Raw genomic sequence first — 57,412 nt, forward strand, 5'->3', positions numbered from 1 at the left:
TGAGCGCATCCGCCAGCGTCTCGGTGTCGAACCCCCCGACCACCGCACCGCGCCGCGGATAGAAATCCGCCAGCCCGCGATTCGTCAGGATACGGATCGCGTCGCGGATCGGTCCGCGGCTGACATTGTAGAACCCGGCCAGATCCGCCTCGACCAGCCGATCACCATTGCGGAATTCACCCGCCATGATCCGACGTGTCAGGTCATCGGAAATCCGCTCCGGCAGGTCGCGATGCCCGCGCCAAGCCAGCGGGTCTCCGCTCGAATCACTCATCGCCGTGCGACGGAAAGACGCTTTGGTTTTCATACTCTTCTCACCCTTCGCTCCTGACGCTACACCTTAACACTATGTAATAAAAGTAAATATTTATAAATTGCAGACAATTGACCATTAACTGATTTTCGTCCTACGCTCCCCCCAAGGTCGGCACACGGAGAGAGGACTGCGTTCCGGCCGTCACGTATCAGGAGGAGAATACGATGTCGCGTATCCGTTTGGGCGCAAGCGCAGTGGCCCTGTCCTGCGTCATACTGGGAGGAGTGTCGGCCCCGGCCCTTGCCGAACAGTCGGGCCGGATCAACGTCGCGCTGGGCGCGGAATCCACCACCATGGATCCGGCCCGATATTCCGCCGGTGTCGATCAGTATTACGTCGGCACCATGTTCGAGATGCTGCTCAAGCCGATGCCCGACGGGACCATCGCGAACTGGCTCGCCGAAAGCTGGTCGATCGACGAGACCAACCCCGACAAGCCGATCATCGACGTGCATATCCGTCCCGGGGTCACGTTCCACAACGGCGATCCCCTGACCGCTGCGGATTTCGAATTCTCCTATCAGCGCCAGTCTGATCCCAATGTGTCGCGCTGGTCGCATTACCAGTCCAATGTCGAACGTTTCGAAATCGTGGACGACCTCCATTTCCGGCTGCATTTCAAACAGCCGGATTCTTCCTATGTCGCAAACTACCTGCAACTCTGGGCAATGCCGAAGGATTATTTCCAAGAGGTGGGCGATGAGGCATTCGGCCGTCACCCGATCGGCACCGGCCCCTGGAAATTCGTCTCGCGCCGGGTGAAAGAGGAACTCCTGCTCGAAGCGCACGACGATTACTGGAACGAGGAGCATCGCCCCGAGGCCAAGGAGCTGCGGATCAGGATCATCCCCGAGGATCTGACCCGCGTCGCCGCGCTCCAGACCGGCGAGGTCGACTGGATCGACGCGGTGCCGCCCGCCATGCTCGAAGACATCAAGTCGCTCGACGGCATCGCCACGGCCACCATGCCCGCGGGCAACCACCTGTTCCTCGACATGGACACCATCCCCGAAGGCCCGCTCCAGAACGTCAAGGTGCGTCAGGCCATCGCGCATGGCGTCGACATGGACGCGATCATCGAGTCGGTCCTGTTCGGCCAGGGGCAGCGATATGCACAGGTGGCCGAGGGCGCAACCGGCTACAACCCCGATCTCGAACCCTATGACTACGACCCCGCCAAGGCGATGCAGCTTCTGGCCGAGGCCGGATACCCGCAGGGTTTCGACATCGATTGCTACAACCTGATCACCCCGCGCGAACCCAATATCAAGGAAATGGGCGAGGCGATGTTCGCCTATCTCGGCACGATCGGCGTGCGCTGCAAGGTGGTCAACATGGAATACGGTGCCTGGATCAACCTCGGCCGCCGCGACGAACAGACCGAACAGCTCAACGGCGGCCTGATCTCGTGGATGTGGGGCCAGGGCGTTCCCGGCGATCCCGCCATCGCCTGGGGTGGCCATCTGCACAGCTATGAACCCGGCAAGGGCTGGGGCAGCTATTCCCATGTCGATGACCCCGAATTCGATCGCATGATCGAGGACGCGGCCAAGATCATGGAGCCCGAGGCCCGCACCGCCGCCCTGCGCGAGATCGGGGCACGCAAGCATGAACTGGTGCTGGGTGGTCTGACCACCTATCAGCCGCTGGTTACCATGGCCTGGAACGATGCCAAGGTCAGTTACACGCCTTGGCCCTATCCCGGCTTCTGGCGCAACTTCCAGGAAATCGGGCTGAAATCGGCCGACTAGGTTTCTCCCCCAACTGCCGCCCGTGCCGCCCATTGGGCAGCGGGCGGCTTTCTTGTCCCAAGACCCAGACACCCATGATCGGGAACCCGCATTCATGACCCAGTTCGTTCTGAGACGAGTCCTGCAAGGGCTGTTCAGCATTCTTGGCGCATCGCTCATCATCTTCGTCATCACCCGCCTCAGCGGTGATCCCGTCGTCCTGATGCTCCCCCCCGAAGCGCCCGAGGCGCTGGTCCAGCAGATGCGCGAAAGGCTTGGCCTGCATCTTCCGGTCTGGCAGCAATATCTCGTTTTCCTCGGCGACGCGCTGACAGGCGATTTCGGCACGTCCTACCGCTGGGACATGCCGGTGCGCGACCTCATCTTCGAACGTCTGCCCGCCACGATCTATCTCGCGTCGGCGGCGCTGGCCTTCTCGCTCGTCCTGTCGATCCCCTTCGGCGTGATCAGCGCCGTGCGCCGCGGCTCGTGGTTCGACCGCTTTGCCAAGACGGTGGCGATGCTCGGCCAGGCGATGCCGAATTTCTGGGTCGGCCTGCTCCTGATCCTGGTCTTCTCCATCCATCTCGAATGGATGCCCGCCTTCGGCGCCGACACGCCCGCGCATGTGATCATGCCCGCCATCGCACTGGGCTGGTATCCGGTCGCCGCGCAGACCCGTATCGTGCGCTCGGCCATGCTCGACGTGCTCGAGAGCGATTACATCCGCATGGGTCGCTCGGTCGGCGTGCCCGAGGGCGTGCTGGTCTGGAAATACGCCTTCCGCAATGCCGCCGTGCCGCTGGTCACGATGATGGGTGTCTATTTCGCCTCGATGCTGGGCGGCGCCTTCGTCGTCGAGGTGGTGTTTGCCTGGCCCGGTCTGGGCCGCACCGTGGTCGAGGCCCTCTTTGCCCGCGATTTCCCTGTGGTGCAGGCCGGGGTGCTCTTTGCCGCCATCATGTTCGTCATCGCCAACCTGCTCGTGGATCTGTCCTACGGGCTGATCGACCCGAGGATTCGCCATGACCGCTGAAACCACAAGACTCCCCGATCACGGCATCGGCGCGCAGCTTCGCAGCCTCTTCGGAGACGGTTTTCCGTGGATATCGGCCGGAATCCTCGTCGGGGTCATTCTGCTGGCCATGGTCGGCCCCATGGTCTCACCCTGGCAGCCGGGCGCGCTCGACCTGCGCTCGGCCTTCCAGCCACCGGTCTGGGCCGGGGGCGCGTGGTCGCACCCGCTCGGCACCGACAATCTCGGTCGCGATATCTTCAGCCGGATCATCGCCGGAACCCGGGTGTCGGTCATCGTCGCCTTCTGGGCGATCCTGCTCTCGGGTGCGATCGGCACCATCATCGGCATGATCGCGGGCTATTTCGGCGGCTGGGCCGACACGATCATCATGCGGCTCGTCGACATGCAGCTTTCGATCCCGCCGCTGGCGCTGGCGCTGATCCTCGCGGCGGTGCTCGACCCCGGGCTTCAGGCGGTGGTGATCGTCATCACCGTCACCTACTGGAGCTGGTATGCGCGCATCGTGCGCGGTGAAGTCCTCTCGCTGCGCGAACGCGAATACGTCGCGCTGGCCCGGATCGCGGGCTGCGGCCCGCTCACCATCTTCGCGCGCCACCTTGCTCCCAATATCGTCAACACGCTGTTGGTTCTGGCCACGCTCCAGGTCGGGCAGGTCATCATCTTCGAGGCCTCGCTCAGCTTCCTCGGCCTCGGCATCCAGAGCCCCGACATCTCCTGGGGTGTCATGCTGGCCGACGCGCGCGGCTACATCACCAACGCCTGGTGGGCGATCACCATGCCGGGCGTGGCGATCATGCTGACCTGTCTCGCGTCGAACCTGTTCGGCGACTGGCTGCGTGACGTGCTCGATCCCAAGAGGAAACAGCTATGACCGAGATGTCCCCCATGGATCACGCCCCCGCAGACCAATCCCGCACCGACCAGCCCCCGGTGCTCGACGTGCGCCACCTCGTCACCGAATTGCGGCTCAGGCGCGGCGCGCTGCGCCCTGTCGACGGGGTGAGTTTCAGGGTCGGGCGCGGCGAAACCCTCGGCATCGTCGGCGAAAGCGGCTCGGGCAAGTCGATGACCTGCCTTTCGCTCCTGCGGCTCCTGCCCCGCCCCGGTGGCCGGATCGCCGCGGGCGAGGTGCTCGTCGCCGGCACCGACCTGACCAAGCTCAGCGAGAAAGAGCTGGCCCGCGACTGGCGCGGGCGGCGCATCTCGATGGTGACACAAGACCCGATGTCCTCGCTCAACCCGGTCTACACCGTTGGCGATCAGGTCGGCGCGCCGCTGCGCTATCACGGTCTTGCCCACAGCCGCGCCGAGGCCCGCGCCCGCGCCGCCGATGCGCTGGGCCGGGTGCGCATCCCCTCGCCCGAGGCCCGGCTCGACGATTTCCCGCACCAGTTCTCGGGCGGGATGCGCCAGCGCGTCGTTTCGGCCATGGCCATCGCCTGTGCGCCCGAAGTGATGATCGCCGACGAACCGACATCGAGCCTCGATGTCACGATCCAAGTCAAGATGATGGACCTCTACAAGCAGATCCAGGAGGAAACCGGCGTCGCCATCGTGCTGATCACCCATGACATGGGTGTCGCCGCCTCGATCTGCGACCGGATCGCGGTGATGTATGCCGGGCGGATCGTCGAACAGGGCCCGGCGCGCGAAATCTTCCGCAACCCGGCGCATCCCTATACCCGCGCCCTGCTCAACGCGATCCCGAAACTGGGCGAAAAGAGCAAGCGGCTCTACGCGCTCGGTGGCCAGCCGCCCTCGCTACTCGACATGCCGGGCGGCTGCCGCTTCGCCCCGCGCTGCACGCTGGCCGATGCGAAATGCCTCGCCGCCTATCCCGGCGACAGCGATCTCGGCTCGGGCCACCGCGCCGCCTGCTGGCGCCTTTCCGAGGAAGGAGCCCCCGATGCTGCTTGAAGCCCGCGACCTCAAGAAACACTACCCCACCCGCAACGGCGTGGTGAAGGCGGTCGATGGCGTCTCCTTCACCCTGGAACCGGGCAAGACATTTGCCCTCGTCGGCGAAAGCGGCTGTGGCAAAAGCACGATGGCCAAACTGATGCTGCTGCTCGAACGGCCTACTTCGGGCGCCGTGGTCTATGACGGGCAAGAGGTGACGGCGATGCGCGGCCGCGCCCTGCGCCGGTTCCGGCGCGACGTGCAGGCGGTGTTTCAAGACCCCTATGCCTCGCTCAACCCGCGGCTCCGCGTCGGCAAGATCATTGCCGAACCGATGATGGCGCAGGGCGATCTCGACCGCGGCGCGATCCGCAAGCGGGTGGCCGAGGCGCTCGACGTCGTCGGCCTGCAACCCGACGCGGCCCGGCTCTACCCGCATGAGTTCTCCGGCGGTCAGCGCCAGCGTATCGCGGTCGCCCGGGCGCTTGCGGTGCGCCCCAAGGTCGTGATCCTCGACGAGCCCACCTCGGCGCTCGATGTCTCGATCCGCGCACAGATCCTCAACCTTCTCTCCGACATCCAGGACGAATACGGCCTCTCCTACCTGATCATCGCCCACGACCTCGCGCTGGTCGAACATTTCAGCGACGTCACCGGCGTCATGTATCTGGGCAACATGGTCGAACAGGGGCCGACCGCGTCGATCTTCGACACCCCGTCGCATCCCTATACCCAGGCGCTGCTCGCCTCGGCGCCGCGCCCTGATCCCGATCACCACCTGCCCACCGATGTCATCATCGGCGAAATCGGATCGGCGCTCGCGGTGCCCTCGGGCTGCCCGTTCCATCCGCGCTGCCCGAAACGCTTTGCCCCCTGCGACAGCGAAAACCCCGAGCGCCGGGCCACCGCGCCCGGCACCTGGGCGCGCTGCCATCTGCTTCATGGCCCGGACACGGCACCCGGCCACCCCGAATTGCACCTCTCCGAAAGGACCAGATCATGACCCAGACCATGGCTTCGACGGCCACCCCTGCCAGCGAAGAAGACTATCTTGCCACCGTGCGCGCCGCACAGGCCGCCAACTGGCCACGCGACATCCCCACCGATCCGGTCTATCCCCATGGCGAGGTCGGCATCACCGATTACCTGCGCAAATGGGCCGAAACCCAGCCCGACAAGGTGTTCTACAATTTCTACGGCGGCACCATCACCTACGGCGAACTCGACCACCTCAGCGACCGCTTCGCCGCGCGTCTGGCCGCCGACGGGGTGGCGCCGGGCGACCGGGTGGCGGTGTTCATGGGCAATTGCCCGCAATTTGCCATCGCCTTCTTCGGCATCCTCAAGGCCGGTGCCGTGCATGTGCCGGTGAACCCGATGTTCCGCGAACATGAACTCGTCTACGAGATGAACGACGCGGGCGCCACGGTCATGGTCGCCGCCGACATGCTGGTGCCGCTGGTCAACTCGGTGCGCGACCGGATCACCCTGAACACCCTCTATGCCACCGGCATGGCCGACTGGGTTCCCGAAACCCCCGCCTTCCACTGCCCGCCCAGCATCGTCTCGGACCCGTCCAAGGCCGAAGGCGCCGAGGATTTCATGGCAGCCATCGAAAGCTGCGACGCGCCGGTGCCGCAGATCCCCACGGATCTCGATGCGGTCGCGGCGCTCAATTATACGGGCGGCACCACCGGCATGCCCAAGGGTTGCGTCCATACCCAGCGCCACATGATCTATACCGCCGCCACCACCTGCGGCATCGGCACACGCACCGGTCCGGGCGACATGTCGGTCTGTTTCCACCCGCTGTTCTGGATCGCGGGCGAGGACATGGGCCTGCTCTTTCCCGCCTTCGCCGGGTCGACCTGCATCCTGATGGGGCGCTGGGATGCGGTCACCTTCATGTCGGCGGTCGACCGGATGAAACCCAACCAGGCCGGGATGCTGGTCGATAACGCGGTCGAGGTGATGAACCACCCCGAGGTGGGCCAATACGACCTGACCTCGCTCGAAAAGACCCGGGTTTCCTCCTTCGTCAAGAAGCTGAACCGCGAGTACCGCGCGCGCTGGAAGGAGTTGACCGGCGCAACCATGGCCGAGGCGGCATGGGGCATGACCGAAACCCACACCTGCGACACCTTCACCACGGGTTACCAGGACGACAACTGGGATCTCGATCAACAGCCCGTTTTCGTCGGCATGGCCTGCCCGGGCACCGATTTCAAGATCTGCGATTTCGAGACCGGCGCGCTCCTGCCGCTGGGCGAAGAGGGCGAAATCTGTGTCCGCTCGCCCTCGCTCCTGACCTCGTACTGGAACAAACCCGAGGCGACGGCGGACTCGATCCGCGGCGGCTGGCTGCATACCGGCGATATCGGCGTGCTCGACGAGATGGGGCTTCTGCACTTCCTCGGGCGCCGCAAGGAGATGCTCAAGGTCAAGGGCATGTCGGTCTTCCCGGCCGAGCTCGAGGCGATGCTGGGCCGCCATCCGGCGATCATCGGCTCGGGCGTCGTCGGGCGACCCGACCCCGACAAGGGCCAGGTGCCCGTCGCCTTCGTCACCCTCGCCCCCGGCGCCGCGACAACCGCCGCCGAGATCGAAGGCTGGTGCGCAAGGGAAATGGCCGTCTACAAATGCCCCGAGGTCCGGATCGTCGCGGAACTGCCGATGACCGCCACGGGGAAGGTGAAAAAGGAAGAACTGGCCCAGTTGCTCTGAAGGCCGATACGCGGGAACCGACATGACAGATGAAGTGAAAAAGATCCTGATCGCGAATCGGGGAGAGATCGCCCTGCGGCTGGCCGGGGCCGTCGCGGAACTGGGAATGGAGGCCGTCGCCGTCTATTCCCAGGACGATGCCGAGGCGCTTCATGTGCGCCGCGCGGGCGACTCCATCGCCCTCGAAGGCAACGGCGCACGCGCCTATCTCGACATTGGCGGCATCATCGACGCCGCCCGCCGGGCCGGGGCCTTCGCCATCCACCCGGGCTATGGTTTCCTCAGTGAAAGCGCCGAATTCGCCCGCGCCGTGGCCGAGGCTGGCCTCGTTTTCATCGGCCCTTCGCCCGAGGCTCTGGACGAGTTGGGCGACAAGACCCGCGCCCGGCGCCTCGCCCGGCGCGTCGGCGCCCCGGTCAATCCCGGCCTCGACAGCGCCAGCGATCTCTCCGGGCTGCGGGCCTTCCTCGAAACGCTCGACGGTGCGCCCATCGTGCTCAAGGCACTGGCCGGGGGCGGCGGGCGCGGCATGCGCATCGTCCGCGACGCCACCCAGCTCGAACAGGCCTTCACCGAGGCCAGCACCGAAGCCGAGGCCGCCTTCGGCAATGCCGCGATCTATGCCGAACGCTTCCTCGAAGAGGCCCGCCATATCGAAGTGCAGGTTCTGGGCGACGGCACCGACGCCGTGCATCTCTGGGACCGCGATTGCACCCTTCAGCGCCGCTATCAGAAACTCGTCGAAATCGCCCCCGCCCCGGCGCTCGATCCTGACCTGCGCCAACGCCTGCTCGACAGCGCCGTGGCCATGGCCCGCGCCGTGGGCTATCGCGGGCTCGGCACCTTTGAATACCTCGTCGCCCGCGACGGCACGCTGGCCTTCATCGAGGCCAACCCAAGGCTTCAGGTCGAACATACCGTCACCGAGGAAATCACCGGCACCGATCTGGTGGTGGCGCAGATCCGCGTCGCGCTCGGCGCAAGCCTTGCCGATCTCGGCCTCACGCAGGACCGCGTGCCCGCCCCGCATGGCCACGCCGTGCAATTGCGCGTGAACATGGAACGGATGACCGCCGATGGCGGCGCTCTACCCATGGGCGGGCGCATCACCGTCTACGAGGCGCCGGGCGGCCCCGGCGTGCGGGTCGATGGCGCGGGATATGCCGGGCTTACCCCCTCACCCGCCTTCGACAGCCTGCTGGCCAAGCTGATCGTGCACAGCCCCGGCACGCTCGACGATGCCATTGCCCGGGCGCGCCGCGCGCTGGGTGGCTTTCGCATCGAAGGGGTGGAAACCAACATCCCCTATCTCATGGCGCTGCTCGACCTGCCCGAACTGGCACACGGCACCGCCCACACGCGCCTGACCGAGGAACGTGCAGCCGCCCTCTTTGACGCCGCCTCCGCCATGCCCGCCCCGGCCACGACAACCCCGCCCTGCACCGCCTCGAACGACCCGCTGGCGGTTCTGGCCTATGGCAAGTCCGGCGCGGCACCCGACAGGCGACCGGCCCCCGAAACCCTCGGCGACGGGGTGGTGACGGCACCGATGCAAGGGACCATCCTGTCGGTCACGTCCGAACCGGGCGCGCCGGTGCCATCCGGCGGCGGGGTGATCGTGATGGAGGCCATGAAGATGCAGCACACCATCCGCACCGAAACCGCCGGCCGACTGCGCGAGGTTTTCGTGTCCCCCGGCGATACCGTCTTTCCCGGCGATGCGCTCTTCGCGCTCGATCACGACGCCGATCTCGAAGGCACGGTGCAGGAAGAAACCCAGATCGACCCCGACCATATCCGCCCCGACCTGGCCGAACTGCTCGACCGCCGCGCCCTCACGCGCGACGAGGCCCGCCCCGAGGCCATCGCCAAGCGCCACGCCAAGGGCAAGCGCAGCGCCCGCGAGAACATCGCCGATCTCTGCGACGACGAGAGCTTTGCCGAATACGGCGATCTGGTGATCGCCGCCCAGCGCTCGCGGCGCGGCCTCGACGACCTGATCCGCAACACCCCCGCCGACGGGCTGATCACCGGCATGGGCCAGGTCAATGCCGACCTCTTCGGCGCGGATCGCTCGCGTTGCGGTATCCTGCATTACGACTACACGGTTCTCGCCGGCACACAGGGCAAGATGAACCACAACAAGACCGACCGCATGCTGCACGTGATCGAGCGCAACCGCACGCCGCTCGTGTTCTTCTGCGAAGGCGGCGGCGGGCGACCCGGCGACGTCGATGTGCAATCCATCTCGGGGCTGCATGTGCTGACCTTCAACATGCATGCCCGGCTCTCGGGGCTGGTGCCGATGGTCGGCATCGGCTCGGGGCGCTGCTTTGCGGGCAATGCCGCGCTGCTGGGCTGTTGCGACGTGGTGATCGCCACCCGCGACGCCACCATCGGCATGGGCGGCCCCGCCATGATCGAAGGCGGCGGGCTGGGCACCTACCGCCCCGAGGAAGTCGGCCCCAGCGATGTGCAATCCGCCAATGGCGTCATCGACATCCTGGTCGAGGACGAGGCCGAAGCCGTCGCCACGGCGCGCAAATACCTCTCCTATTTCCAGGGTCCGGTGCGCGACTGGCAGGCCCCCGATGCACGGCTTTTGCGCCATGTAGTGCCGGAAAACCGGATGGAGGCCTATGACGTCCATGCCGCCATCGACGGCATTGCCGATATCGACTCGGTGCTCGAGCTGCGGGCCGATTTCGCCCCCGGCATGGTCACCGCCCTGATCCGCGTCGCCGGGCGCCCGCTGGGCGTGGTTGCCAACAACCCGCACCACATGGCCGGGGCGATCGACACGCCCGGCGCCGACAAGGCCGCGCGCTTTCTCCAGCTTTGCGATGCCCATGACCTGCCGGTGATGTTCCTCTGTGACACGCCCGGCATGATGGTCGGCCCCGAGATCGAGAAAACCGCGCTGGTCCGCCACTGTTCGCGGCTCTTCGTGATCGGTGCCAATATCGAGGTTCCCACCTTCACTTTCGTCCTGCGCAAGGCCTATGGCCTTGGCGCACAGGCGATGGCCGGCGGTTCATTCCGGGCACCCAATTTCGTGGTCTCATGGCCCACCGGCGAATTTGGCGGCATGGGGCTCGAAGGAGCGGTGAAACTGGGCTACCGCAAGGAGCTTGAGGCGGTCGAAGACCCCAACGAGCGCAAGGAACTCTATGACACGATGGTTGCGCGTATGTATGAGCGCGGCAAGGCGATCAACACCGCCTCGATGTTCGAAATCGATTCCGTGATCGACCCTGCCGAATCCCGTGACTGGATACTGACAGCCCTCGAATCCGCCCCCGTACCGGCCCCCCGGACGGGCAAGAAACGCCCATGGGTCGACACCTGGTAAGCGACCCCGGCCCATCCACCGCCCCCGGCTCACCCTGCTTGCATCGGTTTGCCGCGGGCGGTTTTCGCCGCAACACGCTTCAAACAACCTTCCAGCTGAACGCCGCACCGACGAGAACGAACATGGCGGCAAGCCCGGATACTGCCGTAAAACCCGCCCCCGCATAGACCGGCCCCATGATGATCGGCCCGGCAAAGACCGCCGAATAGGTCACGGCACTGTTCAGGCCCATCACGGCGCCGCGCGCCGCGGCCGCACGCCGGTTCAGCGATACGACCAACGCATTCAGCCCAAGCTGATTGAGAATGCCCCAGATCGCGGCCCCGGCAAAGGCCGCCCGGGGGTCAACCAGGGCAAAGCGCCAGCAGCCATAACTGCCCGCGATGCCGAACAGCACCAGCAGGATATAGCCGCGCGTGATCTTCGGCGCGACAAGCCCAAGCCCGATCCCGGCCAGGCCGAACCCGAGCCCATAGGCCAGCACGAAGAGACCGGTGCCCTGCGCCGAAAGACCGAAGGCATTGCGCATGCCCTCGCCGAAGAAGGCGAAACTGCCGTAGAACGCCGTCATGTAGGCAAACATCACCACAAGCAGCAACGCCACCCCCGGCAATCGCACCGCGCGCCATGGCGGAGTCCGTGTCGTGGTGGTGCCCGGCGTATCGGGCAGCGCCAGGATGAGCCCAAGACTGACCGGCACCGACAGCAAGGCCAACAGCATATATACCGCGCGCCATCCAAGCCATTCGGTCACGACCGCCGCCAGCGGCACGGCCAGCACAAGGGACAAGGCCCAGCCCGTCAGCACGAGGCCAAGACGCGCCGCCTCGCGCCCCTCGGACGCGGTTGACGCCGCCGTTGCGTAGGTGCCGGGCAGAAGGATGCCGACCGCCACCCCCGCAAGCGCCTGCGACAGGCAGAGCCAGAGCCAGCCCTGGCTCAACCCGCTCGACACCTGCGCCAGCGCCAACAGCAGCGCGGCACCCCCCAGCACGCGCCCGGCGGGCAACCGGTCGATCAGTCCGGAAAACGTCAGCGCGGAGACCATCGTCGCCGCCCCGAACGCCGAGATCGCCCAGGCGATCCGGAACGGGTCTGTTGCCAGCCCGTCGGCCACTTCCGACAGGATCGGGCTGAGGACAAAGGCATTCGACCCGACAAGCAGGACCGCAGCAAGCAAAGCAAGAGTTTGAATGTTCCGATTGAGATTCGGCATATGTTCTGTTTCATGATATGACATACGGGTATCTGGCGCATGCCGCCCTCAACACGCAACCGAAATCAAAGGCCATGCAATGAAAACGAAAGCCATTCGGCAAGGCACCCCGCATCCCTCCGGTCTCGACCGGACTGACCGAATCCTGTTAAGGCTGCTGGCCGAACGGGCAGACAGATCCTATGCCGAGCTTTCGGCACTGGTCCATCTGTCGCCTCCGGCCGTGCATGAACGGGTCAAGCGCCTGCGCCGCGACGGCGTCATTCAGGGCACGGTCGCCAGGCTCGATGGCAGGAAGATCGGCTGTCCGCTTCTCGCCTTCATCCACGTCGCGACCGAAGGCTGGGGGATGACGAGACCCGTGCTCGAGTTGAAAGCGCTGGCCGATGTGGAGGAGATCCACACCGTCACCGGTGATACCTGCCTGATCCTCAAGGTCCGCAGCTCCGGCCCTGAAAGCCTGGAGAACCTGCTTTCACGTATTCAGGAGATCAAAGGCGTGCGTTCAACCCAGAGCTATGTCGCGCTCGGCACCTATCTTGAACGCGGCCCGATGCCGGAAGTCCCCGAACGCTTGTCCGACGGCGATGACTGAATGACCGCGCGCGGAACCGCCCTCACTGCGCGTTTCACAAAGACCCGGTTCGCTCTCGATGGAAAAAACATCGTCGAAAAAGGGTGGGAAAAAATGGTGCTGCTGGACAGGATTGAACTGTCGACCTCTCCCTTACCAAGGGAGTGCTCTACCACTGAGCTACAGCAGCGCCTTTTGCGTGGGCGGTGGTTAAACGCAAATCCGCCTGCGCGCAAGGCCATTCTGGACTGTTTTTCGCCCCTCCTTTATGAGGTTCCCATGACAGGCAGAACCACCCCTCCCAAAGGCCCGGCACAGGGCACCCGCAAAGACCGGCTCAAGGTCGCGCTCAAGGCCAACATGGCCCGGCGCAAGGCCCAGGCCCGGGCGCGGGCCGATACGGATAACGGGAAAACGGCGGGCGAAACACAGGCACCAGACAAGAGCGAGGGCAACTGACCCATGGACCAGATCATCGTAACCGGCAACGGCGAACTCAGCGGCGAGATTCCGATCGCCGGGGCCAAGAACGCCTGCCTTGCCCTGATGCCCGCAACGCTTCTGTCCGAGGAACCGCTGACGCTGACCAACGCGCCGCGGCTCTCGGACATCAAGACCATGACCGAGCTTCTGCAAAGCCTCGGCGCCGAAGTCACCTCGCTTCAGGACGGGCAGGTTCTGGCGATGTCCTCGCATGATCTGACCAGCCACGTTGCCGATTACGACATCGTGCGCAAGATGCGTGCCTCGAACCTCGTTCTGGGGCCGATGCTGGCGCGGCTGGGCCACGCGGTCGTGTCGCTGCCCGGCGGCTGCGCCATCGGCGCGCGGCCGATGGACCTGCACATCCACGGGCTCGAGGCGCTTGGCGCCGAGATCGAACTGCGCGACGGCTATCTCCATGCCAAGGCACCGCAGGGGCTCAAGGGGGCCACGGTGGAATTTTCCTTCGCCTCGGTCGGGGCCACCGAAAACGTGCTCATGGCCGCGACGCTGGCCAAGGGAACCACGGTTCTCAAGAACGCCGCCCGCGAGCCGGAAATCGTCGATCTTGCCACCTGCCTGCGCAAGATGGGCGCACGGATCGAGGGCGACGGCACCTCGGAAATCACCATCGAAGGGGTGGACCGGCTCTCGGGTGCGACCCACCCGGTCGTGGCCGACCGGATCGAACTCGGGACCTACATGCTCGCTCCGGCCATCGCCGGGGGCACGGTCGAATGCCTCGGCGGGCGGCTCGACCTTGTCGGCGCCTTCGTCGAGAAACTCGACGCCGCGGGCATTGGCGTCGAGGAAACCGAACGCGGGCTCAAGGTCGCGCGCCGCAATGGCCGCATCCGCGCGGTGGATGTGACCACCGAACCCTTCCCCGGCTTCCCCACCGATCTCCAGGCCCAGATGATGGCGCTCCTGTGCACCGCCGAGGGCACCAGCGTGCTCGAGGAAAAGATCTTTGAAAACCGGTTCATGCACGCCCCCGAACTGGTGCGCATGGGTGCGAAGATCGACGTGCATGGCGGCACCGCCACCGTGACCGGCGTTGACCGGCTCAAGGGCGCGCCGGTCATGGCCACCGACCTGCGTGCCAGCGTCTCGCTCATCCTCGCGGGGCTTGCGGCCGAGGGCGAAACCGTGCTGAGCCGCGTCTATCATCTCGATCGCGGCTATGAACAACTGGTGCGAAAGCTCAAAGGCGTGGGCGCCAGGATCGAAAGGATCAAAGGCCAATGACAGACGCACGCTTCGAAGACGGCCACGAATCCCCGCTCAATCTCGGTGCGCTCGATGCCGAGGATCTCAGGGTCATCTCGGCGCTGGCGCAGGACGCGGTCTTCCCGGCCAGCGAAATGCGCTGGCAGGCGCGACAGCACCGCTTTGCCCTGCTGCTCAACCGGTTCCGCTGGGAAGACGCGGGGCGCGACCGCCACGCGCCGGAACGCGTGCAATCGGTGCTGGCCTTCGACAACGTGTTGCGCGTCGCCAGTCAAGGGCTGGACCGGCGCGACCCCGACACCATCCTCTCGCTGCTTTCGGTCGATTGGGAACCGGGTGCCGACGTGACTGGCACCGTGCTCCTCACGCTTGCGGGCGACGGCGCGATCCGGCTCGAATGCGAGGCGCTCGAAGCGCGGTTGCGCGATGTCACCCGCCCCTACCGCGCACCCTCGAAACGCGCGCCCCAGCATCCCGACGCCTGATCCGCGCCGCCGCACCTTGTCGCATCCTTGCGCGTGCATCGAGGGTGCGCCTGTGAGTATTTTTTCCAAGAAAGAGACCCATGCGGATTGCACCCGCCAAGGCCCGCATACCGGAATGCGGGTTGAGCCTTGACCGGGCGGCGCCTATGACATGGGCGCCAGTCAAGGAGATCTCGCCATGCCCGTCTTTCTCGACGCCACCGCCCCGGATTTCGAAGCCGGTTTCGCCAGGCTGCTATCGGCCAAGCGCGAAGACAGCGCCGATGTCGACGAGATCGTGGCCGGGATCATCGCCGATGTGCGCGCGCGCGGCGATGCCGCGCTGATCGAGTTGACCGCGAAATTCGACCGGCTGGCGCTGACCCCTGAAACGCTGCGCTTTTCCGAGGCCGAGATCGAGACGGAATGCGCCCGCGTGCCCGCGCACGAGGCCGAGGCGCTTGAGCTCGCCGCCGCCCGCATCCGCGCCTATCACGAGAAGCAGATGCCGCAGGACGCGCTCTGGCAGGACGAGACGGGCGCGACGCTGGGCTGGCGCTTCTCGCCGGTTTCGGCGGCCGGGCTCTACGTGCCGGGGGGGCTGGCCTCCTATCCCTCCTCGGTGCTGATGAACGCCATTCCCGCCAAGGTGGCGGGGGTCGAGCGGTTGGCCATCACCTGCCCGACACCCGACGGCGCGGTCAATCCGCTGGTCATCCTCGCCGCGCGGATCGCCGGGGTGAACGAAATCTATCGCCTCGGCGGGGCGCAGGCGATTGCCGCGCTGGCCTATGGCACCGAGACGATTCCGGCGGTCGACAAGATCACCGGCCCGGGCAACGCCTTCGTCGCTGCCGCCAAGCGGCGCGTGTTCGGGCGCGTCGGCATCGACATGATCGCCGGGCCATCCGAGATTCTCGTGATCGCCGACGCTGACAACGATCCCGACTGGATCGCGCTCGACATGCTGAGCCAGGCCGAGCACGATGAAAGCGCCCAGTCGATCCTGATCACCGACAGTCCCGCCATGGCCCGCGCCGTGACGGTGGCGATCGAACGCAACCTCGCCACGCTGGAACGGCGCGACATCGCCGGGGCAAGCTGGCGCGACTATGGCGCGGTGATCACCGTGCCGGACCTCGCCACCGCCGCACAGCTTTCGAACCGCATCGCGCCCGAGCATCTGGAGCTTTGCGTCACCGACCCGACGGCGCTCGCGGAACAGACCATCCATGCCGGGGCGATCTTCCTCGGCGCCTGGACGCCCGAGGCGATCGGCGATTACGTGGGCGGCCCCAACCACGTGCTGCCCACCGCGCGCTCGGCGCGGTTTTCGTCCGGCCTGAACGTGATGGACTTCCTCAAGCGCACCACGCTGGCCCAGATGACGCCCGAGTCCCTGCGTGCCATCGGCCCGGCGGCGGAAACGCTGGCCATCTCGGAAAGCCTCGAAGCGCACGGGCTTTCGGTGCGCGCCCGGCTCAACCACCTCAATGCGCTGTGACCGCCCATGATTGCACAAACCATTGGCACGGCGCGGCAGTCACGGTAATGAGCGCGTGGAGGACCCGCTGAAACCGCCCTGAAAGTGCCGCCCATGTCCCACATCACCCATATCGCGCTCAACGATTCCAACCTTCCCCCGCCCACGCCCGAGATCGAGCAGGAGCGGAAGGTGGCGATGTTCGACCTGCTGGAAGAAAACAGCTTTTCCCTCCCCGCCCGCGACGACCGCATGGCGCCCGACGGCCCCTATCACGTCGATCTCTCGATCCGTGACAAGCGTCTGGTCTTCGACATCGCCACCGAAGGCGGCGAAAAGGCGGCCGAGTTCCACCTCTCGCTGTCGCCCTTCCGGCAGGTGGTCAAGGATTACTGGGCGATCTGCGAAAGCTATTACAACGCGGTCAAGAACATGCCGCCCAGCCAGATCGAGACCATCGACATGGCACGGCGCGGCATCCACAACGAAGGCGCGCGCATCCTTCAGGAACGCCTCGAAGGCAAGGCCGAGATCGACGCCGACACCGCACGCCGCCTCTTCACCCTCGTTTGCGTGCTGCATTTCGGGGGCTGAACAGGTGAGCGTATCCCTGCCCCAGTCGGTGCTCTTCTGCTGCGATCATAACTCCGTGCGCTCGCCCATGGCCGAGGGCATCATGAAACGGATGTATGGCCAGGGCACCTATGTGCAATCGGCGGGCGTCACCAGCGATCTCGAGATCGACGGCTTCGCCATCGCCGTCTGCGCCGAGATCGGCGTCGAACTTGCGCGCCACCGCGCCCGCAGCTTCGACGAGATGGACCGCTTCGGCGACGACCTGTCGAGCTTCGACCTGATCGTCGCGCTTTCCCCGACCAGCCGCGACCGCGCGCTCGACCTCACGCGCTTTTACCATATCGACGTCGAATTCTGGCCGATCACCGATCCGACGGGCATTGACGGCGCGCGCGAAACCCGGCTCGACGCCTATCGCAACACCCGCGATGAAATCATCGCGCGCCTCGCCGACCGCTGGGGCGGCACATTGGAGGAAACATGAGCACAACCGACCTCATCCACCGCTATTTCACCGCCTTCAACGCGGGCGATACCAATGCCATGCTGGCCTGCCTTTCCGATGACGTGGCACATCACGTCAACGAGGGCAAAATTCGCACCGGCAAGGCGAAATTCGCCGATTTCTGCGCCCATATGAGCCACTGCTATCGCGAGGAACTGACCGACATGGTCGTGTTCGAGGCCGAAAGCGGCACTCGCGCGGCGGCGGAATACGTGGTCAATGGCACCTATCTTTCCACCGATGACGGGCTGCCCGAGGCGCGCGGCCAGACCTACCGCCTCCCCGCCGGGTCGTTCTTCGACGTGGAAAACGGGAAAATCACCCGCGTCACGACCTATTACAACCTCGCCGACTGGATGGCACAGGTCTCGGCATGATCGAAACACGCGCCCTGACCGGCGCGGCGCTCGACGCGGCGCTGGGTGACGTGGCCCGCCTGCGGATCACGGTGTTTCGCAACTGGCCCTATCTCTATGACGGCGATGCGGAGTATGAACGCGCCTATCTCGCCGCCTATCGCGACAGCCCCGGCGCGGTGGTGGTCGGCGCGTTCGACGGTGACCGGCTCGTCGGGGCCGCGACCGGCACGCCGATGGCCGACCACGCCGATGATTTCGCCGCCGCCTTCAACGGCACCGGCATCGACCTCGCACCAGTCTTCTACTGCGCCGAATCCGTGCTCCTGCCCGACTATCGCGGGCGCGGCCTCGGCCATGCCTTTTTCGATGCGCGCGAAGATCACGCCCGCAGCCTCGGGTTCACGAAATCGGCCTTCTGCGGCGTCCTGCGCCCGGCGGATCATCCACTGAAACCATCCGATTACGCCCCGCTCGACCCGTTCTGGCGCAAGCGCGGCTATGCCCCGCTGCCCGGCGTGATCGCGCGTTTCCGCTGGAAGGATATCGACCAGCCCGACGAGACCGACCACGACCTGCAATTCTGGATGCGCGATCTGTGACCGACGGCGATCGCATGCCGCTCCGGAACGGATTCAAGCCGACCCGCCCCGGCTCAGGGCCGGGGCGGGTGTTTCCAATCAAACACGACACGGGCTAGGCTCGGCCCATGACCCTGCCCCATCTCGCCCCTGTCGAACTCGATGCGCTCGACATCACGCCCGACGCGGCCTGCGACGCCATTGAAACGGTGATCCGTGCAATCGACGCAGGGCGCGCGACCGCTGCGCCCAAGGCGATGCTCACCCGCCCTGACGGGCGCTACATGATGAGCACCATGGCCGCGCTCGATGCGCCGCCGCTTCTGGTGGTCAAGACCATGCTGCAAAACCCAGGCGGCCCCGCCGCCGGGCATCGCTATATCGACGGGATCGTGACCGTGCTCGACGCCGCCAGCGGCCAGCCTCTGGCCCTGATCGACGGACCATGGCTCACGGCGCATCGCACCGCCGCGCTCTCGGGCGTGGCGGCCCGGCGACTGGCCCCGCCCGACGCGCGCAGCCTCGCGATCCTCGGGGCCGGGGTGCAGGCCGCCAGCCATCTCGCCGCCATGGCGGAGCTCTTCCCGCTCGAAGAGCTCCGCATTGTCGGGCGCAGCCCCGAAAACGCCGAACGCCTCGCCGCAACGGCCCGCGCGCGCGGGCTTTCGGCCAGAGTCTTGCCCGACGCACAGGCCGCCATCACGGACGCCGACATCGTGGTCAGCGCCATGTCGCGCGACACCGCACCAGGCGCACAGATCGACCCGCGCTGGCTCGCCCCGGAAAGCTTTGCCGCCCTGCCGGATCTCGGGCATCACTGGATGCGCGCGCATCTCAAAGCGCTCGCGCCGCTGCTCGTCGATGACATAGCGCAGGAACAGGCCCTCCCCGTAGCCTCCCGCCTCGTCCCCGATCCGGGGCCGACCGGCGATCTCGCCGATCTGGTGCTGGGCCGGATCTCACCGCGACCGGCAGGCCACGCCTCGGGCCTCGTGTTTCGCGGCCATGCCGCCAGCGATCTGGCACTTGCGTGGCTCGTTCTGCAACGTGCCGGTCTCTGTGACTGACCCGAGGGGGTGCGCACAAGGTCCGGCGGAGGTGCCGGGCGCACCGTCGGAATTTGAGTATTTTTGCCAAGAAAGAGACCAAGGCCGCGCACGCCCCGTTAACCGCCGGGCGCAACACTTTCGCTGAATTTCGGCGGTGTACGGATAGCAGCCGGAGCGCAGCCGGATGTCACCCCCCGGTTTTTCGGCCCCGACAGGGCGTTAACCACGCGGGACGACGGGTTCAGGTTTCTTTCACCTGTCGGCGATACGGGCCAGCGCCGTGCGGGCCGCCTGCGACGCGGTGATCTCGCCCCGTGCCACCTCGGTGCCGAGGCGCTCCATCACCGCTTTCGCCGCTCCGGTCTCAAGCTGGCGCAACAGCCCCTGCCGAACCTCTTCACGGAACCAGTAGCGCGCCTGCTCGGCGCGGATGGTATCCAGAAAACCGTTTTCTTTCCGCCACTTGATAAGAAATTGCATCTCGTCCCAGGCTTTTTCGAGCCCCTCCTCCTCAAGCGCCGACACCAGCATCGCCTTGGGGAATCCCTCCGGGTCCTGCGGCCGTTTGCGCAACAGTTTCAGCGCGCCGGAATAGTCCGCACAGGTGCGCGTGGCGGCGGGCTTGAGATCGCCATCGGCCTTGTTGACAAGGATGAGATCGGCCATCTCCATGATCCCGCGCTTCACGCCCTGCAACTCGTCCCCACCCGCCGGAGCCAGCAAAAGTACAAACAAATCAGACATTTCCGCGACAACCGTCTCGGACTGACCGACCCCTACCGTCTCGATCAACACCACGTCGAACCCCGCCGCCTCGCACAGCGCGATCGCCTCGCGCGAGCGTCGCGCGACGCCGCCCAACTGGCTTTGCGCGGGCGAGGGGCGGATAAAGGCACCGGGTTCGCGCGACAGCCGCTCCATCCGCGTCTTGTCGCCCAGGATCGACCCCCCCGAGCGCGCCGACGAAGGATCGACCGCCAACACCGCAACCTTGAGGCCCCGCCCGGTCAGCGAACAGCCAAACGCCTCGATGAAGGTCGATTTCCCGACCCCCGGCGTCCCCGAAAGCCCGATGCGAATCGCCTGTCTTTTCAATCTCTTGAGCGCCTCTAGAAGCTCGATCGCCTGCGCCCGGTGATCCTCGCGCCCGCTCTCGACCAACGTGATCGCCCGGGCCAGCGCCCGTCGGTCTCCGTCTGCGATTCGCGCTGCTGTTGCCTCGGTATCCATTGGCCCGCCTCTTGGAGTGTCGCCCGCCTTGATGCCCAAAGCGCCCGCCCAAGTCCAGAGCCCCATGGACGCCGCCCGGACGCTGCCGCATAAAGCCCCTATGCGATCCGCCCTGCCCATCGACGACACCCTGCCCGCGTTCCTCACTGCCCTGCGCGACCATGGCCGCGCCGTTCTCCAGGCCCCGCCCGGCGCAGGCAAGACGACCCGCGTGCCGCTTGCCCTACGCGAATCGGGGCTGGCCCGTGGTCGCATCCTCATGCTCGAACCCCGCCGCCTCGCCGCCCGCACCGCCGCCGAACGGATGGCCGAAACGCTGGGTGAGACTCCGGGCGAAACCGTGGGATACCGTATCAGGGGCGAGGCAAAGGTCGGAAAACAAACGCAAATCGAGGTGGTGACCGAGGGCATCCTGACCCGCATGATCCAGTCCGGCCCCGAGCTTTCGGGCGTCGGCACGGTGATCTTCGACGAGTTTCACGAGCGTTCCCTCAATGCCGATCTCGGTCTCGCGCTTTGTCTCGAAATCGCCGAGGCCCTGCGCGATGACCTGATGCTCATTGCCATGTCGGCCACGCTCGACGCGGGTCCGGTGGCAGATCTCATGCAGGCTCCGCTCGTCACCTCTGAAGGGCGCATCTTCCCGGTCGAAACCCGCTGGCTCGACGCCCCCCTGCCCAAGGGCAAACGGCTTGAAGAAGCCACCGCCGAGCTCACTCACAAGGCCTTGCGCGAAACCGAAGGCGGCATCCTCGTCTTCCTCCCCGGCGAAGGCGAAATCCGCCGCACCGAGGCGCTGTTGCGGCCAAACCTGCCCCCCGGTTGCACCCTCAGGCCGCTGTTCGGCGCCATGCCTTTCAAGGACCAGCGCGCCGCCATCGAACCGATTGAAAGCGCGCGGAAAATCGTCCTCGCCACCGCGATTGCCGAAACCTCTCTCACGATCGAGGACATCCGCGCGGTGATCGACGCGGGCCGCGCCCGCCGTGCCCGCTTCGATCCGGCCTCGGGCATGTCGCGGCTCGTGACCGAACGGGTCACGAAGGCCGAGGCAGAACAGCGCGCGGGTCGCGCGGGCCGGGTCGCGCCGGGCGTAGCTTATCGACTCTGGACCCGTGGTGAAGAGGGCGCGCTCGCCCTCTTCCCACCGCCCGAAATCGCGGCCGCCGACCTTGCCGGCCTCGCGCTCGAACTGGCGCTCTGGGGGGCCAAGCCCACCGATCTGCCCTTCCTCACACAGCCCAATCCGGAGGCCTATGCCGAGGCGCAGGCACTCTTGCGGATGCTGGACGCGCTCGACCGTGACGACCGGCTCACCGATCACGGCCGCGCGCTGGCCGCGCTTCCGTTGCACCCGAGGCTGGCGCATATGCTTGCGCTGTCCGGCCCCGGCGGGGCGCCGCTTGCCGCGCTCCTTGCCGACCGCGACCCGCTCGCGCACAGCGCACCAGTTGATCTCGCCCTGCGGCTCGAAGCTCTCAATGATTTCAGACGGTTCAGCCAGACGCGCCCCTGGCAGGCCCGTCGCGCAACCCTTGATCGAATTCGCGCCGAGGCCCGACGACTCGCCCGCCAGGCAACGGACTCGAAAATCACGTTCACTCCGGCTGAAATGGCTGCCCTTGCCTATCCCGATCGCATCGGTCAGCGCCGCAAGGGCGATCAGCCGCGCTATGTGCTGTCGGGTGGCAAGGGCGCGATTCTGCCCGATGACGACCCGCTCGGCCAGAGCCCCTTCCTCGTTGTCACCGACACTGACGGGAACCCGCGCGAAGCGCGCATCCGTCAGGCCCTGCCCATCACCCAGGCCGAGATACGCGCGCTTTTCCCGGATCAAATCGCGTGGCACGACATCTGCGTCTGGTCGAAACGCGACCGCCGCGTCACCGCCCGGCGGCAGGAACGCTTTGGCGCCTTGGTCCTTGACGACCGGATCTGGAAAGACGCGCCCGAAGACGCCGTCGCCCGCGCCATGTGCGACGGCATTCGCCACCTGGGCCTGTTCCCCTCAGACGCCACCCAACGGTTCCGCGCCCGCGTGGCCCTTGCCCGCGCGGCGGGCGAAGACCTGCCCGCAATGGATGACGCCGCGCTTCTGGCCATGCTCGAAGACTGGCTCCTGCCATATCTCACCGGGATCAAGACAGCACAGGACTGGAAATCCTTCGACATGCTCGACGCGCTGCGCGCGATGCTCAGCTGGGAGCAGATGCAGCGGCTGGACCAGATCACCCCGCCCGCCTTCACCACGCCACTCGGACGCCGCATCCCGATCGACTATTCCGGCGAGTATCCCGAAATCCGTCTTCGCTTGCAGGAACTGTTTGGCCAGACGACGCACCCCTCTGTCGCAGGCCAACCGCTGCGCGTGACGCTGCTTTCGCCCGCCGGTCGCCCGGTGCAGACCACGCTCGACATTCCCGGTTTCTGGGCCACGTCCTATGCCGATGTGCGCAAGGACATGCGCGGACGCTATCCCAGGCATCCCTGGCCCGAAGACCCGACCCGCGCCGATCCCACCTTGCGCACCAAACCGCGCTGACCCTTCGCAGGCCGCTCTTTTGCAATTTCCCGGAAACGCACTATATTCATTGAAAGAAACAGGAAAACCCGAGCAGGGGCAGAGATTTCACATGACCGCAGGATTGCGCAGGGCCTGGACCGAGATGGTCAGGCCCCTATTCAAACGACCCAACCGGCTCCAGGTGGCCGCGCTGTGCTATCGTCAGGGCGACGATGGCAAAGAGGTGCTGCTCGTCACCTCGCGCGACACCGGTCGCTGGATCATCCCCAAGGGTTGGCCGATCAACGGCAAGGACGCGCCGGGTGCCGCGCTTCAGGAAGCCTGGGAAGAGGCGGGCGTGCGAACCGGGCAGGTCACCGGCAAGGCCATCGGCACCTATTGCTATGAAAAGGAACTGTCCAGCGGCTTGCCCGTCCCGGTCGAGACCCTCGTCTTTCCGGTCGAGGTGCGCAAGCTCGAAGGCGATTATCCCGAGGCACATGAACGCCGCCGAAAATGGGTCAGCCCCGCACGTGCCGCAAACATGGTGCGAGAACCGGAATTACAGCAGATTCTGCGCGATATGTAACAGTTTTGTAACGAATTGGTGACAGAATCGGTTGATCCCGCACATCCCCTTGTCTACCCCACTGCCAGAACCGTTGCTGGGGGAGACAAAACGTGAGCGACACGCAAAACGACGCCGATCACCTTGAAACCCTCGACCGCGACCTGCACCGGTTTTCGCATCTCGAAACCGCCACGCAATATGTCGCCCGCCCGATGGTCGCACCGGGGATCGCACTGGCCTTTATCATCGTTACAGGGCTCGCGGCGGCGGTCCTCTTCGGTCAGCTTCCGATCAATTTCATCGTGGTGGCGGCAGCGGTGTTCGGGGCCTACATGGCGCTCAATATCGGCGCCAATGACGTGGCCAACAACATGGGACCGGCCGTGGGGGCCAATGCGCTCACCATGGGTGGGGCCATCGCCATCGCGGCCATATTCGAATCCCTCGGCGCGCTTCTTGCAGGCGGTGACGTGGTCTCGACCATCTCCAAGGGCATCATCGACCCCACCACGGTTGCCGATACTCAGGTCTTCATCTGGGCAATGATGGCCGCACTCATTTCGGCAGCGCTCTGGATCAACCTCGCCACCTGGATCGGCGCCCCGGTGTCGACCACCCATTCGGTGGTCGGCGGGGTGATGGGCGCGGGTATCGCCGCCGCGGGCCTTGCAGCGGTGAGTTGGCCGACGATGAGCACGATTGCCGCCTCTTGGGTGATCTCCCCGGTGATGGGCGGGGTCATTGCGGCTCTCTTTCTCGCATTGATCAAGTCGCGCATCATCTACCAGGAGGACAAGATCGCCGCCGCCCGCCGCTGGGTGCCGATCCTCGTCGGCATCATGGCCGGTGCTTTTGCCACCTATCTCGCGCTTAAAGGGCTGAACCGGGTCGTTAAAATCAACATAGGCACCGCTCTGCTCATCGGGACGGCCCTCGGCACGATAACCTGGCTCATCACCATTCCACTGATCCGCAAGAAGGCCCGGGGGCTCGAGAACCGCAACAAATCGATCAAGCTTCTATTCGGCCTGCCACTGGTGATTTCGGCTGCGCTGCTCAGCTTTGCGCATGGCGCCAACGACGTGGCCAATGCCGTGGGGCCGCTCGCCGCCATCGTGCACGCGGCCGAATTCGGCACAGCCGAAACACAGGTCGGCATCCCGATATGGGTCATGGTGATCGGCGCCTTCGGAATTTCCTTCGGCCTGTTTCTGTTCGGCCCCAAACTCATCCGGATGGTCGGCTCGCAGATCACCAAGCTCAATCCCATGCGCGCCTATTGCGTGGCGCTCTCCGCCGCTATCACCGTCATCGTGGCCAGTTGGCTGGGTCTGCCGGTCTCGTCCACGCATATCGCCGTGGGCGGGGTCTTTGGCGTTGGATTCTTCCGCGAATGGGACACCGAACGGCGCTGGCGCATGAATTCGGATGGCCGCCCCCCGGAGCGGCGTATCGCACCCGAGGAACGCCGCCGTCGCAGGCTGGTGCGGCGCTCACATTTCATGACGATCATCGCCGCATGGGTGATCACCGTGCCCGCCGCCGCGTTAATCTCGGGGGGAATCTTCCTTGCCCTCAACGCCTTGACAAGCTGAGGGATCGGGACGACGGCTCGGTGCCATACCAATACGCAAGGCCAGAACGATCTCGCCGCTCCCGCCTCCCGTTCAGACCCCCAGGCACCAGCGCATAACCGCTTTTTGGGCGTGCAGGCGGTTCTCGGCCTCGTCGAACACGACCGAATTGGAGCCATCCATCACCTCGGATGTCGCCTCCTCGCCGCGATGCGCAGGCAGGCAATGCATGAAGAGCGCATCGGGCTTGGCATGGCTCATCAGTTCCGCGTTCACCTGGTAAGGGCGCAGCATGTTGTGGCGCCGCTCGCGGCTCGACTGGCTATCATGCATGCTCACCCATGTGTCGGTGACGATCAGATCGGCACCCTCGACCGCCTTCCTCGCATCACGCTCGATGATGACTTTGCGCCCGGCCTTGCGCGCCAGTCCCACGAATTCAGGCTCGGGTTCAAGCTGTACAGGCCCAGTAAAGACCATCTCGAAGCCGAACTGAGCGCTGGCATGCAGGAACGAGGCGCAGACATTGTTGCCATCGCCACACCACACCACCTTCTTGCCGGCGATCGGCCCGCGATGCTCTTCATAAGTCATAACATCGGCCATGATCTGACAGGGGTGGGTTCGGTCGGTCAGCCCGTTGATCACCGGCACATCGGCATACTCGGCCATCTCGATCAGAACGCTTTCATCAAAGGTGCGGATCATGATCAGATCGACATAGCGCGACAGAACCCGGGCGGTATCAGCGATGGTTTCGCCATGGCCAAGCTGCATGTCATTGCCCGAAAGCACCATGGTCTGCCCACCCATCTGCCGCACGCCCACGTCAAAGGAAACACGTGTGCGGGTCGAGGGTTTCTCGAAGATCAGCGCGACCATCCTCCCGGCGAGCGGCTGTTCGTCATCCGCCGCGCCGCGTGTGCGACCCACGCGCGCATCCTTCATCGCGCGGGCATGGTCGATGATGCCTCTGAGGGCGGCTGGATCGGTCTTATGCAGGTCAAGAAAATGATTCATTGGTCTTGGTCCGTTCTTGCAGGCAGTACCGGGAGGGCCAGCCCCCCCGGACTCCCCGAGGTATTTTCAGTCAGATGAAGAGGCAGATTCGATCTGCGTAGCGGCCGCGTCGAGCCGCGTGACGGCCTCGGCGAGTTCCTCTTCGGTTATGTTGAGCGGCGGCAACAGGCGGATCACGTTATCTGCGGCGGGCACGGTGATCACTTCGGCGTCAAAACCTGCACTAACCACATCGACGTTGGGCACCTTGCAGCGCAGCCCAAGCATCAGACCGGCACCGCGCACTTCATCGAAGATGTCGGGATGCGTCGCCACCAGCCCTTCGAGCTTCTGGCGCAATGCGCCGGCGCGGTCGTTCACCGTGGCAAGGAAGCCGGGGTCGGAGACGATCTCGACCAGTTTCGCACCCACGGCACAACCCAGCGGGTTGCCGCCATAGGTTGACCCGTGGGTCCCCACTGTCATGCCCGACGCCGCACGTTCGTCCGCCAGAACCGCACCCAGGGGAAAGCCCCCGCCGATACCCTTGGCGACCATCATGATATCGGGCGTGATCCCTGCCCATTCATGCGCGAAAAGCCGCCCCGTTCGACCCATGCCACATTGCACCTCATCCAGGATCAAGAGCGCGCCCGTCTCGTCACAGATCGCACGCACCGCACGCAAATCCTCGTCCGACATCGCACGGATACCACCCTCGCCCTGGATCGGTTCAAGGAGAACCGCCGCGGTTTTCTCGCTCGCCGCTTTCTTCAACGCCGCGATATCGCCCCACGGCAGATGGGTGAACCCGCCCAGAACCGGACCGAATCCCTTGATCATCTTCTCGGAACCGGCGGCGGCGATGGCAGCGGTCGAGCGGCCATGAAACGCACCCTCGAAAGCGATGATCTCGACCCGATCCGGGTCGCCCGCCTCATACCAGTATTTACGCGCCATCTTGACCGCCAGCTCGCAGGCTTCGGTGCCGGAATTGGTGAGAAAAACCGTATCGGCGAATGTATGCTCGACCAAAAGGTCGGCCAGCCGCTGCTGTTCGGGAATCCGGTAAAGGTTCGAAACATGCCAGAGCTTCTGCGCCTGCTCGTTCAACGTCGCGACCAGGTCGGGATGGGCATGGCCCAGCGCATTGACCGCGATGCCCGAGCCCAGATCGAGAAAGCGTCGCCCGTCACGCTCAACCAGCCAGCTGCCTTCGCCCCTCACGAATTCCAGCGGTGCACGGTTATAGGTCGGTAGAACAGACGGGATCATCTGGATATCCTTTCCCTTGAGGAAGCCCCCGGTTTGCCCGGTGCGGGGCCATTCGTCAACGATTTTGCAGGAAGTTCAAGGGGGCAGACCAATGTGGCGCGGCCCCGCGACAAAGGCGGATGCGTCAGACGCTGCGGCGTCGACGTCGGATCATTACGATATGAAATGCCTGTGCCATGACGGGGGATTTAGCGCCCTGGCGTACGCCTGTCAATGAAACATATCCGGGGAAATTCGCGCTTTACTCCGGGCTGTTCTCGACGCAGTTAATCGCCCATGTTCACGCCGCGCGCCCAGAACCCCGGCCTCGCTGTTGGCTTCATGCTGACAGCCTGCGCCTTTATCGCCGCCTCAACCCTGATGGCAAAGCTCGCAGGCACCGCGCGGCTGGGTGATCCGTTACACCCGTTGCAGGTAAGCCACGGGCGGTTTCTCTTCGCGTGGATACTGATCGCCTCGACCGCCGCCGCGATGCGGCTCAGGTTCGAGCGGCCCAACCTGCGGCTGCACGCCCTGCGCACCCTCGGCGGCTGGGTCGGGATCAGCCTGATGTTCGCCGCCGTGACCTATATCCCGATGGCCGATGCAACCGCGATTTCCTTTCTCAACCCGGTCTTCGCAATGATACTGGCAATCCCGCTCCTGGGTGAAAAAGTCGGGCCAATCCGCTGGTCCGCCGCGGCCATTGCCCTTCTGGGCGCGCTCATCCTCTTACGCCCAACTCCGGCCAGCTTTCAACCCGCCGCCCTTCTGGCACTTGGCGCGGCCCTCGCCATGGGGATCGAGATCACCATTATCAAGCTGCTTTCCAGGCATGAAGGGCCGCTTCAGATCCTGTTCATCAACAACAGTTTCGGGCTCATCATCGCCACGGTTGCGGTGCTGCCCTTCTGGGTGATGCCCACGCCCGCGCAATGGGCTGCGTTGGCCGGGGTGGGTGTATTCATGGCCTGCGCGCAAGCCGCCTATGTCAACGCCATGGCCCGTGCCGAGGCCAGTTTCGTTGTGCCTTTCGCCTATGCTACGCTGATATTTGCCGCGCTTTTCGATGTAATCGTGTTCCGCACCCGGCCTGATGCCATCTCGGCTCTCGGGGCGACGATCATCATCGCCGGTGCCACGCTTCTGGCCTGGCGCGAGGCGCGGCTCGAGAAACGTCAACCCGCGACAGTTCCACGCTGAACCCGCGCCCAGATCGCACCTTGCACCGCGCGGCACGATGTTTAGAATAAGGCCCTGACCGGAATAGCAGGGCGGCCCGACCGATGAGGCCGCCCTTTCAAATAGGAAAACCCGATGTCCTGGACCGACGAACGCGTGGAACTTCTGAAAAAGATGTGGGGCGAAGGCCAGTCGGCCAGCCAGATCGCCAAGGAACTGGGCGGTGTCACCCGCAATGCCGTGATCGGCAAGGTCCATCGTCTTGGCCTCTCGAACCGCACCTCTGCGGGGGGTGGGCCGGAGAGTGGTGCCAAGCCTGACGCCAAGTCCGAGGCGAAACCGCGCGCGCCGCGTGCGAAAGCGGCGAAACCGGCGCGTGAGGCGCCTGCGAAAGCCGCCGAGGCCGAGCCGAAGCCTGCCGCCGCGCCGGCCCGCAAGCAGATCATCCCCGCCGGACAGCCGTTGCCGCCGCAACCGTCGGCAAACGAGATCAGTCCCGAAGCATTAGCAAAGGTGAGCGAAATCGAAAAAAAGGCGCGAAGACTTACACTTATGGAGTTGACCGAGCGGACCTGCAAGTGGCCCGTGGGCGATCCTGCGACCGATGATTTCTGGTTCTGCGGCCTGCCGGTTCAGGCGGGAAAGCCCTATTGCGAAGCCCATGTCGGCGTCGCATTTCAACCGATGTCGAGCCGCCGCGACCGCAAACGCTGAACCGTGCGCACCCACCGTGCAACAGGGTTAACGTGCCGTCATGGCCGCAAATCGGGGGGGTGAATCCCGGCTGCTGCCCGGCTGCAGGGCGTACACCGCCGCAACGCGGCATTCGTTAAGGGAAAATTGATTAACGCAGCGCGCGGCGATCCGGCCTCAGGCAAAGCGCGGCGGCACCAGCGCGCCCTGAAACCAGGTGATCAGCGTCACGATGGAAAACACCGGCAGCCCGGTCGCCGCCCGGATGTCGAGGGCATAGGGCGACATGTTGGTGCATTCCAGAACGATCGCCCCGAGATCGGGATGCGCCGCCTGCAAGGCCAGCGCCGCCTCGACATTGTCGGCCCGGGCGGCCTCGACATCAAGTTCGGGTTCGTTGTCGAGAATGGCACGGGTGAATTCGCGCCCGCCCTCGGTCGTGCCGATGGGTGTGCCATCGGGCACACGCGCGCCGCGCAGATGCCGGTCGGTCAGGCTCGAACCCGAGATCGTCAGTATTCCGGCGCGCTTCCCGGCGGGCAGCACCCGGTTGACCTGTTCAACCTGGCAAAGCGACGAGGTCACCACCGGCACCTCGACTGCTGCCGCCAGTTCGTCCTGATACATCGCGAGAAACCCGCAATTGGTGGTGATCCCGTCTACCCCGTCGGCCTGTAATTCGCGCGCCGCCGCGATGAAGGCGGGCAACATCCCCTCGGCGCCCTTGCGCACCACCCGGTCGGGCGAGGCATCGCGCACCACCTTGTAGTGCACCGGAAAGGGCCAAGTCATCGCATTGCCCATGTCACCCGGAATCCGCGGGAACCGAGCATCCAGCATCAGGATACCCACCGAGGCACCATAGATCGTCTTGCCGCCCGTCGCTTTCATGCCGCGTCCTCGTTCAACACCTGATCCTGCACCATGTCGCCGCCGTCGAGATAGATACTGGCGATACCGGCGCGCACCGACGCAAGGATCTGGTCCATCCGCTTCTCGATATGCTCGCCGAGATGCCGCGCCGCCTTGTTGGCGTTGCGCGCCTCGAGCGCCTCCATGATCTTGACGTGCTGTTTTTTCGAGCGTTTCACCCGCGCCTGCATCTCGACCCAACGGATGAAACGGATACGTTCGTTGATATGTTCAAGCTGCGCGGTCAGTTCCGCGTTCCCGGCCAGCCGCGCGATACCGATGTGAAACGCCTCGTCACGCGCGCAAGCCTCGGCCACGCTCAGCCCCCGGGTTTCCAGCCCATGCGCGAAGAGTTCTTCGCGCAGCGCGCGCAAACCTTCGTCGCTCGCGCGTTCACAAGCCGCGCGGGCCGCCGCCATTTCCAGCACCTTGCGCAGTTCGAACAGGTCGAAAATCTCTTGCGCCTCGAGCCCACGACAGAAGAACCCCTGCCCAGCGCGAAATTCGAAGAACCGCTCGGACACCAGCCGGTTGAGCGCCTCACGCAGGGGTGTCCGGCTCACCCCGAATTCGCGCGAGAGCGTGCCCTCGTTGATCCGGTCCCCGGGCCTGAGATCAAAGGACACGGCGCGCGCCTTGAGCCAGCGGTAGATATCTTCAACCCGTCCATCCGCCATCGTATTCGCCTTTCCGATTGTCGCTTTCCGGCATGCCACGGGGCGCGCTTGAAATCAATATGCAACTCTGTATACAGATTGGAATACCGCAATGGAGGGTGATATGACCGAACAAGGCCACAACCGGATGAACGGCGCCGAGGCGCTTGTGCGGATGCTCGAAGCTTACGGCGTACGCCATATCTTCGGCCTGTGCGGCGATACCACCCTGCCCTTTTATGATGCGCTGGCGCGGCTCAATCACGGGATCACGCATTTCCTGACCCGTGATGAACGCCACGCCGCCTATATGGCCGATGGCTATGCCCGCGTGACCGGGCGGCCCGGTGTCTGCGAGGGGCCGTCGGGCGGGGGCGCGACCTATATCCTGCCCGGCGTGGTGGAGGCCAATGAAAGCGCTGTGCCGATCCTTGCCATCACCTCGGACGTGGCGACCACCAGCCGGGGGAAATATCCGCTGACCGAGTTGGACCAGACCACGCTGTTTCGCCCGCTGACCAAGTGGAACGCGGCGCTGGACGATGCCGGCCAGTTGCCCGCGATGATCCGCGAGGCGTTTCGCCAGATGACCACCGGCACCCCCGGCGCGGTGCATCTGTCATTGCCGTTCGACACCCAGAAGGCCCCGGTCAGCGAGGCCGAAATCCACGCCAACCCCGCGCACACCCAGTTCCCGGCCGAGCGTCAGGCCCCGGAGCCGCGCGCCATCGAGGAGGCGGCCGCGATCCTTGCCAAGGCGCAGAACGCCATTGCCATCTGTGGTGGCGGGCCGCTGCTCTCGGGGGGTGAGGCGGCGCTGGCACGGCTTGCCCGCGCGCTTGACATGCCGGTGGCCACCACCGTTTCGGGGCAAGGGGCGATTGCGGAAACCGACCCGCTGGCGCTCGGGGTCGTGGGATCGAACGGGGGGATTCCGGCGACCCGGGCCGAGGTCGATGCCGCCGACGTGGTGCTTTTCATCGGGTGCCGCGCGGGGTCGGTCACGACCGAACGCTGGCGTTCGCCCGCCAAGGGCACCACGATCCTGCATATCGACAGCGACAGGGACGTGCCCGGCACCAATTACGACACCGCCGTTGCGATCAACGCCGATGCGCGGCTTGCGCTCGAAGCCCTCGCCGATGCGCTCGAGGCTGGGCCGCGCAACAGCCAGAACGGCACCGCCCGCGCCGCCCGCGCATGGGCCGCGAAAGAGGCGCAGTTCGCCCCGCTTGCCGCCACGCGCGACACCCCGATCCGCCCCGAGGCAGTGATGGCCACGCTCATGGAATTGCTCGGTGAGGATGCCATCGTGGTGGCCGATCCGGGCACGCCCTGCCCCTATGTCTCGGCCTATTACCGCTGGCGGCACGCGGGGCGGCATTTCATCACCAACCGCGCGCATGGGGCGCTGGGATATTCCATCGGGGCGGCGATGGGGGCGCATGTGGGGCGCCCGGATGTGAAAACCGTGGCCCTGATGGGCGACGGATCGTTCGGCTTTGCCTGTGGCGAGTTCGAGACCATGGTGCGCCACCGCATGCCGATCACCTCGGTGGTGTTTTCCAACGCCACCTTTTCGTGGATCAAGGCGGGGCAGAAAGCGGGGTTTGGCGGGCGGTATTACAATGTCGATTTCGACCGCACCGATCATGCCGCGGTGGCCCGGGCCTTTGGCGTCAAAGCGTGGACGGTGCGCGACCCCGACGATCTCGGCCGGGTGATGGCCAAGGCGCTGGCCCATGACGGACCGAGCCTTGTCGATATCCATACGCAATCGCTCTCCGATGCCGCCGCGCCGGTTTCGGAATGGGTGGCGTGAGGCGTCACGCCGCGTGGGATGCGAGGCTTTCCAGCAGCCCTGCGAGGAATTCCTGCCCCACGGCCGAAAGTGGCCGGTGACGCGAGGTGATCACGGCGAGGTCCAGCGTCACCTGCGGCGCGAAGGGGCGCGCGACGAACCCGCCCTCGTAGTCGAAGGCGATGGTGAACGGATCGACCAGGGCCGCGCCGAAGCCCTGTTTCACGAAGCTCAGCGTGTTCTGGTGCAGGTGGGTATGGACGCGCGTGTTCCACTGTGCCCCGGCGCGGTCGAACGCCTCGCGGGTGCGCCGATAGGTCATATGCTCGGGGCCCATCACCACGAAAGGATACCCGTCAAGAAGCGCGGGTGTGAGCGTCGCGTGATCCGCCAGCGGGCTGCCGGTGGGCAAAACGCATTGGCATTCGAAGCGAAACGGGCGCGCGGTCAGGGCGTCGCTCAGCACCGGGACTTCGCAGATCCCGATCTCGAACAGCCCGGCCTGCACCCATTCCTGGATTCGGGTGGAATATTGCGCCTGGTACGAGATCGACAGGTTCGGGCGGCCTTGGGCAAAGCGTGCGATCTCGCGTGGCATGAAGCCGATCGAGAGGGCATGGGGCGCCACGACCTGCAATTGCCCGGCCTTCTGGTTCTGCAAATCGGTCACGGCCTGCGCCACGTGGTCGAGCCCGCGCACCACCGTGTCGATTTCCTGAAACAGCACCCCCGCCTCGGGCGTGGGGCGCAGGCGGCCGCGCACCCGTTCAAAGAGCTTGAGCTGTGTCTGCCGCTCCAACTGCGCCAGAAGGTTGGAAATGCCCGGCTGCGAAATGCCCAGAAGTGCGGCCGCACCGGTCACGGTGCCGGTTTCGATCACCGCGTGGAATGCCTGTAATTGTCTGAATCTCAGGGCCATTTTGAAACCATATCATGAAAAATGATGGGTCATCCACAAATCCGTATTTGAACTGATGCACTACCCCGGCCAAGTTTCTCGCCATGAACGGGGGAATCGATTGACGGAGCTTGACCAGACCATCACCGGTTTCGATGTCTGGCATCTTTCGCTGCCGGTCACGTCGCGCCGCGATCATGGCATCGGGCGGGTCGAAAACGCCTGTGAGATCGTGCTTTTGCGCCTCACCGCCGAGGGTGGCGCGGTGGGTTGGGGCGAGGCATCGCCATGGTCGGTCTTTACCGGCTCGCCCGAGGCGAGCCTTGCCGCGCTCGACCGTTACCTGCGCCCGCTCGTGCTTGGCCGCCGCGTGGCCGACCGCCCCGCCATCATGGAGACCGCGCGCCAGGCCATCGCCCACGCGACCGAGGCCAAGGCCGCGCTCGACAGCGCCCTTCTCGACCTTGCAGGCCGGATCGCGGGGCAACCCGTCTGGGCCTTGCTCGGTGGCAGGTTCCGCGACCGCATCCCGCTTTCGGTGTCGATTGCCGATCCGGATTTCGAACGCGACCGGGCGCTCCTTGACCGGCTCGTGGCCGACGGCATCGGTGTCGTCAAGCTCAAGGCCGGGTTTCGCGACCATGATTTCGACATCATGCGGATGGAACGGATCGCCCGCGATTATCCCTCGCTGCGGGTGCGGGTCGATTTCAACCAGGGCCTCACCCCCGGAGAGGCCCCGTCGCGGACCCGCGACATGGCCGCGTTCAAGCCCGATTTCATCGAACAGCCGGTGCGCGCCCATCATTTCGGCCTCATGGCCCGGCTGCGCGCGATGATCGACGTGCCACTTGTGGCCGACGAATCCGTTTTCGGCCCCGAGGACATGACCCGCGCCGCCAGCGAAGGCATCTGCGACGGGGTCTCGGTCAAGATCATGAAATCGGGGGGCCTGGGCCGCGCGCAGGAGGTCGCGGCCATTGCCGCGGCCAACGGGCTTGCCGCCTATGGCGGCGACATGTTCGAATCCGGCCTCGCCCACCTTGCGGGCACCCACATGATCGCCGCCACCCCGGCGATCACGCTGGGCTGTGAATTCTACCAGGCGTCCTATTTCCTGACCGAGGACATCCTCGAAACCCCGTTCGTGGTGGAGGGCGGCGCGGTGATCGTTCCCGACACCCCCGGCCTTGGCGCGCGCCCCGATCTGGACCGCATCCGCAAATACACCCTCAGAGGTCCGACCCCATGACCGACACCCCGAAAACAATCGCCATCATCGGCGCAGGCATCAACGGCGTCGCCACGGCGATCTGGGCCCAGCGTGCGGGGCACAAGGTCATCCTGATCGAGCGCGAGGAGCAGGCGGGCGAAGGGGCCAGTTTCGGCAATGGCGGGGTTCTGGCCGCGTGCTCGGTGGTGCCGGTGACGGTGCCGGGGCTGTTGCGCAAGGCGCCGAAAATGCTGTTCTCGCCCAGCCAGCCGCTGTTTCTCAAATGGTCCTACCTGCCGCGGCTGGCGCCGTGGTTGATGAAATACCTGTCGCACGCCAATGCGGGCGAGGTGCGGCGCATCGCGCGGGCACTGCACGGTATCATCGGCGACAGTCTTCAGGATCACCTTGCGCTGGCGCGCGGCACGGGGGCCGAGGATTTCATCCGTCCCGCCGACTACCTCTTTCTTTACCGCGACCGTGCCCATTACGAGGGCGACGCCTTTGGCTGGGGCATCCGCCGCGATATGGGGTTCGAATGGGACGAGTTGGAGCGCCCGGCGCTGACCGAATATGACCCGACCCTGTCCGATGCCGTGGGCTTTGCCGCGCGGGTGGGCGATCACGGACGGATCAGCGACCCGGGGCGATACGTCAAGGCGCTGGCCGCTCATGCAGTCGCGAACGGCGCGGAGATGATCAGGGCCACCGCCACCGATTTCGCCCGTGAAAACGGGCGCATCACGGGCGTGCGCGTTTCTACTTCGTCGGGCGAGGACACGATTGCCTGCGATGCCGCCGTTCTGGCCACCGGGGCGTGGTCCAAGGCTCTCGGGGAGAAACTGGGGCTGCGCATCCCGCTTGAGACCGAGCGCGGTTATCACCTCGAATTGTGGGAACCGTCGGCGATGCCGCGTTCGCCGGGCATGGTGGCCAGCGGCAAATTCGTCATGACCCCGATGGAGGGGCGGTTGCGCCTTGCCGGGATTGTCGAGTTCGGCGGGCTCGACGCGCCGGCCTCGGCCGCGCCCATCGCGCTGTTGAAACGGCAGTTGGCCGAGATTCTGCCCGGCCTCACATGGGCACATGAACAGGAATGGATGGGCCACCGCCCCGCACCCGCCGACTCGATCCCGGCCATCGGCGAGGTGCCGGGGATCAAGGGTGCCTTTCTCGGCTTTGGTCATCACCATGTCGGCCTCACGGGGGGGCCGAAAACCGGGCAAATCCTGGCCCGGCTGATCTCGGGGGGTAAACCCAATATTGACTTGGAGCCCTACTCGCCCGCACGTTTCGTCTATTGAATACCAACCCCGGCATGACCGGACCAACCAAAACAGGGAGTAAGACCATGAAACATCTCACGACACTTGCCGCGGCCTCGGCCATCGCGATCGGTGCGGCGGCCCCGGCGCTGGCCGAGAAATGGGACATGCCGCTGGCCTATGCCGCGAGCAACTTCCATTCCGAGAACGCGGCCCAGTTCGCCGCCTGCGTGACCGAGAATTCCGGCGGCGCGGTCGAGATCGTCACGCACCCCTCGGGGTCGCTTTTCGGGGGCAACGACATCAAGCGCGCGGTGCAGAGCGGTCAGGCGCTGATCGGTGAGCGCCTGATCTCGGCGCATCAGAACGAGAACCCGCTTTTCGGCATCGACTCGATCCCGTTCCTGGCCACGTCCTATGACGATCATGAACGGCTGTGGGATGTTGCCGGGCCGAAAGTGGCCGAGGCGCTGGATGCGCAGAACCTGCATTACCTCTACTCGGTGCCGTGGCCGCCGCAGGGGCTTTATTTCAACCAGCCGATCGAAAGCGTGGCGGACATGCAGGGGATCAAGTTCCGCTCCTACTCCACCGCCACCGCGCGGATGGCGGAAATGACCGGCATGCTGCCGGTGCAGGTCGAGGCGGCGGAACTGAGCCAGGCGCTGGCGACCGGCGTGGCCGAGGCGTTCATCTCGTCGGGGGCCACGGGCTATGACCGCAAGGTGTGGGAACATCTGAGCCATTTCTACGAGGTCGATGCATGGCTGCCGCGCAACGTGATCTTCGTCAACAAGGACGCGTGGGACGGGCTTGACGATGCGGCCAAGGGCGCGATGAACGACTGTGCCGCCGAGGCCAAGGCGCGCGGCCTGCAAATGTCGAAGGACTATACCCAGTTCACCCTCGACGGGCTCAAGGAAGGCGGCATGGAAGTGGGCCGCGCCGGTGACGCGCTGGTGGCGGAACTCCAGGAGATCGGCGCCACGATGACGGAGGAATGGCTGGAAAGCGCGGGCGAAGAGGGCCGCGCCATCGTCGAAGCCTACCGGGCGTCGCAGTAACCCGGTCGCCGGTCGGCAAGGCCGGCACGACCACAGGGCGGGGCCGCGTCGATGCGGCCCTGCCTCAAGACAAGATCAACGAACAGGGGCTTCTGAGATGGGTATTCTACGCCGGGCGCTCGATGCGCTCTATCTCGCGGGTGGGGTCGTCGCGGCGCTTTTCACCCTTGCGATTCTCGTCATCATCGTCGCGCAGATGATTGCGCGCTGGACCGGGAATGTCTTTCCCGGCGCGACCGATTACGCGGGGTATTGCATGGCCGCGGCCTCGTTCTTTGCCTTTGCCTATGCGCTCAACCACGGGGCGCATATCCGGGTGTCGCTGCTGCTCAATGCGCTGGGGCGGCACCGGGTCAAGGGCGAGCTGTGGTGCTTTGGCATGGGCGCGGTGATTTCGAGCTATTTCGCCTGGTACGGGGTGCGCGGCATGTTCGAGTCGCTGAAGTGGAACGATATCAGCCAGGGGCTCGACAAGACGCCGATCTGGATTCCGCAGATTTCCATGGCGGTGGGCACCGTGCTTCTGGCCATTGCCTTCTGGGACAACCTCGCCCGGCTGATCATGACCGGCCATCACGGCATGCGCTCCGGCGCCATAGAGACCGGCACGGAGTAAACGCGCATGGATTATGTCCTTTCGATCTCGATCTTTCTTTTCGTGCTCTTTTTCCTGCTCGGCTCCGGTGTCTGGGTGGGCCTCGCGCTCATGGGCGTGGCCTGGGTGGGAATGGAGCTTTTCACCACGCGGCCCGTGGGTGATGCGATGATCACCAAGATCTGGTCGTCGTCGGCGTCATGGACGCTGACCGCGCTGCCGCTCTTCATCTGGATGGGCGAGGTGCTGTATCGCACGCGATTATCCGAGGACATGTTCAAGGGGCTGTCGCCATGGATGGCGCGGTTGCCCGGGGGGCTGGTGCATACCAATATCGTGGGCTGCACCGTCTTTGCCGCGGTGTCGGGATCATCGGCGGCCACGCTGACCACGGTGGGCAAGATGTCGATTCCGGAACTCAACAAGCGCAAGTATCCGCAACGCATGGTGATCGGCACCTTGGCGGGGGCCGCGACGCTGGGGTTGATGATTCCGCCATCGCTCACCCTCATCGTCTATGGCGTCACGGTGAACGAGTCGATCACCAAGCTGTTCTTCGCCGGCATCCTGCCCGGCCTCGTGCTGGCGGGGATGTTCATGGCCTATGTGGCGATCCAGTCATGGGTGTCGCGCGACTGGAACCCGACGCCGGAACCCCGGATGAGCTTTGTCGAGAAGCTGCATAATTCGCGCTTCCTGATCCCGGTGCTCTTGTTGATCGCGGTGGTGATCGGGTCGATGTATTTCGGCTGGGCGACGCCGACCGAGGCCGCGGCCTTTGGCGTCATCGGTGCGCTGTTGCTGGCCGCCGGGCAAGGCTCGCTCAACTGGCACACCTTCACCCAGAGCCTGATGGGCGCCACGCGGACCAGCGCGATGATCGCACTCATCCTGGGCGGCGCCGCGTTCCTGTCGCTGTCGATGGGGTTCACCGGGTTGCCGCGCGGGCTGGCCGATCTGATCGCGCAGATGGGGCTCACGCGGTTCGAGCTCTTGATGGTGCTGCTGATCTTCTACATCGTTCTTGGCTGTTTCCTCGATGGTATCTCGTCGGTGGTGTTGACCATGGCGGTGGTGGAGCCGATGATCCGCCAGGCCGGGATCGACCTGATCTGGTTCGGCATCTTCATCGTCGTGGTGGTCGAGATGGCCCAGATCACCCCGCCGATCGGGTTCAACCTTTTCGTGCTGCAGGGCATGACCAACCACGAGATGGGCTATATCGCGCGTGCGGCGATCCCGATGTTCCTGATCATGGTGGTGATGGTCTTCGTGCTGATCGGCTTTCCGGAACTGGCCACGTGGCTGCCGGATAACCTTCGATGAGGTTTTGCGCCGCCTTCGGCGTCGCCAAGGGGCGGGGGCCGGGCGCTGACGCGCCCGGCCCCCGCAACCCGGGTCGATGCTGCGCGCCGGTTCCAGTGTCAGGCATGACCTGACCGACAGGATTTTGAGTATTTTTCCCAAGAAAGAACAGCATGGGGAATTTGGCTTCCCGTGTTCACTCCGGCTTGACGATCCGGTTGCGCAACAGGCCGATCTTCTCGATCTCGAGCTCGAACACGTCACCGGGGGCCAGCCGCTTGCCCAGTTCGAGCCCGCAGCCTGTGCCGACCGTGCCCGAGCCGATCACCTCGCCGGGATAGAGCGTCTCGGAGGCCGAGATATGGGCGAGGATGGCGCCGAAATCATGCTGCATCGAGGATGAATTGCCGCCGCCCCAGCGTTCGCCGTTGACCCGCAATTGCATGTCGAACGCGACCGGGTGCGCCACCTCGTCCGCGGTCAGGATCCACGGACCCAGAATATTGCCGGTGTCGAAATCCTTGCCCTTGGCGGGCCCAAGTTGCCCCGGCATCTCGCGCATCTGGGCGTCGCGGGCCGAGACATCGTTAAGGATGGTGTAGCCGAAGATGTGATCCGCCGCCCGTTCGGGCGCGATATCCTTGCCCTTCTTGCCCAGCACGATGGCAAGCTCCAATTCGACATCCAGAAACTCGGCATAGGAGGGCCAGATCACGTCGGCGCCGTGGCCGATGAAGCTCATCCGGTTGCCCTTGTAATAGATCGGCTGTTCGTACCAGACGGCGGGCAGTTGCGGGTCGTCCTGGCCGAAGGCCTTGAGGCAGTTGAAGAGATGTTCCTCGAACACGAGGCAATCGCGATATTGCACCGGCATCAGCGGCGGCAGGAACGTCACCTCGCGTGCGGGGATCATCGCCGACCGGTCGGCGCGGGCCAGCAGGTCGCCGGCTCGTTCGAGACCGTCATCGCCCGCTTCGATCAGCGATTGCATAGTGCGGAAGGTCTCGGAGGCGCCGCCCGCCAGTTCCGCGGCGCGTTCGAGATCGAGCAGCGTGTCGTCATCCAGCGGCGACACCACCCTCGCCTTGCCGTCGTGAAGTATCGTTCCAAGTCGCATGGTTCACTCCTCGAAAATGGCGACGGCGCGGGTGAACCCGGCGCTGGCGCCCTTGATCTTGTAGGGAAAGCAGGAAATCTCGAACCCGTTGCCCGGCAGGTCCTGGAGATTGGCGAGCTTTTCCATGTGGCAATAGCCGATCTCCATGCTGGCGCGGTGGCCCTCCCAGATGATGCTCGGGTCTTGGGTTTTCGCGTATTCCTGCGCGGTCAGCGCAAAGGGGGCATCCCAGCTCCAGGCGTCGGTGCCGGTCACCCGCACCCCGCGCTCCAGCAAATACATGGTCGCGTCGCGCCCCATGCCGCAGCCCTTCATCAGGTAATCGGGCTGGCCGTAATGTGCCCCGGCGGAGGTGTTGACCACCACGATGTCGAGCGGGCGCAGATCGTGCCCGATGCGTTTCAATTCCGCCTCCACATCCCCGGGGGTCACGATATAGCCGTCATCCATGTGCCGGAAATCGAGCTTCACGCCCGGGTTGAGGCACCATTCCAATGGCACCTCGTCGATGGTGATCGCGCGCTCTCCGTCCGACATCGTGGAATGGTGGTGGTAGGGCGCATCGAGATGGGTGCCGTTATGGGTGGCGATGCTCAGCCGCTCGACCGCCCAACCCTCGCCCCCCGGCAGGTCTTCGCGCTTGAGGCCCGGGAAGAAGGCCATCACCTGCTCGGCGGTCTGCTCATGGGTCATGTATTCGATCTCGGGCAGCATGATCGGCGGATCGGAGACGATCCCCATCTCGAGCGGCACCGAGATATCAACGAAGCGTCTGGCCATGGCTGGCTCCTTTCAGGTCAGATAAGCCCGGTGGCAAGCACCGGAAAGGCAAGGACAAGGGCGAGAACGACCAGCATCATCAGCGCGAAAGGGGCGGCGCCGATGAATATGTCGCCGAGCGTGATGTCGGGATCGTCGAGCGCGGACTTGATGACAAAGACCGATATGCCGAAGGGCGGGGTCAAGAGGCCCACTTCGACGGCGATCACCGTGACGATGCCGAACCAGATCAGGTCGACCTCCATGCCGCTGACCACCGGAAGCATCAGCGGCACGAGGATCAGCATGATGGACGAACTGTCGAGAACCGCGCCCATCACGATCACCAGCAGGACATAGGCGAGGATCACCCCCCAATAGCCGATATCCGCCCCGGCGACGAATTCGCCAAAGCCCGTCGGCACGCCGGAGAGGGCCAGCATGCGCGAATACATCTGCGCCGCGATGATCAGGAACGAGATCGAGGCCGTGACCAACCCGGTATCGGTCAGCACCTGCCAGAAATCGCGCCACGAGAGCTTGCGCCGCAGCACGCCGATCAGGATCGCCCCGCCCGCACCCACGGCACCCGCCTCGATCGGGGTGAAGAAGCCGCCATAGATACCGCCCAGCACCAGCCCGATCAGCGCCACGATGGGCAGGCCCTTGGCGACCAGATCCCCCGGCGTGAGATCGCTTTCGGCCCGGCCTGCCGCGACGCCGGGGCCCAGCCGCGCAGGCCACAGAAGGGCGGTCAGCCAGATACCGACCCCGAAGGCCAGCGCCAGCAATATCCCCGGCACGATACCGGCGATGAAGAGGTCGCCCACCGATTGCTCGGTCAGAAGCCCGTAGAGGATGAGCAAGAGCGAGGGCGGGATGAGCATGCCCAGCACGCTTGATCCAGCCACGACGCCGACCGCGAAGCGCTTGGCATAGCCGTGGCGGATCATCTCGGGCACGGCGATGCGGGTGAAGACGGCGGCGCTGGCGATGGAAATGCCGGTAATGGCGGCAAAGATCGCGTTCGCCCCCACCGTGCCGACACCCAGGCCCCCCCTGAGCCGTCGGAACATGTGGTTGGCCACGTCGAACGCATCGCGCCCCATGCCGGTCACGCTGACCACGTATCCCATCAGCACGAAGAGCGGCACGACACCGAAGAAATAGGATGAAATCGTCTCGCTCGCTGCCAGCGCCAGCAGCTTCCCGGCCAGAAGCGGCGAGCCCTTGATCGCCCAGACCCCGAGATAGGAACACAGCATCAGGGCGAAGGGCACCCAGAACCCGGCATAGATCATCACCACCATGGCGCCGAAACTGGTCAGGCCGATCTCGAACGGTGTCATGCCTGCGCCCCCCGCATCAGGCGCAGGAACGCCGCCAGCGCGTGCAGCGCCAGTTGCACCAGAAGCGCGCCACATCCGACGAGGATGATGAGCTTGACCGGCCAGATCGGCGCGGTGAAGGCGCCGATCGTGCCCTCGTAGGTGCCCCGGGTCCAGGCCCGTTCGAAAAGTGGCCAGGAGGCCGTGATGATCTGCCAGACCAGAAGGATCGCGGCGAGTGAAAAGAACATCTCGATCGCCTGGCGCACGCGCGGGCTGTGCCGTTCGACCCAGCCCAGCAGGATGTCGGTGCGCGTCAGCCGCCCCTGCCGAAAGGTCTGGGCCACCTGGAGGAACACGATCGCCACGATCGACATCGAGACCATCTCGGGCACGCCCGAGATCGGCGCGTTGAAGGCCCCGCGCCCGATCACGTCGGCATTGACGAGGAGCATCAGCCCGAGGATCAGAACCGTTCCCGCCACGTTGAGCGCACCGGTCACCAGATCGACACCCCGACGGGTGGCCAGGAACCAGCCGGGCAATGCCTCGGTCTCGTCGTTGTCATTCATCGATTCTGCCATGACTGCTCCGGCCCTTCCCGGCCCCGAAACATTCGGGGCCGGGACATGGCGTTGCGGTTATTCGCGATCCCAGTCGCGCACCGGTTCGGCCCCCGCCGCGCGCATCGTATCCATGTAGGATTTGAGCACGGCGCTGCCGTTCTTGCCCTCGGAATCGAGCCGCGCGGCCCAATCCTGTGCAACGTTGTTCATGCCCGAGGCCCATTCTTCGCGGAACGCCGGATCGACTTCGGTGATGGTCGCACCCTGCTCTTCCATCATCGAAAGGAACATCGTGACCGACGCATCGAGGTCTTTCTGATAGGCTTCGGCATCGGCCTTGGCCCCGGCCTTGAGCGCGTCCTGAACCACCTCGGGAAGGCTGTCATACCAGTCCTTGTTCGCGGCCAGCCCGCCGGCATATTGCGCACCGAACCCGACCTTGGTGATATAGGGTGCCACCTCGTGAAGCTTGCCCGGCAGCGCGGCACTGGCAAAGACGATCACGCCGTCATACACCCCGGTCTTGATCTCGTTGTAGTAGAGCGTGAGGTTGCCGCTCACCCCCACCGCGCCCGTCCCTTCGAGCCAGTTGACGGCCGGTCCGGGTGCGGCGATCTTGTGACCGTCGAGATCGTCGATACTCTCCACCGGAAAGGTGGTCATCAACAGGTAGTCGTCGATCCCGATGCCGCCACCGAGATATTCGAGGCCGTTTTCCTCCCATGCCGCGCGCATGTCGTCGTTGGTGGCCTGCAATTCGTCCATCCAGCCGCTGACCAGCGTGGAATCGCTCGACACGAAGGGGGTGAAATAGGTCACGTTCTGCGGGCTGAGCTTGGCCGGATCGAAGAGGGACGAGACCAGCCCCACCTCGGCCAACCCCGCCTCGACCGCCTCGAGCTCGTCGCCCACCTTGGCCAGCGACCCGCCATATTGTTCCGACCACGTGATGCTGTGCCCGGTGCCCTCAAGCGCGGCTTCGACGGCCGGGATGAAGGTCTGGCTGGCATGTTTCACCCAGCGAAAGACCGGCGGATGCCCGGCCACGATGGTCACGTTGAAATCCTCGGCCTGAACCTGCGGCGCGGCCAGCGCCCCGCCCACGGCCATGGTGGCCAGCGCCACGCCCTTTAGAATGAAATCCTTCATGGTTTCTCCTCCCCTTGGTTTCATGTTGTCACCAGCGCCCGGACACCGCCGCAGATGAACGGCACGATCCGCGCCAGCATCGCATCGGCATCGCCATCGTCGCACAACCCGTCCGACAGCCGCTTGGGCCGTCCGGTCTTGGCCATCATCGTCATGCCCACGCCGATCGCGAACATGTAGGCCCAGACCGCATCGGCCCGGCCCAGCCCCGGCTCGGCCTCCTGCAAGGCGGCAATGTAGTCATGCGCGATCGGATCATAATAGGTCTCGGTCATGTCCCGCGCCAGCGGGTCGTTGGAATTCGCCATCGACACGAGAATCCGGGCAAAGCCGCCACCATCCTCGGCCAGTTCCAGCCCGGTCTCGATGGTCGGGCGGAACAGCGCCTCGACGATCTCTTCCAGGTGCAGCGCCCCTTCGGCTCTCAGGTGCGCCAGCCGTTCGGCCCGTGCCGCGTTGATCTGTCCCGAGCGCCGCGCCACCATCTTTTCAAAGAGCCGCGCCTTGTTGCCGAAATGGTAATGGATCAGCCCCTGCGCCACGCCCGCACGCTCGGCAATCTCGCGCAGCGCCGCGCCCTCGTAGCCGGAGCTTGCAAAGACCAGCTCTGCCGCGTCGAGGATCGCATCGGCGCGCGCGCCGCCCGGCGCCTCGCGCGCCTCCTGTTGCGCTTGCTGTGTCACTCCCCCTCCCCAGGCAACTGACTGATCGTCCAGTCAAACTCACCTCGCTCTCGATTCGTGTCAACCCGGTGTCTTCACATGGCTGCAAATATCTCGGGGAGCGCGAGGGGCGGCGCCCCTCGCATCCACGTCATCGTTTCGCGCCGCGGGTGATTGAATTTCGCGCCCGTTTCCGCCATGATCTGCGCAAAACAACGAGGCACCGAGCATATGCGCCCCATCGTTTCCCTGATCCTCATCCTGTCACTGGCAGGATGCGCCGGTGGTTATCACCGGGCCAAGCGTGAAATGGCCGCCCCCACGGCGCGCGTCGTCACCCCGGCGGGGACCACCACGGCCCTGGCTGGCGCGGTGGTGATCGCCCCGGCCGCCGCACCCGTCGCCAAACCCTTTGCCACCGGCCCGATCCAGCGCGCGTGCCTCGCGTCGGATCGCAAGGCCCGCTCGCGTGAATTGTGCGGCTGCATTCAGGCCGTCGCCGACAAGACACTTTCGGGGTCGGATCAACGCCTCGCGGTCAGCTTCTATAGCGATCCGCACCGGGCACAGGACATCCGCCAGTCCGACCGGGACAGCCACCGGCGATTCTGGACCACCTATCGCGAGTATACCGACAGGGCCGAACGGACATGCCGGTAAAGCAGTCGTGGAGTTCAGCTCAGACGCATCAGCATCCCGGCGATAAGGCGCCCGCGCTCGGCGAGGCTTGCAACCTCGATATGTTCGGTCAGCGTATGCAGGCCCTTGCCGCGCACGCCAAGTGAATCGAGCGTCGGGATACCCATGAAGCCGGTGAAATTGCCATCCGACCCACCGCCCGAGCTTGTCCCCGTCAACTCGAACCCGAGATCCCTGGCCAGATCCTTGGCGATCTCGAACATCGCCATGGTGCCGGGTTGGTCGGGCTCCCACACGGGGCGTGTCACGCCGCGGGTGATCTCGAAGGAGACGCCGTTCTCTTCGCCCGCCAGCGCCATCAGCCGCGCCACCCCGTCATCGAGGTCGCCTTGGGTCTTGGCCATGCTCAGCGCCTCGGCTTCGCAGACCGACGACACGCAATTGACCCATTGCCCGGCATGGATCACGCCCACCGAAAAGGTGCAGTCGTCGCCGGTCATCGCCTCGATCTCGATGATCTTGCGCGCCATCGCGGCAATCGCGGATTTGCCTTCCGACAGGCGCGCGCCCGCGTGGCTGGGCAGACCGTGCGTGCGCAGGTTGAAGCGTGCGATCGCATAGCGCCCGATCACCGCGCCGCCATCGTCGCGGGCGGGTTCGGGCACGAGCACGTATTTGTTGCGCGCCGCCTCCGCCTCGATCAACTCGCGCGTGGAGGGCGTGCCGACCTCCTCGTCGGGGGTAAAGAGCACCGTTACCGGCAGGGGCGTCTGCATCCCCGCCGCGATCAACTGGCGGATCGCCTCGACGCTGGCGTAATTGCCGCCCTTCATGTCCATGATGCCGGGGCCATAGCAGATATCGCCCTCGCGCTTGAACGGCAGCACAGCAAGCGTGCCGATCGGGTGCACGGTGTCCATGTGGCCCACGATCAGGATGCCCGGCTCGCCCTTGTTGGGATGCGGAAAACGCGCACGCACGCAGCCGCCAAAGCCCATCCGGCCGGGGATACGCTCGATCTCGGCCATCTGGGCAAGGTCATAGGCGGCGAGGTCCATCATCCGGTCGACCGCGGCGGCGTCCCAGGTCGGGCTTTCGCATTCGATCCACGGGCGGAGGCCCGCAAGCATCGCATCGGCGTCGAACGGCAGTTTCAAAGGGTCCATGTTCATGCGCCTCCGACAGGCATGCGACGCTCGACAACACGTGCCATGATCGACGCGCCCACCGGCAGGATTTCGGGGTCGAGCATGAAGCCCGGGTTGTGCAGCGGCACCGTGCCGCCATGGCCCAGCCGGCAATAGGAGCCGGGCACCACTTTGAGCATGTCGGCGAAATCCTCGGACCCGGTGGCCGGCTCGGCCTTGTCCGACACGTTCTCGGCACCGACGATATCGGCCGCGGCCTCGAGATAGGCATCCGACAGGTCGCTGTCATTCATCAGCACGTCGAAGATGTTGCGCAGATCGACCTCGATCTCGACGCCATAGGCGCGGGCCATGCCGTCGCACAGATCGCGCAGCCGGGTTTCGGCCAGTTCGCAAACCTCGTCCTTGAAATAGCGGATCGTCCCGGCCAGCGTCGCGGTGTCGGGCACCACGTTATAGGCGCTGCCGGCGTTGCTTTGGGTCACGGAAAAGACGCAGGAATCGAGCGGCGCGACGTTGCGCGACACGATGGTCTGGATCTGCGCCACGAGCATCGCCGCAATGACCAGCGGATCGCGCGATTGCTGCGGCATCGCCGCATGGCTGCCCCGGCCCTTGATCTTGATGTCAAAGAACGACGCACCGGCCATCGCCGTCCCCTTGCAGATGCCGACCTTGCCCGGCTCGCCGTTCGGCCAGTTGTGCATGCCGAACACCTCGTCACAGGGAAACTTGTCGAACAGACCCTCGGCCAGCATGCCGCGCGCGCCGCCCAGCCCCTCCTCGGCGGGCTGAAAGATCAGGACGGCGGTGCCGTCGAAATCGCGCGTCTTTGCCAGGTGCTTGGCCGCGCCCAGAAGCATGGTGGTGTGACTGTCATGGCCACAGGCATGCATGACGCCCTCGTTCTTCGACGCATAGGGCAGGTTGCTTTCCTCGTGGATCGGCAGCGCATCCATGTCGGCGCGCAGCCCGATCCGGCGCTCACCGCCGCCCTTGCCCTTGATCAGGCCCACGACGCCAGTCTTGGCAATCCCGGTATGGACCTCGTCCACGCCATATTCGCGCAGCTTTTCGGCCACCACCTGCGCGGTGCGTGCTTCGGTAAATCCGATCTCGGGATGGGCGTGCAGATCCTTGAAGATCGCGGTCAGTTCCTCTTTGCTCTCGGAAATGATGGGTAGAACGGCCATGTCGTGTCCTTCTTTCTGGTCAAGCGGATGGGGGCGCCGATGTGGCGGCCCTTCCGGATTCTGAAAACGGGCGGAAATTGGCGAAATCCCAATGCCGCCCCGGCGCGGCAGAGATCAGCGCCTTGGTATACTCCTCGCGCGGATCGCCCAGAACCCGGCCTGCGGGGCCGTATTCCACGACCCGGCCATGTTGCATCACCATCACCTCGTCACAGATCTGCGCCGCCACGCCCAGATCATGGGTGATGAAGAGGATGCCAAGGCCCAGCCGCTTCTGCAATTCGGCCAGCAGGTCGAGAACCTGTGCCTGCACGCTCACATCGAGCGCCGAGACCGCCTCGTCCGCGACAAGGATGTCGGGATCGACGGCCAGGGCGCGTGCGATCGCGATGCGCTGGCGCTGCCCGCCCGAAAACTGGTGCGGGAAACGGTCGACCGCGCTGGCCGGCAGGCCCACCAGCTCGAGCAACTCGCGCGCCCGCTCGACCGCCTTGGCACGCGGGACGCCGAAATTCAGCGGCCCCTCGATGATCGACTCGCCGATCTCGCGCCGCGGGTTGAGTGAGCGCATCGGGTCCTGGAACACGATCTGGATCTTGCGGCGCCGGGCCTTGAGGTCACGCTGATGCATCTGCGCGATGTCCTCGTCGCCGACCATGATCTGCCCCGATGTCGGATCGATCAGCCGCATGATGCACCGCGCCACGGTCGATTTTCCCGACCCGCTCTCGCCCACGATGCCCAGCGTCCGGCCATGTTGCAAAGCCAGGCTCACATCCTGCGCGGCATTGACCTCGCGGCTCTTGAAGATGAACCCGCTGCCACCATAGGTCTTGCACAGGCTCTGCGTGCTCAGCACCACCTTTTCCGAACTGTCCGGGCTCGCGGCGCGCGGCACGTGGCTTGGCACCGAGCGCAAGAGGTCGCGGGTGTAATCGGTCTGCGGATGGCGCAGCAACTGGTCGAGGGGCTGGGTTTCCATCACCTCGCCCAGCTTGAGAACGGTCACGTCCTCGGCAATTTCGGAGACCACGCCCATGTCATGGGTGATGAACATCACCGCCGTGCCTTGCTCTTCGCGCAATTCGCGAATGAGCGACAGGATCTGCGCCTGCGTGGTCACGTCGAGCGCAGTAGTCGGCTCGTCCGCGATCAGAAGTTGCGGCCGCATGATGAGTGCCATGGCGATCATGATGCGCTGGCGCTGCCCGCCCGACAGTTGGTGCGGGAAACTGCGATACATCTTGTCCACGTCGGGCAGATGCACCGCCTCCATCATCTCCATCGCGCGCCGCTTGCGCTGTGACTGGGACATGTCGGAGTGAAATTCCAGCACCTCCTCGATCTGCGCGCCGACCCGCGCCACCGGGTTGAGCGCGGTCATCGGCTCCTGAAAGATCATCGACATCGCCGTGGCGCGCAGCTTGCGCAGCCGTTGCGGCGTGGCGGTCAGAAGCTCTTCGCCCTTCATCCGGATCGACCCGGCATGCGGCACCAGCACCTTGGGCAAGAGCCCCATCGTGGCCAGCGCCGTCAGCGATTTGCCCGACCCGCTTTCCCCCACGAGACACATGGTCTGGCCCGGCTTGATCTCCATGTCGAGCCCTTTGACCACCTCCTGCTCGGGGTCACCGTTGAGCGCGATGCGCAGGTTCTCGATTTCCAGAAGATTGTCGCTCATCTGTCGATCCCCCGTTTTGCCATGCGCGGATCGAGCGCGTCACGCACCGCGTCGCCCAGAAGGTTGATGGCGAGGATCGCCACCGAAACGACGATCCCGGGCCAGAGCACGATGCCGGGATTGATCTGGAAATAGATCCGCCCCTCGGCCATGATGTTGCCCCAGCTCGGCGTCTCGGGATTGATGCCTGCGCCAAGGAACGACAGGATCGCCTCGACCAGGATCGCCGAAGCGCAGATATAGGTGCCCTGGATGATCAGCGGCGCGATGGTGTTGGGCAGCAGGTGCCGCCGCATGATCAGCCATGTCGACGACCCCGCCGCGATGGCGGCCTCGACATAGGGTTCCTCGCGCGCCGACAGCACGACCGAACGCACCAGCCGCACCACGCGCGGCACCTCGGGGATGGTGATCGCGATCAGAACGGTCCAGATGCCCGCCCCCCAAAGCGACACGATGGCAATCGCCAGAAGGATGTTGGGAATGGCCATGAGCCCGTCCACCATCCGCATCAGAATCGCGTCGAGCCAGCGGATATACCCCGCCAGGAGGCCCAGCATCAGACCGGACGCAACCGCGAACACCGCCGCGCCCAGCCCCACGACAAGCGAAATGCGCCCGCCGTAGATGATGCGCGAAAAGAGATCGCGGCCGTAGGCATCGGTGCCCAGCCAGTAAATTTCGCTCGGCGGTTTGAGGCGTTGTGCGGGCGTCAGCCGCACCGGGTCATGCGGCACCACCCATGGCGCGAACAGCGCCGACAGCACGATGATCGCCAGGATCAGCGAGGCGATGAACACGAACGGGCTCGAGAACACGATTTCGCGCACCCGATCCAGAGGTGAAACCCGCCCGTCCCCGGGTGTGAATACGGTCTGGTCTGTCATGAGTAACGGATCCTCGGATCAAGCAGGACATAGGCGATGTCGATCAGCAGGTTGATGACGACATAGATGAGCGAGGCCAGAAGGATCACCGCCTGGATCACCGGGTAATCGCGCGCCAGCACCGCATCGACCGTGAGCCGCCCCAGCCCCGGCAGGTTGAACACGCTTTCGGTCACCACCACCCCCGAGATGATCAGGGCAAAACCGATCCCGATCACGGTGATGATCGGCACCGAACAGTTGCGCAGCGCATGGCGCATGAGCACAAGGCGCTCGGGCAGGCCCTTGGCGCGGGCGGTGCGGATGTAATCGTCACCCAGAATTTCAAGCATCGAGGTCCGCGTGATCCGTGCAATGAGCGCGATATACAACAGCGTGAGCGTGAAGGTCGGCAGCGCAATGCGATGCAGGAACTGGCCCAACCCGTCGCCGATGGGCCGAAAGCCCTGCACCGGGAACCAGTTCAACTGCATCGAGAACAGCGAAATCATCAGATAGCCGATCACGAAGACCGGCACCGAAAAGCCCAGAACCGAGATCAGCATCACGAAACGGTCGATCAGCGTGCCATGCTTCCATGCCGCGATCACGCCCAGCGGCACGGCGATCAGAACCGACAGGATGATCGTGGTCAACGCAAGGCTGATCGTCGGCTCCATCCGCGCGGCGATCAACTCGATCACCGGCTTGCCGGAAATCACCGAGGTGCCGAAATCGCCCTGAAACAGGTTGCCGATCCATGTGATGAACTGGATATGCAGCGGATCGTTGAGACCCAGCGCCTCGCGAATGCGTTGAAGCTGTTCCGGCGTCGCGGTGTCGCCCGCGATGATCGCGGCCGGATCGCCGGGCGTGAGCCGCAGCATCAGGAACACGAAAAGCGCCACGAATCCCATCACCGGCACGGCGGCAAGGATACGTTGCACGATATAACCGAACATCGGCACTCCCTTTCAGGTTCTCGGCCCGCAGGACCGCCCGGTCAGGCAACAGGCGACCGGGAAAATCTCTGGAAAACCGGCCCCGCATCCGGGCGGGTGCGGGGCCGGATCGTCACGGATCAGTTCTTGGAGATGTTCCAGAAGAACGGCGCGGGGCCGTCCAGAACACCCTCAAGGTTGCTTGTCCATGCCGACGGCACGAAATACTGGCCGATCGGGGCATAGACGCCTTCGTCATAGGCGACCTCCTGGATCTTGGCCGCAATCTCCTGCTGCTCTTCGAGCGAACCCGAGGTCGCATAGGCCATGCGCAGCTCTTCAAGCTCGGGCACATCGGGCCAGCCGAACCAGCCGCCATCGGGGCCCTTGCCGTTGACCATGTTGTTGACCAGCGGGTTGAACACATCGGCGCCCACCCAGTTGGTCATGAACATGTTCCAGCCGCCGTCGGCAATCGGTGCCTGGCTGGCGCGACGTCCCACGAGAGTTTGCCAGTCCATCGCCTGCAGATCGACCTCGAAGCCCACATCGCGCATGGCCTGCGCCACGACGACAGGCTGCGTGCGCAGCGTGCCCACATCGGTGGGGTGCATGATCACGATGGGCGTGCCGTCGTAACCGGCCTCTTCCAGAAGCTGCCGGGCCAGATCCTGGCCATTGCCCTCGGTCAGCGTCTCGGACCCGACATCGGTGGCCAACGGTGTGCCGCAGACGAACATCGCCCCGCACAGGCTATAGAGATCGGGGTTACCGATCATCGCATCGAGCACGTCCTTCTGATAGACCGACGCGATCGCCGCCTTGCGGATCAGCGGGTTATCCATCGGCGGATGCAGCGCGTTGGGGCGCATGATCGTCTGATAGCCAAGCACATTGAGATTACGCACCTCGAGTTCCCCGCTTGCCTCCAGAACCGGCAACAGGTCGGACGGCGGGCTCTCCCAATAGTCGATTTCGCCGGCCATGATCGCGTTGAGCGTGGTCTGGTCATCGGGCATCACCACCCATTCGACCCGGTCCACCTTGACCACCTTGCCGCCTGCCGACCAGCTCGGTTCTTCATCGCGCGGCACGTAATCCTCGAACTTCGCGTAAACCGCCTTCACACCCGGCTGAAATTCTTCCTCCACCCATGTGAACGGGCCCGATCCGATCTGCTCGGGGATCGGCTCGGTCGAAGGTGTCTCGGCCAGGCGCTTGGGCATGATGAAGGGCACGTTCGACGACGGCTTGGCCAGGCTGTCGATGACGAGGCCATAGGGTTCCTTCATGTTCATGACAAAGACGTTGTCACCGTCCTGACCCATGCTTTCGACGAAATCCATCAGCACCTGGCCCATCCCGTCACGCTCGCCCCAGCGGGCGATCGAGGCGGCAACATCGTCACCCGTGACCGGGCTGCCATCATGGAACTTGAGCCCCTCGCGCAGGGTGAAACGATAGGTCAGGCCATCGTCCGAGACGGTCCAGCTATCGACCATCTGCGGCTGCGGCGTCATGCTTTCGTCGAGCGCAAAGAGCGTGTCAAAGATCATGTAGCCGTGGTTGCGGCTCATGTAGGCGGTGGTCAGGATCGGGTCGAGCACCCGCAATGCCGAGTGTTTCACCGCGACGAGCGTCTCCGCGCTCAGCGGCGCGGCGACCATCGTGGCGGCGGCCAGGACGGCGGCGCTCAGCCCGGTGCGGCGCAGGCCCGCGCCGATGCGGCCCGGCATGCGTTTCAGATCAAGTGGTAGGGTCATGTTCATCTCCCGTTGGTTGAAGGTCTGCGCCGGGTTTGGTGGCCCTTCTATGGCGCGGTTGGTTGCTCGGATCTCGGCGTCGCACGTCTTGCGCGGGCCGAAATTCACTGTATCAGCTCTGGCTTGTCTCCCTCTCTTTCCCGGTTTGCACCCCGGTGCGGGGCTCGAACGCGGCTCCCAGCGGCTCGAGCCGCATGCCCGGTGCCAGCCGCTTGAACGGCAGGCTTGCCGGGCTGATCGGCATTGGCCCGGGCGCCACGCAGGTCAGGATCGTTTCGGCGATCATATCGAAATCGGCCCGGAAATGCACCGAGCTCTTGTTGACGAGGATATCCTGTTTCGTCGGTTCGATCCCGACGGAACGATACATTTCCTGATCGGCCATCTGCGCCTTGTGGCTGGTCACGACCACCCGCACATCGCCGATGCGCAGGCAGGCCGACGGCCCCATGTCGAGCGGCGCGCCGCCATAGAACGGCCCCGACGCCACCAGATGCCCATCCGAAAGCGTTTCAACCACGAACCGCCCCTCGAACGGCGCATCGCCGGGGATGTTCGAGAATCCGCCCAGCGCGATCTCGATCTCGGCGCCCTCGCCCGCCGCATGGGCGGCGGCGGCCGCGCGCGGGTCGACCATGTTGCCCAGCGCGCCGCTGGCCTTGTTGCGCACCATCGCGGCCAACATGCCGGTGGTGTTCGAATCGCCCCCCGCGCCGGGATTGTCCTGCGTGTCGGCGATCACCACGGGCCGGGTGGCCGTCCGCGCGATGCGCATCGCCTCCTGCACGCCTTCGTCCGGGTCATAACTCTTCCCGGCAAACGCCTCCTCGGCGGCCAGCACGGCGGCTTCGATCCGGTCTGCCGCCTCGTCCGCCGCGCCCTGGCTTTCGCCGTACGAGATCACCGTCGGACCGCAACCCGGAAAATCCGCCGCGGGAAAGCCGAAGAAGAACGATGTGCTGCTGACCTCGCCCCCCTCGCATTCCGTCACGAGATCATAGATTGCCTTCGCGGGGTCCGCCCGCGTGCTCTGCCACGCGATCGGGACCAGGAAGGGCAGGCGTCGGAACGCCTTGGCGAAAGGCGCGCCACGGCTCATCAGCCGGTCAAGCTGTTCGGCCGCGCGGCGCCCGGTTTCGCCCATGTCGACATGCGGATAGGTGCGGAACCCAACGAGGACATCCGCCGCTTCGACCATTTCCGCCGTGATATTGCCATGCAGGTCGAGCGCGCAGGCAATCGGCACATCCGGCCCCACCGCCGCGCGCACCCGCGCGATGAGCGCGCCCTCGCCGTCGTCGACATGCTCGGCCACCATCGCGCCATGCAAATCAAGGAAAATGCCGTCCAGCGCCCCCGCCGCGGCAATCCCCTCGACGATCTCGTCCGATATCCGATCATAGGCATCGCGTGTCACATGCGCCGACGGGATTGCCCCGGTCCAAAGCACCGGCACCATGTCCCAGCCCGCGCCTTCGCCATGCTGCACCGCACCGCCGATTCCAAGATTGATCCCGCGCCCCCGGCTCAGAACATCATCGCCCCTTGCCATGGGCATATAGCCGCCGCCCTGCACGAAATCCTCATGCGCCGCCTTGGTGGGGGCGAATGTATTCGTCTCATGCAAGAAGCCTGCAAGCGCAACTCGGCGCATGTCGCTTTCGTCCCTGTTCTTGTCCCCGGCCATCGACCTTGCAGCAGGATGCTGACCCGACGTCGGTCAATCTCTGTATTGCAAGGCAATATGGCTGCATTGTATGCCTAGCGTAGAGTTGTGAATTGGCCCCTGTCAACGGCCAAACAGAAACGGGACGCTACGTTGCCACGAAACACGACACGCGCCGAACCCGGATTGCGCGGCCTGACCGAAAATGATCGCTCAGGCCCGCTTTTTGTGCGCTCTCTGGAAAAGGCGATGCAGGTGCTGGCGGCCTTTCATCATGCCGACGCCCCCCTGTCGTTGTCCGAGATCGCGGCGCGGGCGGGTGTCGATCGCAGCACGGCACAACGGATGGTGCACACCCTGCGGTCCATGGGCTATATTCGCCGCTCGGGCGATGGGCGCGGCTTTGTTCCGGGCATCCGGCTGCTCGATCATACGCTCGATTACCTGCGACTCGACCCGCTGGTGCGCCGCGCCACGCCGGTGCTTCAGGAACTGCGCAAGGAGGTCCGCGAAAGGGTCGACCTGTCGCTCTTCGACGATCTGCGCGTGGTCTATGCGGTGCGCCTGCAAAGCAAGCGCCAGACCTTTTACACCACCCTTGTCGGCCACAGCGTGCCCAGCTTTTGCAGTTCGGGCGGCTGGGCGATTCTCTCGCGCCTGCCCGATGACCGGGTGCGTGACATCCTCGACCGGTCCGACCGGCGCCCCTTTACGCCGCACACCCTCACCGAGATCCCCGAGATCCTCGACAAGATCGCCGAAACCCGTGCCAACGGTTACGCGCTCACTCTCAACCAGATCCTGCTGGGCGAGATCGCGGCCGGTTTTCCGGTGCTCGACGCCAATGGCGAACCTGTCGCGGCGATCCACGTGGCGGGCTCGCTCGCCGAATGGACGCCCGAGGATTTCGTCAACCGCAACATCCCGCTCGCACTCGAAGCGGCGCGCGCCATCAGCCAGTATTAATTAAGCGAGGTTCCATGACACAGCTTGCCCTGCCCGGCCTCAACGCCCCCGCCAGTATCCGCATCGACCGCTGGGGCCTGCCGCATATCCGCGCCGAGAACCCGCGCGATGCCTTTTTCGTGCAGGGGTTCAACGCCGTGCGCGACCGGCTCTGGCAGATCGACCTCTGGCGCAAGCGCGGGCTGGGTCTTCTGGCGGCAGATTTCGGCCCCGGCTACCTGATGCAGGACCGCGCCGCGCGGCTCTTGCTTTATCGCGGCGACATGGCGCCGGAATGGGCGGCCTATGGCCCGGATGCCGAGGAGATCTGCACCACCTTCGCCCGGGGCATCAACGCGGGCGTCGATCTGGTGCTCGACGGCACGCTACCGCTGCCGCCCGAATTTGCCGAACTGGGCACCAAACCGGCCCATTGGGCACCCGAAGACGTGGTGCGCATCCGCACCCATTGCCTCGCCCGCAACGCCACGTCCGAACTGGCAAGGCAAAAGGTGCAGGCGCTCGCCTCGCCCGAGGTCGATCTCTTGCGCATGCCGCTTTCGCCGCCGGTGCCGGATGACGAATGGGCCACGATGGACGGGACACCCCTGCCCGACGATGCGCTCACCACCTATCTTCTGGCCACCGCACCCGTGAGTTTCAGCGCCGAACGCCTCGCCGCCACGCTCGACGAGGCACCGCTCTGGTCGGCGCTCGACCCGGCGCTCAACGTGCTGCGTCACGAAACCCCACCCGAGGGCTCGAACAACTGGGCGCTGGCGCCGTCGCAAACCGCCACCGGCCGCGCGATCATGGCCAGCGATCCGCACCGCGCCCACGCCGCGCCCTCGCTGCGCTACATGGTGCATCTCAGTGCCCCCGGGCTCGACGTGATCGGCGCCGGCGAACCTTCGTCGCCCGGCATCATGGCCGGCCATAACGGCACCGCCGCCTTCAGCCTCACGATTTTCTGCGCCGATCAGGAGGATCTCATGGTCCATGAGACCCTGCCCGACACGCCGCATAGCTATCGCTATGGCACCGGCCACGAAGAGATGACCCGCATCGACGAGGTGTTCACCGTCAAGGGCGCGCCGGATCAGACCCTGCCGCTTTACTTCACACGGCATGGCCCGGTGCTCTGGCAGGATGAAGGCCGCAACCTTGCCTTGTCACTGCGCACCGTGTTCACCGATCCCGGCACCGCGCCCTACATGGCCAGCCTCAAATCCATGCGCGCCACCACGTTGAGCGATTTCCGCGAGGCGCTGGAGACATGGGGGGCGCCCTCGGTCAACATGGTCTATGCCGACACCGCGGGCGATATCTGCTGGCAGGCGGCGGCCTATGTGCCGCGCCGCAATGGCTGGCGCGGGCTCGCGCCGGTGCCAGGCGATGGCCGCTTCGAATGGCAGGGCTACATGACCGCCGCCGAGCTGCCCGCAACGGTCAACCCCGAGGATGGCGTGGTCTGGTCAGCCAATGAAATGAACATCCCCGACGGTTGGAACCACGCCGCCGCGACAGTGGGCCATGAATGGCTCGAAGACGGGCGCGCGGAACGGATTTCGGAACGGTTGCGCACGGGCACGGTCAACGACATCGCCGACAACTGCGCCCTGCAAACCGACACCCATTCGGGATATTCCGCGCGCCTTGTGGCACACATCCCGGCGCAAGCCCCGGACGCGGCGCGC

Annotated in this window: 52 protein-coding genes and 1 tRNA gene (2 of these 53 cut by a window edge); 31 read left to right on the plus strand and 22 right to left on the minus strand. The window is 65.2% G+C overall.

The window, feature by feature from the left end; all coding sequences use genetic code 11:
• On the minus strand, positions 1-274 hold the start of the coding sequence (locus FLO80_RS09275) for a GntR family transcriptional regulator (protein ID WP_188078252.1). The gene continues 497 nt to the left of window position 1, outside the view; the window shows 274 of its 771 coding nt (coding positions 1-274); the start codon lies at positions 272-274; its stop codon lies off the left edge, out of view.
• Positions 275-480: 206 nt separating this feature from the next.
• Between FLO80_RS09275 and FLO80_RS09280 the strand changes: the two genes are divergently transcribed.
• From FLO80_RS09280 to FLO80_RS09310, 7 genes are all read left to right on the plus strand, one after another.
• Complete coding sequence (locus FLO80_RS09280) at positions 481-2,067, plus strand: ABC transporter substrate-binding protein (protein WP_111366157.1); 1,587 nt, start codon at positions 481-483, stop codon at positions 2,065-2,067.
• 94 nt (positions 2,068-2,161) lie between these two features.
• On the plus strand, positions 2,162-3,082 hold the full coding sequence (locus tag FLO80_RS09285) for an ABC transporter permease (RefSeq protein WP_111366154.1): 921 nt from the start codon (positions 2,162-2,164) through the stop codon (positions 3,080-3,082).
• On the plus strand, positions 3,072-3,956 hold the full coding sequence (locus FLO80_RS09290; protein ID WP_149187067.1) for an ABC transporter permease: 885 nt from the start codon (positions 3,072-3,074) through the stop codon (positions 3,954-3,956). Before FLO80_RS09285 ends, FLO80_RS09290 begins: the two co-directional genes overlap by 11 nt.
• On the plus strand, positions 3,953-5,002 hold the full coding sequence (locus FLO80_RS09295) for an ABC transporter ATP-binding protein (RefSeq protein ID WP_246156626.1): 1,050 nt from the start codon (positions 3,953-3,955) through the stop codon (positions 5,000-5,002). The genes FLO80_RS09290 and FLO80_RS09295 overlap by 4 nt, the downstream gene beginning before the upstream one ends.
• On the plus strand, positions 4,992-5,987 hold the full coding sequence (locus FLO80_RS09300; RefSeq protein WP_111366149.1) for an ABC transporter ATP-binding protein: 996 nt from the start codon (positions 4,992-4,994) through the stop codon (positions 5,985-5,987). Before FLO80_RS09295 ends, FLO80_RS09300 begins: the two co-directional genes overlap by 11 nt.
• Positions 5,984-7,708 carry an AMP-binding protein gene (locus FLO80_RS09305; RefSeq protein ID WP_246156627.1) on the plus strand — a complete coding sequence of 575 codons (1,725 nt, stop codon included), beginning with the start codon at positions 5,984-5,986 and terminating at the stop codon, positions 7,706-7,708. The genes FLO80_RS09300 and FLO80_RS09305 overlap by 4 nt, the downstream gene beginning before the upstream one ends.
• Positions 7,709-7,730: 22 nt before the next feature.
• Positions 7,731-11,060 carry a carboxyl transferase domain-containing protein gene (locus FLO80_RS09310; protein WP_111366147.1) on the plus strand — a complete coding sequence of 1,110 codons (3,330 nt, stop codon included), beginning with the start codon at positions 7,731-7,733 and terminating at the stop codon, positions 11,058-11,060.
• Between the two features lie 79 nt (positions 11,061-11,139).
• Here FLO80_RS09310 and FLO80_RS09315 read toward each other — a convergent pair whose 3' ends face one another.
• Positions 11,140-12,240: an MFS transporter gene (locus tag FLO80_RS09315; RefSeq protein ID WP_246156628.1), complete on the minus strand. Its 1,101-nt coding sequence runs from the start codon at positions 12,238-12,240 to the stop codon at positions 11,140-11,142.
• 115 nt (positions 12,241-12,355) lie between these two features.
• On the opposite strand from FLO80_RS09315, the gene FLO80_RS09320 reads away from it, so the two are divergent.
• Positions 12,356-12,871 (plus strand): Lrp/AsnC family transcriptional regulator, encoded by a 516-nt coding sequence (locus FLO80_RS09320; protein WP_111366142.1) that lies wholly within the window; start codon positions 12,356-12,358, stop codon positions 12,869-12,871.
• A 94-nt stretch (positions 12,872-12,965) separates the two neighbouring features.
• Here the strand turns inward: FLO80_RS09320 and FLO80_RS09325 are convergent.
• A tRNA-Thr gene (locus FLO80_RS09325) sits at positions 12,966-13,040 on the minus strand.
• A gap of 89 nt (positions 13,041-13,129) precedes the next feature.
• Between FLO80_RS09325 and FLO80_RS09330 the strand changes: the two genes are divergently transcribed.
• From FLO80_RS09330 to FLO80_RS09370, 9 genes are all read left to right on the plus strand, one after another.
• Positions 13,130-13,309, plus strand: a complete 180-nt coding sequence (locus FLO80_RS09330) for a hypothetical protein (RefSeq protein ID WP_111366139.1) — start codon at positions 13,130-13,132, stop codon at positions 13,307-13,309.
• A gap of 3 nt (positions 13,310-13,312) precedes the next feature.
• The gene (gene murA / locus FLO80_RS09335; protein WP_111366136.1) at positions 13,313-14,581 is read left to right on the plus strand and encodes a UDP-N-acetylglucosamine 1-carboxyvinyltransferase; all 1,269 of its coding nucleotides are present in this window, start codon (positions 13,313-13,315) and stop codon (positions 14,579-14,581) included.
• Positions 14,578-15,048 (plus strand): DUF2948 family protein, encoded by a 471-nt coding sequence (locus FLO80_RS09340; RefSeq protein ID WP_111366133.1) that lies wholly within the window; start codon positions 14,578-14,580, stop codon positions 15,046-15,048. Before murA ends, FLO80_RS09340 begins: the two co-directional genes overlap by 4 nt.
• Positions 15,049-15,226: 178 nt before the next feature.
• On the plus strand, positions 15,227-16,531 hold the full coding sequence (hisD, locus tag FLO80_RS09345; RefSeq protein ID WP_111366131.1) for a histidinol dehydrogenase: 1,305 nt from the start codon (positions 15,227-15,229) through the stop codon (positions 16,529-16,531).
• 93 nt (positions 16,532-16,624) lie between these two features.
• A complete protein-coding gene (locus FLO80_RS09350) occupies positions 16,625-17,104 on the plus strand; it encodes a UPF0262 family protein (protein WP_111366128.1) in 480 nt (159 codons plus the stop codon).
• A gap of 4 nt (positions 17,105-17,108) precedes the next feature.
• A complete protein-coding gene (locus tag FLO80_RS09355) occupies positions 17,109-17,570 on the plus strand; it encodes an arsenate-mycothiol transferase ArsC (protein ID WP_111366125.1) in 462 nt (153 codons plus the stop codon).
• A complete protein-coding gene (locus FLO80_RS09360; RefSeq protein ID WP_111366123.1) occupies positions 17,567-17,968 on the plus strand; it encodes a ketosteroid isomerase-related protein in 402 nt (133 codons plus the stop codon). Before FLO80_RS09355 ends, FLO80_RS09360 begins: the two co-directional genes overlap by 4 nt.
• Positions 17,965-18,549: a GNAT family N-acetyltransferase gene (locus FLO80_RS09365; protein WP_111366121.1), complete on the plus strand. Its 585-nt coding sequence runs from the start codon at positions 17,965-17,967 to the stop codon at positions 18,547-18,549. Before FLO80_RS09360 ends, FLO80_RS09365 begins: the two co-directional genes overlap by 4 nt.
• Positions 18,550-18,656: 107 nt before the next feature.
• Positions 18,657-19,595 (plus strand): ornithine cyclodeaminase family protein, encoded by a 939-nt coding sequence (locus tag FLO80_RS09370; protein WP_111366120.1) that lies wholly within the window; start codon positions 18,657-18,659, stop codon positions 19,593-19,595.
• Between the two features lie 234 nt (positions 19,596-19,829).
• Here the strand turns inward: FLO80_RS09370 and meaB are convergent, their stop codons facing one another.
• Positions 19,830-20,807, minus strand: a complete 978-nt coding sequence (gene meaB, locus FLO80_RS09375; RefSeq protein WP_111366119.1) for a methylmalonyl Co-A mutase-associated GTPase MeaB — start codon at positions 20,805-20,807, stop codon at positions 19,830-19,832.
• A 100-nt stretch (positions 20,808-20,907) separates the two neighbouring features.
• Here meaB and hrpB point away from each other — a divergent pair, with 100 nt between their 5' ends.
• The 3 genes from hrpB to FLO80_RS09390 all read left to right on the plus strand — a co-directional run bounded on the left by hrpB (position 20,908) and on the right by FLO80_RS09390 (position 25,476).
• Complete coding sequence (gene hrpB, locus FLO80_RS09380) at positions 20,908-23,349, plus strand: ATP-dependent helicase HrpB (protein ID WP_111366118.1); 2,442 nt, start codon at positions 20,908-20,910, stop codon at positions 23,347-23,349.
• Positions 23,350-23,473: 124 nt separating this feature from the next.
• The gene (locus FLO80_RS09385) at positions 23,474-23,899 is read left to right on the plus strand and encodes an NUDIX hydrolase (protein ID WP_246156629.1); all 426 of its coding nucleotides are present in this window, start codon (positions 23,474-23,476) and stop codon (positions 23,897-23,899) included.
• A gap of 194 nt (positions 23,900-24,093) precedes the next feature.
• Entirely contained in the window at positions 24,094-25,476 is a 1,383-nt protein-coding gene (locus FLO80_RS09390) for an inorganic phosphate transporter (RefSeq protein WP_439328715.1), read from the plus strand.
• A gap of 72 nt (positions 25,477-25,548) precedes the next feature.
• Here the strand turns inward: FLO80_RS09390 and argF are convergent, their stop codons facing one another.
• Together argF and FLO80_RS09400 are read right to left on the minus strand one after the other, a co-directional pair.
• Positions 25,549-26,475: an ornithine carbamoyltransferase gene (argF, locus tag FLO80_RS09395; protein ID WP_111366109.1), complete on the minus strand. Its 927-nt coding sequence runs from the start codon at positions 26,473-26,475 to the stop codon at positions 25,549-25,551.
• A gap of 66 nt (positions 26,476-26,541) precedes the next feature.
• Positions 26,542-27,729, minus strand: coding sequence for an aspartate aminotransferase family protein (locus FLO80_RS09400; protein ID WP_111366107.1), 1,188 nt, complete (start codon positions 27,727-27,729; stop codon positions 26,542-26,544).
• 276 nt (positions 27,730-28,005) lie between these two features.
• Here FLO80_RS09400 and FLO80_RS09405 point away from each other — a divergent pair, with 276 nt between their 5' ends.
• A complete protein-coding gene (locus tag FLO80_RS09405) occupies positions 28,006-28,911 on the plus strand; it encodes a DMT family transporter (RefSeq protein WP_111366105.1) in 906 nt (301 codons plus the stop codon).
• Between the two features lie 114 nt (positions 28,912-29,025).
• Complete coding sequence (locus tag FLO80_RS09410; RefSeq protein WP_111366103.1) at positions 29,026-29,604, plus strand: GcrA family cell cycle regulator; 579 nt, start codon at positions 29,026-29,028, stop codon at positions 29,602-29,604.
• A 156-nt stretch (positions 29,605-29,760) separates the two neighbouring features.
• Here FLO80_RS09410 and FLO80_RS09415 read toward each other — a convergent pair whose 3' ends face one another.
• The gene (locus FLO80_RS09415) at positions 29,761-30,474 is read right to left on the minus strand and encodes an aspartate/glutamate racemase family protein (RefSeq protein WP_111366101.1); all 714 of its coding nucleotides are present in this window, start codon (positions 30,472-30,474) and stop codon (positions 29,761-29,763) included.
• Positions 30,471-31,172, minus strand: a complete 702-nt coding sequence (locus tag FLO80_RS09420) for a GntR family transcriptional regulator (RefSeq protein ID WP_111366099.1) — start codon at positions 31,170-31,172, stop codon at positions 30,471-30,473. The genes FLO80_RS09415 and FLO80_RS09420 overlap by 4 nt, the downstream gene beginning before the upstream one ends.
• A 103-nt stretch (positions 31,173-31,275) precedes the next feature.
• Between FLO80_RS09420 and FLO80_RS09425 the strand changes: the two genes are divergently transcribed.
• Positions 31,276-32,973, plus strand: a complete 1,698-nt coding sequence (locus FLO80_RS09425) for a thiamine pyrophosphate-binding protein (protein ID WP_111366428.1) — start codon at positions 31,276-31,278, stop codon at positions 32,971-32,973.
• 4 nt (positions 32,974-32,977) lie between these two features.
• Here FLO80_RS09425 and FLO80_RS09430 read toward each other — a convergent pair whose 3' ends face one another.
• Positions 32,978-33,871 carry a LysR substrate-binding domain-containing protein gene (locus FLO80_RS09430; protein ID WP_111366097.1) on the minus strand — a complete coding sequence of 298 codons (894 nt, stop codon included), beginning with the start codon at positions 33,869-33,871 and terminating at the stop codon, positions 32,978-32,980.
• Between the two features lie 100 nt (positions 33,872-33,971).
• Between FLO80_RS09430 and FLO80_RS09435 the strand changes: the two genes are divergently transcribed.
• The 5 genes from FLO80_RS09435 to FLO80_RS09455 all read left to right on the plus strand — a co-directional run bounded on the left by FLO80_RS09435 (position 33,972) and on the right by FLO80_RS09455 (position 39,313).
• The gene (locus tag FLO80_RS09435) at positions 33,972-35,102 is read left to right on the plus strand and encodes an enolase C-terminal domain-like protein (RefSeq protein ID WP_246156630.1); all 1,131 of its coding nucleotides are present in this window, start codon (positions 33,972-33,974) and stop codon (positions 35,100-35,102) included.
• On the plus strand, positions 35,099-36,367 hold the full coding sequence (locus tag FLO80_RS09440; RefSeq protein ID WP_111366093.1) for an NAD(P)/FAD-dependent oxidoreductase: 1,269 nt from the start codon (positions 35,099-35,101) through the stop codon (positions 36,365-36,367). The genes FLO80_RS09435 and FLO80_RS09440 overlap by 4 nt, the downstream gene beginning before the upstream one ends.
• A 47-nt stretch (positions 36,368-36,414) precedes the next feature.
• Positions 36,415-37,392 (plus strand): TRAP transporter substrate-binding protein, encoded by a 978-nt coding sequence (locus FLO80_RS09445; protein ID WP_111366091.1) that lies wholly within the window; start codon positions 36,415-36,417, stop codon positions 37,390-37,392.
• Positions 37,393-37,489: 97 nt separating this feature from the next.
• The gene (locus FLO80_RS09450; RefSeq protein ID WP_111366089.1) at positions 37,490-38,008 is read left to right on the plus strand and encodes a TRAP transporter small permease; all 519 of its coding nucleotides are present in this window, start codon (positions 37,490-37,492) and stop codon (positions 38,006-38,008) included.
• A gap of 6 nt (positions 38,009-38,014) precedes the next feature.
• Positions 38,015-39,313 (plus strand): TRAP transporter large permease, encoded by a 1,299-nt coding sequence (locus tag FLO80_RS09455; protein WP_111366087.1) that lies wholly within the window; start codon positions 38,015-38,017, stop codon positions 39,311-39,313.
• Positions 39,314-39,488: 175 nt separating this feature from the next.
• On the opposite strand, the gene FLO80_RS09460 is transcribed toward FLO80_RS09455, so the two are convergent.
• Genes FLO80_RS09460 through FLO80_RS09485 form a run of 6 tightly spaced genes read right to left on the minus strand, consistent with a single transcriptional unit; the run spans position 39,489 to position 44,894 of the window.
• Complete coding sequence (locus tag FLO80_RS09460; protein WP_111366085.1) at positions 39,489-40,409, minus strand: fumarylacetoacetate hydrolase family protein; 921 nt, start codon at positions 40,407-40,409, stop codon at positions 39,489-39,491.
• A 3-nt stretch (positions 40,410-40,412) separates the two neighbouring features.
• Positions 40,413-41,189 carry a cyclase family protein gene (locus tag FLO80_RS09465; protein WP_111366083.1) on the minus strand — a complete coding sequence of 259 codons (777 nt, stop codon included), beginning with the start codon at positions 41,187-41,189 and terminating at the stop codon, positions 40,413-40,415.
• 17 nt (positions 41,190-41,206) lie between these two features.
• Entirely contained in the window at positions 41,207-42,517 is a 1,311-nt protein-coding gene (locus tag FLO80_RS09470; RefSeq protein ID WP_111366080.1) for a TRAP transporter large permease, read from the minus strand.
• Positions 42,514-43,080, minus strand: a complete 567-nt coding sequence (locus FLO80_RS09475; protein WP_146611039.1) for a TRAP transporter small permease subunit — start codon at positions 43,078-43,080, stop codon at positions 42,514-42,516. Before FLO80_RS09475 ends, FLO80_RS09470 begins: the two co-directional genes overlap by 4 nt.
• A gap of 57 nt (positions 43,081-43,137) precedes the next feature.
• On the minus strand, positions 43,138-44,211 hold the full coding sequence (locus FLO80_RS09480; RefSeq protein WP_246156631.1) for a C4-dicarboxylate TRAP transporter substrate-binding protein: 1,074 nt from the start codon (positions 44,209-44,211) through the stop codon (positions 43,138-43,140).
• 20 nt (positions 44,212-44,231) lie between these two features.
• A complete protein-coding gene (locus FLO80_RS09485) occupies positions 44,232-44,894 on the minus strand; it encodes a TetR/AcrR family transcriptional regulator (RefSeq protein ID WP_111366077.1) in 663 nt (220 codons plus the stop codon).
• Positions 44,895-45,104: 210 nt separating this feature from the next.
• On the opposite strand from FLO80_RS09485, the gene FLO80_RS09490 reads away from it, so the two are divergent.
• A complete protein-coding gene (locus FLO80_RS09490) occupies positions 45,105-45,533 on the plus strand; it encodes an arginine transporter (RefSeq protein WP_246156632.1) in 429 nt (142 codons plus the stop codon).
• 14 nt (positions 45,534-45,547) lie between these two features.
• Here the strand turns inward: FLO80_RS09490 and FLO80_RS09495 are convergent, their stop codons facing one another.
• The 7 genes from FLO80_RS09495 to FLO80_RS09525 form a co-directional block, all read right to left on the minus strand.
• Entirely contained in the window at positions 45,548-46,678 is a 1,131-nt protein-coding gene (locus FLO80_RS09495) for a M20/M25/M40 family metallo-hydrolase (RefSeq protein WP_111366075.1), read from the minus strand.
• A gap of 2 nt (positions 46,679-46,680) precedes the next feature.
• Positions 46,681-47,853 carry a M20 aminoacylase family protein gene (locus tag FLO80_RS09500; protein ID WP_111366073.1) on the minus strand — a complete coding sequence of 391 codons (1,173 nt, stop codon included), beginning with the start codon at positions 47,851-47,853 and terminating at the stop codon, positions 46,681-46,683.
• Positions 47,854-47,872: 19 nt separating this feature from the next.
• Positions 47,873-49,534 carry a dipeptide ABC transporter ATP-binding protein gene (locus FLO80_RS09505; protein WP_111366071.1) on the minus strand — a complete coding sequence of 554 codons (1,662 nt, stop codon included), beginning with the start codon at positions 49,532-49,534 and terminating at the stop codon, positions 47,873-47,875.
• Complete coding sequence (locus FLO80_RS09510; RefSeq protein WP_111366069.1) at positions 49,531-50,421, minus strand: ABC transporter permease; 891 nt, start codon at positions 50,419-50,421, stop codon at positions 49,531-49,533. The genes FLO80_RS09505 and FLO80_RS09510 overlap by 4 nt, the downstream gene beginning before the upstream one ends.
• A complete protein-coding gene (locus FLO80_RS09515) occupies positions 50,418-51,362 on the minus strand; it encodes an ABC transporter permease (RefSeq protein ID WP_111366066.1) in 945 nt (314 codons plus the stop codon). The genes FLO80_RS09510 and FLO80_RS09515 overlap by 4 nt, the downstream gene beginning before the upstream one ends.
• A gap of 119 nt (positions 51,363-51,481) precedes the next feature.
• Positions 51,482-53,104, minus strand: a complete 1,623-nt coding sequence (locus FLO80_RS09520) for an ABC transporter substrate-binding protein (protein WP_246156633.1) — start codon at positions 53,102-53,104, stop codon at positions 51,482-51,484.
• 112 nt (positions 53,105-53,216) lie between these two features.
• On the minus strand, positions 53,217-54,791 hold the full coding sequence (locus tag FLO80_RS09525; RefSeq protein ID WP_246156634.1) for a M81 family metallopeptidase: 1,575 nt from the start codon (positions 54,789-54,791) through the stop codon (positions 53,217-53,219).
• 207 nt (positions 54,792-54,998) lie between these two features.
• On the opposite strand from FLO80_RS09525, the gene FLO80_RS09530 reads away from it, so the two are divergent.
• Both FLO80_RS09530 and FLO80_RS09535 read left to right on the plus strand, forming a co-directional pair.
• A complete protein-coding gene (locus FLO80_RS09530) occupies positions 54,999-55,736 on the plus strand; it encodes an IclR family transcriptional regulator (protein WP_223145475.1) in 738 nt (245 codons plus the stop codon).
• 14 nt (positions 55,737-55,750) lie between these two features.
• Positions 55,751-57,412, plus strand: the 5' portion of a protein-coding gene (locus FLO80_RS09535) for a penicillin acylase family protein (protein WP_111366063.1). 663 nt of this gene lie beyond the right edge of the window; only the first 1,662 of its 2,325 coding nucleotides appear in the window; it begins with the start codon at positions 55,751-55,753; its stop codon lies beyond the right edge, outside the window.

Origin of the sequence: Aquicoccus porphyridii (assembly GCF_008369105.1) — a bacterium.
Taxonomy (GTDB): domain Bacteria; phylum Pseudomonadota; class Alphaproteobacteria; order Rhodobacterales; family Rhodobacteraceae; genus Aquicoccus; species Aquicoccus porphyridii.

Bases quoted from the DNA above. Each gene is read 5' to 3' on its own strand.
- FLO80_RS09310 (WP_111366147.1), top strand. From the start codon at position 7,731: ATGACAGATGAAGTGAAAAAGATCCTGATCGCGAATCGGGGAGAGATC.
- FLO80_RS09300 (WP_111366149.1), top strand. From the start codon at position 4,992: ATGCTGCTTGAAGCCCGCGACCTCAAGAAACACTACCCCACCCGCAAC.
- FLO80_RS09430 (WP_111366097.1), bottom strand. From the start codon at position 33,871: ATGGCCCTGAGATTCAGACAATTACAGGCATTCCACGCGGTGATCGAA.
- FLO80_RS09350 (WP_111366128.1), top strand. From the start codon at position 16,625: ATGTCCCACATCACCCATATCGCGCTCAACGATTCCAACCTTCCCCCG.
- FLO80_RS09440 (WP_111366093.1), top strand. From the start codon at position 35,099: ATGACCGACACCCCGAAAACAATCGCCATCATCGGCGCAGGCATCAAC.
- FLO80_RS09505 (WP_111366071.1), bottom strand. From the start codon at position 49,534: ATGAGCGACAATCTTCTGGAAATCGAGAACCTGCGCATCGCGCTCAAC.
- FLO80_RS09365 (WP_111366121.1), top strand. From the start codon at position 17,965: ATGATCGAAACACGCGCCCTGACCGGCGCGGCGCTCGACGCGGCGCTG.
- FLO80_RS09390 (WP_439328715.1), top strand. From the start codon at position 24,094: ATGGTCGCACCGGGGATCGCACTGGCCTTTATCATCGTTACAGGGCTC.
- FLO80_RS09475 (WP_146611039.1), bottom strand. From the start codon at position 43,080: ATGGCAGAATCGATGAATGACAACGACGAGACCGAGGCATTGCCCGGC.
- hrpB (WP_111366118.1), top strand. From the start codon at position 20,908: ATGCGATCCGCCCTGCCCATCGACGACACCCTGCCCGCGTTCCTCACT.
- FLO80_RS09360 (WP_111366123.1), top strand. From the start codon at position 17,567: ATGAGCACAACCGACCTCATCCACCGCTATTTCACCGCCTTCAACGCG.
- FLO80_RS09340 (WP_111366133.1), top strand. From the start codon at position 14,578: ATGACAGACGCACGCTTCGAAGACGGCCACGAATCCCCGCTCAATCTC.
- FLO80_RS09465 (WP_111366083.1), bottom strand. From the start codon at position 41,189: ATGGCCAGACGCTTCGTTGATATCTCGGTGCCGCTCGAGATGGGGATC.
- argF (WP_111366109.1), bottom strand. From the start codon at position 26,475: ATGAATCATTTTCTTGACCTGCATAAGACCGATCCAGCCGCCCTCAGA.
- murA (WP_111366136.1), top strand. From the start codon at position 13,313: ATGGACCAGATCATCGTAACCGGCAACGGCGAACTCAGCGGCGAGATT.
- FLO80_RS09510 (WP_111366069.1), bottom strand. From the start codon at position 50,421: ATGACAGACCAGACCGTATTCACACCCGGGGACGGGCGGGTTTCACCT.
- FLO80_RS09480 (WP_246156631.1), bottom strand. From the start codon at position 44,211: ATGAAGGATTTCATTCTAAAGGGCGTGGCGCTGGCCACCATGGCCGTG.
- FLO80_RS09455 (WP_111366087.1), top strand. From the start codon at position 38,015: ATGGATTATGTCCTTTCGATCTCGATCTTTCTTTTCGTGCTCTTTTTC.
- FLO80_RS09495 (WP_111366075.1), bottom strand. From the start codon at position 46,678: ATGGACCCTTTGAAACTGCCGTTCGACGCCGATGCGATGCTTGCGGGC.
- FLO80_RS09425 (WP_111366428.1), top strand. From the start codon at position 31,276: ATGACCGAACAAGGCCACAACCGGATGAACGGCGCCGAGGCGCTTGTG.
- FLO80_RS09500 (WP_111366073.1), bottom strand. From the start codon at position 47,853: ATGGCCGTTCTACCCATCATTTCCGAGAGCAAAGAGGAACTGACCGCG.
- FLO80_RS09285 (WP_111366154.1), top strand. From the start codon at position 2,162: ATGACCCAGTTCGTTCTGAGACGAGTCCTGCAAGGGCTGTTCAGCATT.
- FLO80_RS09525 (WP_246156634.1), bottom strand. From the start codon at position 54,791: ATGGCCGGGGACAAGAACAGGGACGAAAGCGACATGCGCCGAGTTGCG.
- FLO80_RS09450 (WP_111366089.1), top strand. From the start codon at position 37,490: ATGGGTATTCTACGCCGGGCGCTCGATGCGCTCTATCTCGCGGGTGGG.
- FLO80_RS09415 (WP_111366101.1), bottom strand. From the start codon at position 30,474: ATGAAAGCGACGGGCGGCAAGACGATCTATGGTGCCTCGGTGGGTATC.
- FLO80_RS09460 (WP_111366085.1), bottom strand. From the start codon at position 40,409: ATGCGACTTGGAACGATACTTCACGACGGCAAGGCGAGGGTGGTGTCG.
- FLO80_RS09280 (WP_111366157.1), top strand. From the start codon at position 481: ATGTCGCGTATCCGTTTGGGCGCAAGCGCAGTGGCCCTGTCCTGCGTC.
- meaB (WP_111366119.1), bottom strand. From the start codon at position 20,807: ATGGATACCGAGGCAACAGCAGCGCGAATCGCAGACGGAGACCGACGG.
- FLO80_RS09330 (WP_111366139.1), top strand. From the start codon at position 13,130: ATGACAGGCAGAACCACCCCTCCCAAAGGCCCGGCACAGGGCACCCGC.
- FLO80_RS09385 (WP_246156629.1), top strand. From the start codon at position 23,474: ATGGTCAGGCCCCTATTCAAACGACCCAACCGGCTCCAGGTGGCCGCG.
- FLO80_RS09520 (WP_246156633.1), bottom strand. From the start codon at position 53,104: ATGACCCTACCACTTGATCTGAAACGCATGCCGGGCCGCATCGGCGCG.
- FLO80_RS09305 (WP_246156627.1), top strand. From the start codon at position 5,984: ATGACCCAGACCATGGCTTCGACGGCCACCCCTGCCAGCGAAGAAGAC.
- FLO80_RS09405 (WP_111366105.1), top strand. From the start codon at position 28,006: ATGTTCACGCCGCGCGCCCAGAACCCCGGCCTCGCTGTTGGCTTCATG.
- FLO80_RS09420 (WP_111366099.1), bottom strand. From the start codon at position 31,172: ATGGCGGATGGACGGGTTGAAGATATCTACCGCTGGCTCAAGGCGCGC.
- FLO80_RS09445 (WP_111366091.1), top strand. From the start codon at position 36,415: ATGAAACATCTCACGACACTTGCCGCGGCCTCGGCCATCGCGATCGGT.
- FLO80_RS09295 (WP_246156626.1), top strand. From the start codon at position 3,953: ATGACCGAGATGTCCCCCATGGATCACGCCCCCGCAGACCAATCCCGC.
- hisD (WP_111366131.1), top strand. From the start codon at position 15,227: ATGCCCGTCTTTCTCGACGCCACCGCCCCGGATTTCGAAGCCGGTTTC.
- FLO80_RS09515 (WP_111366066.1), bottom strand. From the start codon at position 51,362: ATGTTCGGTTATATCGTGCAACGTATCCTTGCCGCCGTGCCGGTGATG.
- FLO80_RS09370 (WP_111366120.1), top strand. From the start codon at position 18,657: ATGACCCTGCCCCATCTCGCCCCTGTCGAACTCGATGCGCTCGACATC.
- FLO80_RS09320 (WP_111366142.1), top strand. From the start codon at position 12,356: ATGAAAACGAAAGCCATTCGGCAAGGCACCCCGCATCCCTCCGGTCTC.
- FLO80_RS09490 (WP_246156632.1), top strand. From the start codon at position 45,105: ATGCGCCCCATCGTTTCCCTGATCCTCATCCTGTCACTGGCAGGATGC.
- FLO80_RS09410 (WP_111366103.1), top strand. From the start codon at position 29,026: ATGTCCTGGACCGACGAACGCGTGGAACTTCTGAAAAAGATGTGGGGC.
- FLO80_RS09400 (WP_111366107.1), bottom strand. From the start codon at position 27,729: ATGATCCCGTCTGTTCTACCGACCTATAACCGTGCACCGCTGGAATTC.
- FLO80_RS09470 (WP_111366080.1), bottom strand. From the start codon at position 42,517: ATGACACCGTTCGAGATCGGCCTGACCAGTTTCGGCGCCATGGTGGTG.
- FLO80_RS09290 (WP_149187067.1), top strand. From the start codon at position 3,072: ATGACCGCTGAAACCACAAGACTCCCCGATCACGGCATCGGCGCGCAG.